Below are 45,766 nucleotides of genomic sequence, written 5' to 3' on the forward strand. Positions count from 1 at the left end.
GTTATTACTGGCTTGGTAGCGGAACTTCAGGAAGTTCTGACCGTTACTTAAAATTTGGAACGCATCTTTCAGGTTGCGTCTTTCAAAGTCTGACAAATTCTCTGGCTCAACGTTGTTGTCTGGCTCGATGCCTTGCTCGACGTCGAGCGCTTGGTGAGAGATTCGAACCATTGAGATAAATTCGAGGGCATCTTTAAGATCCCGCGCGCGACCTTTCGGTAAAATCCCCGCTTCGTGGATGTCATCAAGTCGCTCAAATGAGTTAGTAGAGCGGGAGCCAACGGCGAGGGCGTGTACACGGATAAGATCCACCAAAGGTGCCGTGCCACGTCGTTTAAGGTTGATTGAGTTGTTATGACGGCCATCTTTCTCCATCACAAAGTCTTTAAAGAAGCCAAGAGGCGGTTTGCGGTTTAGTGCATTGCGAGCCAAGCAGGCTAGGAAGCGATTGTTGCGTCTCGCGCGTCTGACAATAAAACCATTGAGCTGCTCAGCCCATTTGAGTTTGCCGTATACACCATCTAAGTCGAAGAAGATGGAGGCATTGAGTAGCGCTTTCGGGTTGGGATCGTCAATCCAATCAGCAAAGCAGGCTTCCCACTCTTTGCGGGTCATTCGCCACTCTGGATTCGTGGCCATGATATCGCCGGTGCAGTAGGTGTAGCCACAATCGGCTAAGCCATCGCAGATAAACTTAGAGAAGGCTTCAAAGTACTTACCGTGCTTAGCTTTGTCATAGCTGTCATCAAGAATAATAGCGTTGTCTTGATCGGTCACCAATAGCTGCTCATCGCGTCCCATGGAGCCTAGAGCTAAGAAGCAGTATGGGATTGGCGCTTGGCCTAACTCTTCTTCTGCGAGTTCAATGATGCGCTGTTTGAAGCTTCGTCCGATCACCGACATCGCGGTGCCAACCATGTGGGCGTTGGCATCTTCATTCACCAAGCGCACAAAACTGTCGCGAACCTGTTCAGACAGGGCTTTGAGTTCTTCAATGGACTGTTGCTGGAAGATACTGCTTACTAGCAGTAGCGAGTTCTGCGATTCGTAACGAACGATATCGGTGGTTTCGATGATCCCCAACGGTTTTTTGTTTTTAAGTACCGGGAGATGATGGACGTTGTAACGAAGCATGGTGAGCATCGCTTCGTACACATACGCGTTGTGATCCAGAGAAATCACGTCCGTGGACATGACGCTGGAGACTTCATCCTGTGGATCTAGGTTTTCCGCTAGAACGCGTGTACACAAGTCTCTATCGGTAATAATACCGACCACAGGAGAGGAGTCATCTTCATCACTTTCGACGATTTCAGGGTCGATAATAAGTAGTGATGACACCTGTTCATCCGCCATAACGCGAGCAGCATTCTGGATGCTACTACTGCGTTCAATAGTGGGCGCGTCACGAGTCAGTAGGGTTCGAACCTTGGAAGTGGTGAGATCGTTGGTGTTTTCGTTGTTTGAGACAGTTTGGCGTAATCTAACCGTATCTTCTACTTCTACAAAGTCAGCGAAGGTATCAAAACCATCATAAAGCTCCTGAAAGACTTCAGCCGGAATACAGTACACTAAGGTGTCTTCTACGGCTTTAGCGGGGAAGCGTACTTTGTTATTGGTAAGGAGACCCATCTGACCAAACAGATCGCCTTCATCAATTCGGTTATACAGCTCACCTTTACGGCGATAGATCTCGACGACGCCGCTGCGCACCATGTACAGATCTTGAATATCGTCGCCAAAATGAATGATGGGCGTGTCTTCACGATAGTAGCCAATCTCAATTTGCTGTGAGACGTGTATCAGCGTTTCTTCGGGAAGTTCATCGAAAGGGGGATGAGAGGCCAGAAAGTTCTGGATTTCAATCAGTTCAGCGTCCATGACGAGCCTTATCAAATGGAGTATCTGTTAATACTACACGCTGAAACCAAAAAGGTCAGCTTGCGCTGACCTTTGAGTTAATATTTTGATATTGGGGCATTAAAGTACCGCAGCGATACCTTTACACAGTGGTCCCATATTTGATTTGGTCATGCCCGCAACACTGATACGGCCAGAACCAACGATGTAGATAGCAAACTCTTCTTTTAGACGGTTCACTTGCTCTTTGCTTAGACCAGAGAAAGAGAACATGCCGTTTTGGCGCTCGATAAAGCTAAAGTCAGCATCAACGCCTTCTGCTTTTAGTGTTTCAACAAACAGCTCGCGCATATCTTGGATACGGTCACGCATTTCTGCTACTTCTTGCTCCCATTCTGCGCGTAGTTCAGCATCGTTAAGGATGTAAGTCACAACCGCTGAGCCGTGTGCTGGTGGGTTAGAGTAGATAGAGCGAATGATGCTCTTAACTTGAGAGAACGCCGTCGTTGCGATCTCTTCTGATGCCGCAACCAGTGTGAATGCACCCACACGCTCGTTGTATAGACCGAAGTTTTTCGAGAACGAGCTCGCGACTAGAATTTCTGTGTTGTACTTAGCAAAGGTACGTAGACCTTGTGCATCTTCTTCTACGCCTTTTGCAAAACCTTGGTATGCGAAGTCAAATAGAGGGATAAGACCTTTTGTCTGCGACAAGCTTGGCTAGTTGCTCCCACTCGTCAGTTGTTGGGTCGATGCCTGTTGGGTTGTGGCAGCAGCCGTGTAGTAGAACGATGTCGCCTGCAGATGCTTGCTCTAGGTCAGCAACCATGCCAGCGAAATCTTTGTCTTTGCTTTCCGCATCGTAGTAACGGTATTGCGCAGTTTCGATACCTGCAGCGCTGAATACGCCGTTGTGGTTAGCCCACGTTGGGTTACTGATCCAGATTTTCACGTCGCCAAGTTGGCGCTTGATGAATTCGCCCGCAACACGTAGCGCACCAGTACCACCTGGAGCTTGAGCTGTTTTTGCACGTTTTTCAACTACGATTTCAGCATCTGCACCGAACAGCTGTTTTTGTACCGCTAGACCGTATTCAGCTGTACCTTCAATCGTTAGGTAAGACTTGGTTTTCTCTGTTTCTAAAAGTGCTGCTTCCGCTTTCTTTACGGTCGCTAGAACAGGAGTTTCACCTTGCTCATTCTTGTAGATACCAACACCTAGGTTGATCTTTTCAGCGCGAGCGTCTTTTTTAAACTCTTCTGTTAGACCGAGGATAGGATCAGCGGGTGCTGCAACAACTTTCTCAAACATATTCTTCATCCATGTTAATTGAAGGGGCGAAAAACCATTGGTAACGAAACGGTTACTTGGTGACAACAGCCTATTTATACCTTTGAAGGCTATACCTGACAACCACATTAAAGAAGAAAACAGAAAATTATTTTGATTTGAAACAGAAAAGGGCACTAATTAGGTGTTTGTGTATGAAAAGGTATGGGTTTATCACCAACATATGGGGAGAAAGATGTCACTAACGTGTCATACGCTGATGAATGGGGTTGGCAGTATCTGCCAACCTTAGAGCCAGACACGTTAGTGATAGCGGGTTAGTCGTCGTGGCCTTTTAATTGGTGCTCGGACTCTACAGCCTGAGTTTCGATATCGGGATTTTTCTCGAACTGACTTTTCGCCCAATCATTGAGGTGCTTGAGGATTGCGCTCGCTGCATGCTCTTTAGTTGCCTCTTCACTGCTGCCAACAGCAAGATCTTGTTTGGGATGTAAGCCAGTTTCGTCTTCTGCAACATGTAGCCAATCTGGGTGCCAATAGTAAGGCTGGCCGCTCGTGGACTCCCATTTATGTACGCCGTTACTTTCACCGGAGTATTGGATATCGTTCTGTGTAAACTTGCCCATCAAAACACCTCATTTTGTCGTTTTTCTTTAATCTAAATGTAGTGCGATTTTGATGGTTTACCAATTGGAAAACTGCGTCGAAAACGAAAACTAAGCGCGCATTAATCGAGACTTGAAAAGGGTATGTTGAGCAATAAAAAAGGCCACCGGTAAGGTGGCCTTTGAAAATCCTGATTCGCGAAACTGCTATTTCGCGAACGGCTTAGAAGTTCGCGCTACGTGGTGTACGTGGGAATGGGATAACGTCACGAACGTTGCCCATACCTGTTACGTAAGACACTAGACGCTCAAAGCCAAGACCGAAGCCTGCGTGAGGTACTGTGCCGTAACGACGTAGGTCGCGGTACCAGTTCATGTGCTCTGGGTCGATGTTCATCGCGCGCATACGGTCATCTAGGATGTCTAGACGCTCTTCGCGCTGTGCACCACCGATGATTTCACCGATGCCTGGTGCTAGTACGTCCATCGCCGCAACTGTTTTACCGTCATCGTTCAAGCGCATGTAGAATGCCTTGATGTCTTTCGGGTAGTTCTTAACGATAACTGGCGCTTTGAAGTGCTCTTCCGCTAGGTAACGCTCGTGCTCAGAAGACATATCGATACCCCACTCAACAGGGAATTCGAACTCACGACCAGAATCTAGAAGGATTTGGATGGCGTCAGTGTAGTCAACTTGTGCAAAGTCAGCATCTACGAACTGCTCTAGGCGAGTGATTGCTTGCTTGTCGATGCGCTGAGCAAAGAACTCAAGATCATCACGACGCTCTGCCAGTACTGCTTTAAATACGTACTTAAGCATGTCTTCAGCTAGTTTAGCCACATCTTCTAGGTCTGCGAATGCCACTTCAGGCTCAACCATCCAGAACTCCGCTAGGTGGCGGCTGGTGTTTGAGTTTTCTGCACGGAACGTCGGACCAAAGGTGTAAACCTTGCTTAGTGCACACGCGTAAGCTTCAGCGTTCAGCTGGCCAGATACGGTTAGGAATGTCTCTTTACCGAAGAAGTCTTCGTTGAAGTCTACGTCGCCTTTTTCAGTGCGAGGCAGGTTCTCAAGGTCTAGAGTAGACACACGGAACATTTCGCCAGCACCTTCAGCGTCAGACGCTGTGATAAGTGGCGCAGAAGTCCAGAAGAAACCTTGCTCGTGGTAGAAGCGGTGAATCGCTTGAGATAGACAGTTACGAACACGCGCAACCGCACCGATCACGTTAGTGCGTGGACGAAGGTGTGCTACTTCACGTAGGTACTCGATTGAGTGACGAGTCTTAGCCATTGGGTAAGTCTCTGCGTCTTCAACCCAGCCAACCACTTTAACGTCAGTCGCTGCAAGCTCAAAGTCTTGACCTTTCGCTGGAGATTCTACGATTTTGCCCGTCACTTCCACTGAACAACCAGTCGTCAGTTTTAGGACTTCTTCTTCGTAATTATTAAGATTATTTGGGACCACGGCCTGAATCGGGTCGAAACAAGAGCCGTCGTAGATGGCAAGGAAAGAGATTCCAGCTTTGGAATCACGACGCGAACGGATCCAGCCGCGAACAGTTACTTCACTGTCTACCGCTAGCTTACCGCTTAGTACGTCAGTTACAGGCGCGTAAGTCATGTTATTAATCATCTCCATGGAGGTAACAATACAACCCAATGATATTCGACCAATAATTAGTCAACTCATTGGGTTGCTACTAAATTTCTTTTCAAAGGGACATATTACCTGTCAATTTTCACGGTTCAACCTTTATTGTGGTTATTAAGCATAAATTGATTAAGTAATGTCTCCAGCTGATGAGAAAGCTGCTGTAAGTCCATGCTGATTTGATGCGTTTGGGTTGCGCTGCTGGATGTTTCGTTGGCGTGCTCTGTGATGATGGCGGTTTTTTCACCGACACTTTCACTGGTTTGGCGGTTGGCTTGGATCTGATCCTGCACTTGGCTGGCAAGCTCTGTCGTGGATTCAATTTGCGACACTACGGTCTGCATTTTGCGAGCGAGGGCTTGCACTTCATCAGCACGCTGATGGGCAGTGTCGGACACTTGATTGACCGCGTTAACAGAGAAACTGCTGCCTTGTTGAAACTTGGCAATAATGGTTTCAATATCGTTGGTCGCTTCAGTCGTTCGACTGGCAAGGGAGCGAACTTCATCGGCGACAACGGCAAAGCCTCGGCCTTGCTCACCCGCACGTGCTGCTTCAATGGCAGCGTTGAGCGCCAACAGATTCGTTTGGTCAGCAATGCCTTTAATGGTGGATAGGATCGCAGAGACTTGTTCCGTTTGCTCATTGAGCTCAGAGATGTGCGTGGAGACTTGGGTAATGTCTTGTACCAACGATTCTATGTCATCGCTGGCATTTTTCGCTTCCACGCTGCTTAGTCGGGTGAGTTCACACGTCTCTTGCATCAATTGGGAGGCGCGCTGTGTGGCTTCACTGACCGTTGCCTGCTGTTCTTTTAGCATTTGCATGTTGGCTTCTACCGCAGCAGTCTCGTTAAGCTGACGCTTGGCAGTAGACTCATTATTTTGCGCGATGTCAGTAAGCTTGTCGGCATTGCCACTGACGGTTTGAGCGGTCGACTGCACTTTAACTAGGCTATGTGAAACAGTATCTAGGAAGTCGTTGATATCATTAGTCAGATCACCAACTTCATCGTTTTGCTTACCGTCTAAACGAATGGAGAGATCTTTGCTTCCACTTACTCGAGTCATAAATTTCGATGTAGTCTGCACCGGACCCACGATAAAGCGTCTTGCAATGAAAATGGTCGCGAGGTAGCCGATAAACGCAATGGCGGCCATGATGGCAACGGCAATCGCGGTGCGCTTGTTGATCATGCTGTTTACATGACTGAGATTGTACTCAATTCGAATTGCGCCCAGCACTTCACCTTCTTTAGACATGTGGCAAGCAATACAGTTGGTGCCGCGGTAGTTCTCGCTGGCTTTCATTGGCAATGCAACGACGAGACCTTGCCCCCATTCTGCCTTAAATGGCTCTAACACGGTTTCTCCAAGGAGAGCGCGCTTGTCGATATCGTCAAGCGCGGCTTGATTGTCTAAACCTGGGCCATAGAGCTTGCTCACCGCATCACCACGAAGCACTCGGACATTCTCGATGTTCTCTTGAGCGAGTGCTTTGCCTCTTAACGTCTCTTTTTGCGCCATGGTTCCGGTAAGCATCATCATATTCAAACTATCGAAATAGTTACTGGCTTTATCCTCTAGCTGTTCGCTGAGTACCGAATAGATGAGGTTACGTTGCTGGTTGTATTGATAAGTGGTTGAAATGACAACGACGGTGCCAAAAACCAAGATAAGTGCGAGTAGAAGTTTATTTGTTATAGTAAGTCGCATAATTATATTGTTAACTGTATGGGCTGACAGGGTGAATATTAAGTTAACAAATGCTTGGTGGAAAAGTGGATTTGTGGCAAAACCTCGAAAAGCTCATGGTTTTTAGTGCAAACTGCTTCAAAATTGAGAAATCACCCTCCAAACGTGGTCGTACCATCACACCTGTGAATCGTAGCCGGTTTACTATCACCAGGTCATCGAAACTTCATCAGTTCTTGACTCAAATCTGACAGGGTAGTGTGTTGTCAGGCGTAAAAATGAGGTTTGATGTCATTGAACTTTATCCAGCATGTTTTCACAAACTACTGAATTATCTGCAAACAATAGCTTCTCCAAGGTGAAAGCTCAGGCGTTTCGACCATTGGTCTTGGCGCTTTTTATTGTGCTTTCTTTGTACTATTCATGGGTCTTGTATCTCGCCGCGCATCCGAATGTGTCCACGGCTTACCAGACTTATTACATTGAAAAGAAAACGCGCTATTGGGGCAAAGAGAATATGGATCTCCTTTGGCCTGAAAAGGGCACGATTAATGTAGCAGAACCATCGCCATTTTTGAGTCGCCAAGGTTGGGAGCCTTTACCTAAGGGAGAGGGGAGAGAGTTGGTGCATGATGCGAGCCTCTACTTTAACTTCAAAAAAACGCCGCATAGCCCTGTTCGAATTAAACTTTCGCTTAATCAATCGATTACTGAGCCTGTATATATTTCAGCGAACCAAGGCAGAAAGGTCATGTTGATGCCATTGGAAATCAATTCACTAGAAACGACGTTACCGGCAAGTGTTTTTTTGCGCGCTCAGCCAATTCAACAGCTGCAATTTGAAACTGACGCCAGTTTGAATATAAGACAGGTGACGATTACGGAGACGGTGCAATGAGTATGACTACACAGACTGTCACAGATCCACAGAACATGACCGAGTCGACCGAATTGCAGGGAAAGACACGGCACGTTGATAACTCGTTACCAAGCTTGATGCTTTCTAAGCAGCAATGGATAACCCTAATGGTAGCGGTTTTGCTCAGTCGCACGGTTTTCTATGCACTAGGACTGATTGGCACGCATGCGTATAACCCAGAAACGGTTGCCAATATCGATATATGGCAGCAGGTATGCCGTTTTGATTGTATGTGGTTTCAACGCATTGCCGATGATGGCTATGCACTGCTCCCTTCTTATATGAAAGGCGGCAATGCGGCTAACTGGGCGTTTATGCCAGTGTCACCTTTGTTGGGCAAGCTGATGGCACTGCTAGTGGGAGACACTAATCTCGCGCTTGTGTTGGTTTCTAACCTGACATTTGTGCTCAGTGTGGTTGTATTCCTGAAAGCACTAAAGCAGTTAAGCTTTAGTGAGGAGATGCAAGACATCGCAATTTGGCTACTGTGCTTTTCTCCTTATGCGGTTTATGCCATGTCAGGCTACTCAGAGCCGCTTTATATCGCGCTTATCAGTGGCGTCTTTCTTGCCTGCTATCGACAAAATTGGTGGGCAGTGGGCGTGCTTGGGTTGGTCGCGGCCATCACTCGAAACTTGGGTGTTATGTTAGTGTTTTCAGTAGTGATAATGGGCTTTCAGGCTTATGGAGCGAGCAGTTTCTATCGGCTAAAGAACAATGTGCTCTCGGTGATCGGCGCAGTTTGGTTGATTCCTTTGGGCTTTTTTAGCTATATGGCTTACTTGCATTTTCACATGGGGGATGCCTTGGCCTTTGGGCATATCCAGATTGCTTGGGGTAGGGAGTTCAGTAATCCAATTGAGTGGTTGGTTTATGGTGTGAAAACCGGAGGAGCAAAGCTCTATTTGGTGCTGGTATCGCTCATAGGATTCGCACTCAATACTTACCTTTTCGTGAAAAAACGCTATGCAGAAGCCGCGTTTATGCTGATCAATCTATTGATCCCGCTGTCATCGGGTGTCAATGCAATGCCTCGTTATATTTTTGGCTTGTATCCAACCTACCTGGCAATCATGCTCCTGCTTGAACGCTATCCAAAAGCGCGAATGCCAACCTTATTGACAGGTGCGGCTATCTCAACCTTTGTTGCTATTGGTTTCTATTCCAACGTGTTCTTTACCGTATAGAGGCAAAAATGCCGAAACTGTTTAGGTTTCGGCATTTATATTATTGAGCGATCTGCAGGCCTATTAACAAACCACTTTAATCGCTAGACCGCCTTGCGACGTTTCACGATATTTCGCGTTCATGTCTTTGCCTGTCTCTAGCATGGTTTCAATCACTTTATCGAGTGAAACACGTGGGGCAGAAGCGCGGCGAAGAGCCATACGTGTCGAGTTGATCGCTTTTACAGCAGCGATACCATTACGCTCGATACATGGCACTTGTACTTGACCTGCAACTGGGTCACAAGTCAAACCTAGGTTATGTTCCATTGCGATTTCAGCCGCCATACAAACTTGCTCTGGACTGCCACCCATAAGCTCAGCAAGACCAGCAGCAGCCATTGAACATGCTACGCCAACTTCACCTTGGCAGCCAACTTCAGCACCAGAGATAGACGCATTTTGCTTGTACAGGCCGCCGATTGCGCCAGAGGCAGCGAAGAAGCGGATGTAATCTTTCTCTGTGACGGTTTGAATGAACTTGTCATAGTAAGCCAGAACCGCTGGAATGATACCGCATGCACCGTTCGTTGGTGCGGTAACCACTCGGCCGCCAGCTGCGTTCTCTTCGTTTACCGCAAACGCAAACATGTTAACCCAGTCTACAACTGACATTGGATCGGTTGTGGTTTTCTCTGACGTGATCAATTGCTGACGAAGCGCTGCAGCACGGCGTGGAACGCGTAGAGGACCTGGCAGAATACCTTCTGTATTCATACCACGTTCCATACACTCACGCATGGTACGCCAGATGTTCGCAAAGTAAGTGCGCGTCTCTTCATCAGAATGAACCGCGTGCTCATTTGCCATTACGAGTGTGCTAATAGAAAGACCGTTGTCTTTACATAGGTTAACCAGCTCCTCAGCAGAGTTGAACTCATAAGGTGCTTTGAGAGCAGAGACTTCTTCTTTGCCAAAGTTTTCCTCGTCTACGATGAAACCACCGCCAATCGAGTAGTACGTTTTCGAATAAGCGAGCTCTTCATCGATCCACGCGTGGATCTGCATACCGTTTTCATGCAGCTCTAGGTTGGTTGAATGAAAGTTCATTCCGCCCTCACGAGGGAAGGAAACCGTATGGCAATGCATACCAACCGGAAGACGTTCTGTCTCCTCTACGCGTGCAATAAATCCCGGGATAGAGTCGATGTCGACTTTTTCTGGCGAGTTACCCGCCAAACCCATGATGATAGCGATATCTGTGTGGTGACCTTTCCCTGTCAGTGATAGTGATCCATAAACATCTACAGTGATCTTGGTGATGTCTCTTAGCTTGCCCATGGTACGTAGGTCGTCGATGAACTCTTTACCGGCTTTCATCGGACCAACGGTGTGTGAGCTTGAAGGACCAACACCAATTTTGTAGATATCAAAAACACTGATCATACTGATTTGCCTCTAGAAAAGCCCCTAACCGTGATAGGGGCTTAAATTATCGTTATTGTGTATCGAGATACGGTTTAATCGAGATGTTCAATTGACAGCGTCAATTAAAAAGCGCCGTAGATTACCGAAGTAATCGCTGCAACACCACAGATTGCTGTAAAGATTTGTACAGGTGCAGAAGTTTTGTACTTCGCCATCGCTGGCACTTTCTTCATTGCGTATATAGGCATCAGGAATAGGATAGCTGCAATCATTGGAGCGCCCATGGTTTCAATCATGCCAAGGATGCTTGGGTTGATGATAGCGACGATCCAAGTGGTGACTACGATGAACACTAGAGACGCTTTCTCAATTTTACCGATTGGCGCTTTAGAGCGAGATTTACCAAGACCGACTAGACCTTCGTGAGCACCAAGGAAGTGACCAAAGTAGCTAGAAGTAATCGCTGCGAAAGCAACAACAGGGCCAAGGATAGAGATAAGTGGTGACTCGTGAACGTTAGCAAGGTAAGACAGTACAGAGATGTTTTGCTCTTGTGCAATGGCTAGCTGCTCTGGAGATAGAGATAGCACTACCGAGAATACGAAGAACATAACAAAGCCCATCAACATCATCGCTGCACCGCCAGTGATCATGTCTGTTTTCTTAACCGCGTCGTCACCGTATACGCGACGTTGCTCTTTAGAGAACTGAGAAATGATTGGGCTGTGGTTGAATGAGAATACGATGATAGGAATAGCAAGCCAGATAACAGCAGGCATTGAACCCCAGTCAGGCTTACATTCATCATTGAAGTGTTCCAGTCTGGAATTAGGTAAACAGACAGAGCTAACAGGATGAATACTAATGGGTAGACCATTGCAGACGTCGCTTTTAGCATCAACTCTTTACCGAATACAACGCCACATGTCATAGCACCGATTAGACAGCCAGATAGCAACCAGCGTGGAATAGACTCCATGCCCATTTGGTTTACTAGGAACGAATCCACAGTATTTGTGATACCAACACCGTAGATGAGAACAATCGGGTAAATGGCAAAAAAGTAAGCGAAAGTAATAAGGTTTGCACCCGCTTTACCAAAGTGTTCTTCAACGGTGTCAGTGATATCCGCATCTGGGTTTTTAGCAGAAAGGACGAAGCGCGCTAAGCTCTTGTGCGCAAACCATGTCATTGGTGCTGCAATTAGGGCTAGGATTACTAATGGCCAGAAGCCGCCAGCACCCGCTTTAATAGGAAGGAAAAGTACGCCAGCACCAACGGCTGTACCGAAAAGAGAAAGTGCCCACGTGAAATCTTTGTAGGTCCACTTAGATGTGGCGCGGCTCGCTGCCGCAGTAGTTGTGGTAGTCATAGTTAATACTCATTTTTTGGGAACAGGAAATAAGTCGGGCGCAATATTGCACGTAAATTGCAGCCAAAAACTAGATCTAGGTCATGGTTTGCGTTGGCTTATTCATTGGGGCTATATTTTGCAGGTTTAGTCACGTTTTTTTCGTGCTACTGATTAGCAGGTTTGATAGTTGGCATTAGTAAAACTAATGCCACTTTTGGGCAAACGTTTGGCTTATTACTTTTCTTTAACTTAGCAAAAGCTGAGTCTGTAGGTTTTCGATGATCTGTGCTGTTACACCCCAAATAAAGTGTTCTTTATAAGGAATAGACAAAACGCGGTGGTGCTGCCCGCGAATTTGAAAACCCACAGAAGAAAGGTTGGTTGGAGAGGCAAGAAACTCTAACGGTACCTCAAATAAGTAGTCGACTTCGTTGGTATCAATTCTTGGTTGGTACTTAGGTTCAACAAACGCGAGTACTGGTGTTACGTTGAACGCCGTGACAGTAACGAGCTTGGGAAGATAGCCAATCACGGAAATATGATGACTACTTATCCCTATCTCTTCTTCTGTCTCTCGAAGTGCTGTTATGGTTGGGCTTTGATCACTAGGCTCGACCTTACCGCCAGGAAAGCTAATTTGCCCGGGGTGGTGCTTTAAATGACTGGCACGTTTGGTAAGGATGACGTGAAGCTTGGCTTCACGTTCGACGAGTCCTATTAATACACTGGCCTCACGCAAAGAACTTTTATCAATATTTGCGGTTCGTAGTTTAGTCTCTTTATGGTAGTCCTCGGTTTGTTGCAGTTGAAAGCGCGATAGGAACTCAGATTTAGTCATACTACTCGTCGCCAGCTACACCATTGATGCCAAGTATTCGTTGATTTGGTTTTTGATGACACCTAATTCTTGAATCACAAACTGAATGTCTGCCGATTGCGGTGCCTCTCCGGCGCGCGTCGAAGTCTCAATAGCTTCGAGCTTCTCTACTGCTTTAGTCTCGCCAAAGCTTGCTAGAATGCCTTTGAGAGAGTGGGCGGTGATAAACAGTTCACTCCAATTCTGCTCGTTATAGAGTGATTGTATTTTGTCTGCACCGTTTTCATGTTCTTCCATGAATGCCATAAATACGGCTGCGATGATGTCCTCGTCATTGTCCATATAGCTGCGAAGTACGTCGAAATCTATCATCCTGCTGTCCTTTTATGCTGTTTATCGTTTTTCCTGACCGAGTTTGTTTCATTTCAGTCACAAACTCAGTTACTTAACAACAATAGTATAGTTTATTAGAAATGAAAAACTGCCCATCATGAAGATCTAAACTTGATCTTTGTAATCGCCGTCAATCTACGACTTTGGTATTAATTCGATCACCAATTAGCTAGTCAGTATGAAGTAAATTTTGATGCATAGCATAAACGCGACTACTCTTGATCATGCGACGCACCTCAAAGGTTCAAAACTAATAATTATCTATAGAGTTGGCGAGGTTGCAGACAGATATGGAGATTGCCATGACTACTAGGATCGAAAACGCAAAAACTGACGACTTGGACAGCAACGTAGATTTTTACTCCAAGTATATCCAAGATGTCGTAGGTATTGATTTGCTGACACCGGAACAAGAATACCATTACGCAACGCTAGCCAGACGCGGGGATATGGCAGCGAGGGATGTACTCATTGAGTCCAATCTTCGTCTTGTGGTCAAAATTGCGAGAGGTTACACAAAGCGCGGATTAAACAATCACACTATTCTCGATCTGATCGAGGAAGGTAACTTAGGCTTGATCAAAGCTATCGATAAGTTTGAACCTGAAAAAGGCTTCCGCTTCAGTACCTACGCCGTGTGGTGGATACGCGAAAGTATTGAGTCTTCTTTGATGAATACTGGAAGAACGGTACGCCTGCCAGTTCATGTGATCAAGGAAATCAATCGATTGTCGCGTCAAACTAATGAGATGCGCTCGGCTCTAAAAAGAGCGCCGTCTGTCAAAGAGATTGCTGAGCAAACCTCGAATTCACAGCAACACGTGAGTGAACTGATTCACATGAGTGGATTTATCGAATCAAGCGCTTCAGTCGATATCACAGACAAGGAGTTTCAGAGTCTAGATACGTGTCGCTCCGAGGCTATTCCCGAACCGTACGATACTTGTCATGATGAAAAGCTTCTGAAAAGTTTGGAAAAAGTGGTTCTATCACTACCGGACAAATATAGAGATATTGTGATTCATCGCTTTGGGCTGTTTGGTAAAGAAGTACTGACGTTAGACTGCCTAGGTGAAATGTATGGGCTTTCTAAAGAGAGAGTGCGCCAACTACAGCAAGAGGGAGTGACTAAGCTTCAGGGCAAGCTCAAATTTGATGGCTGGGTAATGAGATGAGTAACTTTTTTGCTAGTTGCTAGTTGCTAGTTGCTAGTTGCTAGTTGCTAGTTGCTACTTGCTAGTAGGTGACACTAGTGATGCAGCCTTGGCTTTGATTGTGACGCTTTGGCCACTGACAGTATCTCTGTTAGCCGTTGTTTGACTGAACAGTCCTGTAAACCCGATAAAAAGCGAGTAAGGGCAGCGAAATATACACGATGACGACAAATTTCAGCCAGTGTCTGTTCAAGGCGTTGCAGTCTGGTTGTTTTTCGTTGTTGTGATTGTGAGTCCCAGTTTCCTTCAATATTCGCCAAAGATTGAGCGCAGCAATGCTGCTCAAATAGAGGATCTTCCCCAACTAACGGGCGATAGCCACTGACATACCAGGCTTCGACCATTTCTCTGATCTCAATTTCTTCCTGTGGTATCTCATTCTCACTCAGAGCCTGGCCAGTTGGCACTGCCTGAGTATAGCTGTGATCGAGTTTGTCTTTAACGTATTTGTACATAATAGAACTTATAAAAAGAACACGTTAGCAAAATATCATACGTACGGTAAAAACACTATTGATAGTTTAAATATTAGTGCTAATGACAGAAAGGTTTAAATCCGTAGTAAAAGTAATGCTTTATGGGTGGCTCACTTTATACAGTAAGTACTGAACATAGCGAAACTCTAGTGATTCTGAGCGCCATTGTGAGGTAATACGTTTCACTGCGCTTTGGTACGCCCGACATCGTATCAGCAGGGTGAGTGTTTTGGTTAACCGCTTAAACTCGTCTACTCGTTGCCAAAAGTTAAATTGCTCCAGTTGATCTTCGACAAATGGAACAAAGCCAGCTTGATACCAGCAGTCAAGAACTTCACGAATTTCAAACTCTTCTTCGGGTACATCACCACGCTGAAGCACTTTATCGACAGGTGGTGGGGTACGATACACATCGTCATATAGGTCATCGACATACACGTAATCCATCGTGCCCCTCCGCTACGCAATAACATGACAATAACCTAGAACGCATTGCACTGCATTCAAGTAAATATCAACTTGAATTTGAATTTGTTTCTTCTAGCTTGTTTTGGTGCGATAGGGAAACTCATAAGCACCTCAGTTGGCTAATAATTCAAAGAGAGATCGACATGCTAGGAAAGCAGGCTGAAGCGAAGAAACTGTTCTGGTCAGAACACCTTCATGACATTACTACTGAAGTGTCAAAAGGCGAGTTTTGGCAGAGGGTTATGAACTTTGACACCCGTCATTCTCATATCAATCCGCCGTCTATTGACAGTATCAACCACATACTCACTTTGATTCGCGACGTCCAATTTGACGGTGCCCCAGCCGCTGTCCCAATTCCACTCGAGACGACCGGCGGTGAGATGATTGTGGTGAAGTTTGAAATCTTTTTGGTTATTTGATAATTTGGTGAAAGGCAGTGTGCAAGTATTGTCACACACGCTTTCTAAAATTGCCTGTACTGAGCTTTTGGAGCATGTGCTGGATGATCCTGCCAGAGGGGTTATGATCACCGATGATAAACACCGAGTGCTGTTTACCAACGAGAAGTTGTGTCGAGACCATGGTACATCCTCACTTGCGCTATTGGGACGCAGTATTAGTGAGGGAGGGCTGTTCCATAGTGACAAGCGACATATTGAAGCATTTCAAAAACGTATTGAGCGTGAGGTGAAATGGCGCGGCGCTATGATTACCAATGCGAAAGAATCACGCTCTATGTTGGAGATGGTTCATATAAAGCGCGTTGAGGTAGCGCAAGAGCACTGCTTTTATATTTACAGCTTTCTAGGTGAACATCGAAATCTAGCCAAGAAAAAGGCTCAAGACGTAACCAATATTCCTAATTTGGAGGAGATGGACGAAGTAGCGTTTAGAAACAGCGCCAAGCAGCTTTCTTCTCAAGGAGGCAAGTTCATCGTCGTGAGTTTACATCCTCGCTTTTACAGTGAGCTAGAAGTGGAGTCACGTCAAAAAGTGTATGCCGCACTGCAGTCGTTTCATGACGCCGATAGCTTTGGCTATATTGGCAGGAATACATTTGTTGTCTTGCTTCGAATACGTGAAGACGATGTTGAAGACGTCACCACAATCAATATGTGTATTAAGCAGTTTTTCACGGGCTTGAGCAAGTATCTGGATGATCATTTGATCAATGATATCTCTGATGGGCAAATTGGGGTTGCGTTGCATGGCTTCAATCAATGTGCGATGGACGAAGTGATTTCGCAATCGGTTCAAGCCATGTTTGTTCATGACTCTCAAGCAAGTAGCGTGAATTTTTACGATGAAGTGCTGGTGCAAGCGAGCATTCGTCGTAGAAAGCTGGAAAATCTACTCATTGAAGCGGTTCAGAATAAACAAATAGATGTTCACTTTCAGCCGATTGTGGACACTAAAACCAACCAGATTGTGAAGTTAGAAGCCTTATGCCGCTTCCAAATCGAAGAAGTCGACTATTGTGTTCAAGAAATGATCCATCTTGCTGAAGAGCTAAAGATGATCAATGCCATTGATATGATTGTTGCTGAAAAGGCGATAAAAGCATTTGTTCAGCTCGATAATGTCGTGGAGCAAAAGCTAGCGCTGTCGCTAAATTGCTCAATTGCTGATACTGAGTCTCACCATCTTCAAGAATTGTTTACCTATATCAATGAGTCATCCGTTGCGAATGATGATGTCACGATTGAGATTACAGAAACGTCCTATTTCGAAAAGAACATTAACAACTCTAACCTGTTGGAGCGCATTCGAGATTCAGGGGTCAAAATTGCAGTAGATGATTTTGGTACAGGCAACTCATCGTTCTCTTACTTCAGCGATTTTCATTTTGATGAACTAAAAATCGACCGTAAATTCATCACGAATATTCATCAGATAAAGCAGAAATTTTTTGCGGTTAACATGTTAAGACAACTGTCCCATGACTTAAACATCAAAGTGGTTGCAGAGGGCGTTGAGAGCGCTGAGGAACTGGAAACACTCAAGCTAATAGATGTGGATTTTATTCAAGGATATTTCTTCTACAGACCAATGACTGCCAAGCAGATTCAAGAGACTCTTGCCGGCAGTGAACATATCCACTAACGCTATCGTGTTTAGATTTTAGGTGATCATTATGGAATGTGGGGAACGGCACGGACAACTGTTACTACAATTCGCTTGTGGCACGCTAGTGTTTACGCGAGAGTTTGTGCAAAGTTGCTCCAAAGAGTTAAAGTCTATTGAACCAGAGCAGGTGATATGTGAGAGCCCCAGCGGGGTGTTTAAAGATTTTGGTAATGGATTTTATGCGTATCGCAAACAATCAAAAGATGAGCAAACGCTAGTGTTGAAATGCACCGTAGGCGAAGTTGCGTTTCAGGTTTATTGCCCCATTGATTCACATAAAGTGTTGAGTATCCCTGACCATCTAGATTTGCCTTGCTTAGATATGAGTGACTTATCCTTGCGCAGACAAGTCCCGTCTCTTTCTGGCTATACGATGCTCAGTGATGGAACCGTCATGATTCCAATAGACAGCTTGTGTCGAAACGCATCCGGAGAAATATCGGATAAAGTGAAGGTCTCTTTGCTGGATGTCGATGACATAGAAGAGGGTTACACCTTCAGTGTCACTCCGAAGTATTTGCTGGTCTACCCCAAGCAAACAATACTGGCTCCGAAATCAGAGCTGTGTCACTTGACGCTTTTATTCAAGAATGTTGATAGTGACGAGATCACCAAGGTTATGATCTGTTTGGACTTCTCTCGTTTCTCTAGTTTGTTTACCTCTAGGCTATCCTTGTCTCCCGATACCAAGTGTTTTGAGCAGAAAGTGTTGACACAGGTAACCCCTTTATTGTCGAGCCCCATCGCTTTTGTAGAGTCTGTATTCTGTCTGGATGATCAACAGTTCTTAGTCCCACAAGCGGATGGTTCGTTTGTTTATAAGCAGGACCACGCCGTATCAGTCAATCCAAGGCGCTTTGTATACTCGATTTGTGATGGCGTAGAGCATATTGCAACAGGGATTGCGGTTGCAAACCTGCCAAGACAGTTACAGGTGAAACCAAAAAGTCGACAAACGAATACGGAGTATTGAAGTGAGAGCTTACGTCGTTCCTTTGTACCAGTATATCGATACTAAAAAGTTCTCTTGTCCTTATTAGTTGATATTTAAGAATATATGGAAAACAACTAAGAATTGTCCTAATACTTTAATGAGTCACAATAAACACCCACCTCGGGCGTTCCACTAGCATGGAGAAGATGAATGAAAGGAATTATTTTTACTGAATTCATGGAGTTGGTTGAAGAGAAATTTGGCTTGGACGTTCTGGATGAGGTGTTAGAGATGTCTGGAGACGAGGGCATTTATACTGCGGTTGGCAGCTATGACCATCGAGACTTGGTTAAGCTTATTGTCAACTTGAGTAAAAAAACCAATATCGATCCGGAAACACTTCAACAAGTGTTTGGACAGACGGTGTTTAAGACTTTGCTTGCCTCTATTCCAGAAAGTGCCAGCATTGGCAGTAGTAACTCCACTTTTCAGTTCATCCGACACGTGGAAGACTATATCCATGTCGAGGTGAAGAAGCTTTATTCCGACGCAGAGCCTCCCAAGTTCCATTTTATTAGTGAGTCCGAGACAGATATGGTGATGGATTATCAAAGCGCTCGTTGCATGTCACATGTTTGCTTGGGGCTAATCGAAGGTTGTGCCGAACACTTTGGCGAAAAACTCAACGTTGAGATGACGCCGCAATCGGACGACAACAGTACGGTCAGATTTAGCCTATCTCTGGTGTAACAACATTATGCCTAACGGTTCGGCGATTGAGCGCAAACTCAAGCGTGAAATAGCGGCTAGAAAAGCAGCGGAAAGCTTGCTAGAACAAAAGAGCCTGGAGCTTTTTAATGCTAACCAGCAGCTCGAGGTTGCATTAAAGCAGACTGAAGCGCGTTCTGAAGCAAGCTTTAAACGTCTTGAGTTTCAGCAGAATATCGAACGTATTCTGATACATTTCGGTAAGACTTTCCTGCGCTCGAATTTGGACGATGTACTGGTCATCGATCTTGTTAATCAACTCTCTCATGTTTCGGATGATGTCGCTTGCGCCATTTCCCTGCCGAGTGAACTTTTGCCAGCAGTGACTCAATCCAATTACCAAACCAAGAAGTACATCGAGATAACTGCCCAAGAAGGAAGTACAACGTCCTGCATTTCCATAGAGCTTGAACAGAAAGTCATCGGTAAGCTGGATCTCGCTGTCCTTGAGGCAACGTTTGATATGGACTTTGTGAACACCCAGATGTCACTGGTGTGTGAGCTACTCGCCAGTTCTATCAACCGTCAGGTTATCAATCAGCGTTTAGTTGAGTCAAAGGAGCGGGCAGAAGCGTCAGAGCGTTCAACGAGAGAGTTCTTGGCGATGATCAACCATGAGCTCCGCACTCCTTTAAATGGTTTGTTGGGCAGTGTAGAGCTATTGGCGGATACCGGATTATCTGATGCACAAAAAGACCTTCACCATAACCTTAGTCAGTCTGGGCAACTTCTACGCTCGATTATCAATGACTTATTGGATTTCAGTAAGATAGATGCTGGTATGCTTGAGCTTATTGAATCGAACTTTGGTTGGAGTTCGTTAGAGTCGACATTAAAAAGCATTTTCGAACACAAAGCACAAGAGAAACAGATTGGTTTTACGATTGAGACGTTAAACTTAGATAATCAGCAAATCAAAGGAGACTTGGAGCGAGTCACTCAAATTTTCGTTAACTTGATCGGCAACGCGATTAAGTTTACCGACAAAGGTGAAGTCAGTGTCCGCGTCGAGAATGGTGCTACGGGACTGCAAGTCGCTGTAAAAGATACCGGAATTGGGATTAGTGAATCAGCTCAGAAAAAGTTGTTTCAACCGTTCACTCAGGCCGATCGCTCTAGCTCTCGAAACTATGAGGGCACCGGACTAGGCTTAGCAATATGCCGTCGGTTAGTTGAGTTGATGGGAGGGAATATCTCCCTTGAGAGTCAATTAGGGGTCGGTACGACCTTCCATATGTTTTTGCCGCTCAAGACAGAAAGGATTGAGATGCAGACTGAGGCCGTTCAGGCCGAGAATACGCAAGCATTAGACTTTTCCGCATTAAAAATTCTAGTGGTTGACGATATCAAAATGAACCAAGTAATCATCACTAAGATGTTGAGTAAATTGGGAATTTCGCCAGACTTGGCGGTTAACGGTCTCGAAGCGGTTGAGCATGCGAGCCATCAGCAATACGACATTATTTTCATGGACTGTCGAATGCCAGTGATGGACGGGTTTGAGGCGACCAAACGACTGCGCAGTGCCAAATACAGTAAACCAATAGTGGCTCTGACCGCGGGTACCACAACGGAAGAACGTCAAAATTGTTACGATGTAGGGATGGACGACATATTGTCCAAACCCTACACCGCCAAAGATCTTACTCAAACACTGGCTAAATGGGGCCAAATTGGGGACTTGAGGCGATTTAGCGTTAGACCCGTTCGAGTGTCACAAGCTGTCTAATATCGGCAGTATTTTGCCTAGTTTGTGGTACGTTTCTTGATATTCATCGTCACAGTCACTGTCTGCCACTATGCCGCCGCCCGCCCAAGCGTAAATCTCACCTTGAGTCGCTATGAGTGTACGAATCGTAATGCTGGTGTCCATTACACCATGAGCACTGATATAACCAATACTGCCACAGTAGACGCTGCGTCTGTGCGGCTCAAGCTCTTCAATGATCTCCATTGCTCGAACCTTTGGTGCACCAGTGATTGAACCGCCAGGGAAGCATGCGCGCAATAGGTCTGTGGCTTGATATTGATTGTCTAGCTCTCCTGTCACTGTGCTCACTAAGTGATGAACAGCGGGGAAGCTTTCAACATCAAATAATTTTGGCACCTTCACCGAACCCGGTTTGGCAACGCGGCCAATATCGTTCCTCAACAAATCAACGATCATCAAATTTTCGGCTTGATCTTTTGGCGCGTTAGCCAAATCGAGTGCGCTATTTTTGTCTTCAGCGGGGTCAACAAAACGTGGTCGGGTGCCTTTAATCGGTTTAGTTTCAATGACGCGGTTATGAAGCTGCAAGAAGCGCTCTGGTGAGATGCTTATAATTGCACTGTCTTCCAAGCGGATAAACGCACTGAATGGCGCTTGATTGTGTTCATCTAAGACTTCAAAAGCATGCCATTCACTGCCCGAGTACTGAGCACAGTGTCGCTGGGCTAGATTTATCTGATAGCTATCACCGGCGGAAAGATACTCTTTCACTGAGTGAAAGCGTTGTTGATAATCCGCTTGGCTCATGTTGGATTGCCATGGTGTCGTGAGCTTAAACGGGGAGAGAGCTTTGGCTTGTTGGCTCTGCAACCAATTGAGCTTTGTATCTGGTTCAGTGCGACAATCACGGCTTTTTTCTTCTGGTGGTCGACCATCAGCGCCCAGTCGTAGATACCTATCGCCATATCTGGGGCAGCGATATCATGGCTTGCGGTCTCAGGTATGCGTTCCACTCGTCGGCCTAGATCGTAGGCAAAATAGCCTAGCGCGCCGCCTAAAAATGGCCAGCTTGTTTCTATGTCTATATGACCAATTTTTTCAGCAATCAGGTTATTGATGAGCGTGAATGGGTCATCGCTACTGCTATCTTCTGCTCCATCACAGTGGATTTTTGATTGCTCACCAAAGGTTTGCACCGTCGCAACTGGATCAGCGACCAAAATATCAAAACGATTGTTTTCATGTTCTAAAGTCGACGACTTTAGCAGCATAGCCCAAGGGATCTGCTCGATAGTGGCAAAGTATTGTTTGGCTAAATCTGGTTGATAGGGCAGGTCAACGAATTGAATAGATTGGCTTTCTTTTTTGTTCATTTGCTTAAACTGTGACAGAAACGTTGTCGCACTCATGGCGCATAGTGGAAAGCAAGAGTATCATATTTTCACAACAAAAAGTCGGACATTTAGCCTGATAACACTAAGGTTAAAGTGAGTGATATTCAGCGCTCTACTCGAAGTAGTTACTCGCTTGTCGCTGTTTTTGGATAGACCAAGGGTCTTTGATAGAACAATGGGTTTGATTGGCCAAACAGTTCGGCCTCCTGGAAGCTAAAATTATAAATGAGGTATTCAATGGCGGTTATTCGTAAAGAAGATGTGATCAGCTCTGTTGCTGATGCATTGCAATACATCTCGTATTACCATCCCCTCGATTTTGTTCAAGCCCTAGACAAAGCTTATCAAAAGGAAGAGAGCCAAGCGGCGAAAAGACGCGATTGCTCAAATCTTAATTAACTCTCGCATGTCGGCAGAAGGTCATAGACCTATCTGTCAGGATACTGGCATTGTGACTTGTTTCGTTAACATCGGTATGAATGTTCAATGGGACAGCGACCTGACGGTTCAAGAGATGATTGATGAAGGCGTTCGTCAAGGTTATACCAACCCAGACAACCCACTTCGCGCATCGGTTCTTAAAGACCCAGCAGGCAAGCGCATCAACACGAAAGACAATACGCCAGCTGTCGTGCACATCAATATGGTGCCGGGTGATAAAGTCGAGATCCAAATTGCGGCTAAAGGCGGCGGCTCTGAAAACAAAACCAAGATGGTCATGCTTAATCCATCCGATGATATTGCTGAATGGGTAGAGAAAACATTGCCAACGATGGGTGCTGGCTGGTGTCCACCGGGCATGCTTGGCATTGGTATTGGCGGTACAGCAGAGAAAGCGGCGGTACTGGCAAAAGAATCTCTGATGGAGCATATCGATATTCAAGAGCTTATCGACCGCGGCCCACAGAACGCGGAAGAGGAGCTTCGCCTAGATATCTTCAATCGAGTGAACAAACTTGGTATTGGTGCTCAAGGTCTTGGCGGCCTGACGACGGTTGTTGATGTGAAAATCAAGACTGCGCCAACACATGCGGCATCAAAGCTGTATGTATGATTCCAAACTGCGCGGCAACACGTCATGTGCACTTTACTCTGGATGGCTCAGGTCCTGCCGAGCTTACACCGCCAAAACTTGAAGAGTGGCCAGAAATCACATGGGAAGCTGGTGCGAACACTCGTCGTGTGAACCTTGATGAAATCACCAAGGAAGACGTTCAAGAGTGGAAGACAGGTGAAACACTGCTGCTTACTGGTAAAATTCTGACAGGTCGTGATGCGGCGCACAAACGTATTCAAGGCATGTTAGAGAGTGGTGAAGGCCTGCCTGAAGGCGTGGACTTTAAGGGTAAGTTTATTTACTACGTGGGTCCCGTTGATGCCGTTGGTGATGAGGCTGTGGGCCCAGCAGGTCCAACAACATCGACGCGTATGGATAAGTTCACCGACATGATGCTGTCTGAAACCGGTCTTACGGGCATGATTGGTAAAGCTGAGCGTGGTCCAGCGGCGATTGAATCGATTAAAGAGCACAAAGCGGTCTACTTAATGGCAGTAGGCGGCGCGGCTTATCTTGTAGCGAAAGCAATCAAGAAAGCAAAAGTCGTTGCGTTTGAAGATTTGGGTATGGAAGCGATTTACGAGTTTGAAGTCGAAGACATGCCGGTCACTGTTGCGGTGGATTCAAGCGGTGCGAATGCTCACCAAATTGGTCCAGATACGTGGAAAGTGAAAATCGCGGAAGCGGAAAACGCATCCTAGTTTGAGTTCAAAAAAGTGAGTGTGTGAAGACATACTCACTTTTTTTTATCTCTATTTTTTTATAATTAGTTCAGGCATATACCCTAGTAACTTTTTGGCATCTTGAGGTGACTAGGGTATATACTCAAAGAAAAAGAACCAAGGAGAGTGCAAACATGCCTCGATTTATACAAATATTACAAATCGCAGTACTACTAGTAGTGGGTTTCTTTGTTGGCTATGACTTGATTTTACACGGCATCAGCATCTTCAATGAAAAGTACGTCACTATGGCGTGTGTGCTGACCGTACTGCTTGAGATTGCCCTGTTTGTTATCTACAAACTCATTGAGGATGATTAGTGCCAACTGGCTTATCAAAATATCTCTAGAAACGCTCTAAACCCCTGAACTATATCAGGGGTTTTTTGTTCATATTTGGTTAATCTCGTATAGTGCATACTGTTCCTCGTCATTTGTATTGGAGTAAGTTGAATGAACCGCATTGGTCAAGAAGTCTCAGATTTGTTGCATCGAAGCCTAGATTCTCATGTTCGAATTGCTGTTACCGGTTTGTCCAGAGCGGGTAAGACAGCTTTATCACTTCATTGGTGAACCAGCTACTTCACACTTCCACTCACGATAACTTGCCACTATTAGAGTGTGCTCGAGATGGCCGACTTATTGGTGCGAAACGCGTCCCTCAGTCTAATTTAATGGTGCCGCGCTTTGCCTATGATGACGCCATGGCGCAGCTTCATGCTGAACCACCTGAATGGCCACAGCCAACACGCGATGTAAGTGAAATTCGTTTGGCGTTGAAATATAAGCCAGCGAAAGGAGCAAAACGTCTGTTGAGTAAAACATCAACCTTGTTTATTGATGTTATTGACTATCCGGGAGAGTGGCTGCTGGACTTGCCTTTGCTAGACCTTTCCTTTGAGGAATGGAGTGAGCTGCAGTTCGCAAACTTGTCTGGCATTCGTAGTGAGTGTGCACAAGCTTGGTTTGACGCTTTGGATGCGTTTGATGGTAAAGCAGAAGCCAACGAGAAAGTGATCGCTGAAATCTCTCAGACCTTCACCGACTATCTGTTTGCTTGTAAAGATCGTGGGCTTCACTGGGTACAACCCGGTCGCTTTGTGTTACCCGGAGAACTCGCGGGAGCGCCAGTGCTCCAGTTCTTTCCCTGCAAGCCTTTGGCGGACAAAGCAGAGAAAAACAGTGGTTACGCGATGCTGAAACGCCGCTACGAAGAGTATCAAACCAAGGTCGTTAAGCAGTTCTATAAAGAGCACTTCGCTACCTTCGATCGCCAAATCGTGCTGGTGGATTGTCTGCAACCACTGATGGCAGGTGACGAGGCATTCCATGATATGAAGCAGGCGCTTCAGCAGATCATGAAAAGCTTTCGTTATGGGCAGTCGAATTTGCTGAGACGCTTGTTTGCGTCGCGCATCGACAAAATATTGTTTGCCGCGACAAAAGCAGACCATGTTACTCCGAATCAGCACGGAAATTTGGTCAGCTTATTGCAACAGATGGTTCACCCTGCATGGCAAGAAACGGCATTTGAAAATATTGAGATGAGCTGCATGAGCGTCGCATCAATTCAAGCAACGGAAGCCGGATTTGTCGGTAATGGTAGCGACAGTTCTCCAGCATTGCGTGGCACGACATTGGATAATCAGACATTAACGCTCTATCCCGGTGATGTACCAGCAAGACTACCTAAGCCCGACTTTTGGCAGCAAAGTGGGTTTGAGTTTACTTCGTTTAGGCCTTTAGTAAGTGCACAAGACGCACCATGCGGTCACATTCGCCTTGATAAAGCGATGCAGTATTTGATTGGAGACAAACTTCGATGAGTGATATGAAAAACAGAAAAGTCTTTGATGAAGCGTTGTCTAATGCAGAGCCAACATTAGACATGAACAGCCAAAAGCTGTTTGAGCCTGAGCAAACCTTTGTGCCGGTTGAGCAGGTCGCTGTTGAAGATGAGAATGATGCCAAGCTGGAGAAAACAATCCGCGGTAGCAGCAAGAAAGGCTGGATAGCGACGACATTTCTGACCGCATTTGCAGGACTTGTGGGCTGGCAGGCAATCGACAATGTGGTCACCGCTGCTACGACAGGTGATTATCTGTCGCTTGGTTGGTCAGCTTTGGTGACTGGCGTTGCGTTATGGGTATCGGTGCCTTTGGTAAAGAGCTATTCAAACTTCGTAAATTGAAGAATCACTTCTCAGTACAGGAAGAGGCGCAAGCGTTATTAGATAATGATGCGGTGGGCAAAGGCGAAAAATTCTGTCAAAAGCTTGCGCAAGAAGCCTCAATACCTGCAGAGCACCCAGCATTTGATCGCTGGCAAAACAGCGTACACAGTGCCCACAGCGATGCGGAAGTGCTCGATATGTATCAATCTATGGTACTAACAGAGCAGGATAAGAAAGCGATGGCGTCGGTATCAAAGCTTTCTGGTGAGGCAGCGATATTGGTGGCTCTAAGCCCACTTGCCATTGCTGACATGCTCTTAATCGCGTGGCGAAACTTTCGCATGATTGACAACATCTCCGAGATTTATGGTGTTGAGCTTGGCTACTGGTCTCGATTGAAACTATTTAAGTTAGTGCTGGTCAATATCGCGATTGCTGGTGCAAGTGAGCTTGCGATCGAATCAAGTGCTGACATATTGTCGATGAACTTGGCAGAAAAACTGTCAGCACGTGCAGGGCAAGGTTTAGGTGTGGGTTTGGTGACGGCACGTTTAGGGTTGAAGACCATCAGTTTAATGCGTCCGATCCCATTTAAGCAAGATCAGACACCGCGACTTGGCTCAATTAGAAAGTCCGTGGTTGAAAGCCTCAAAAACAAATTGAGCTAAATTGATACTCAAATCACATTCCAAGAAACTTGATGATATTTATGAGGAAACTTTGATCCTACGCTAGTCCAAGCTGGCATAGTGGCGTGATACTGCTCACAGTAATCTATTCTCAGGACGAGCAGTATCATGCAAAAATATCTGAAGTATATCATTCCGATATCGATCCCATTGATCGTACTACTTCTACCATTATCCGCATTCCCTTTCGAAGGATTGACCATAGTTCAGCAGCGCGTTATCGCTATTTTCTTGTTGGCTGCGCTTTGCTGGGTATTTGAGCCGATTCCGATCTACGCAACCTCCGTTGTGATTATTGTTCTCGAGCTTTTGCTGGTGTCCAATAAAGGCGTTTATTTGTTCAGAATGGGAGAAGGGCAGCCACATTTTGGTGAACTTCTCAATTACAACGAGATCATGGCGACCTTCGCAAGCCCCATTATCATGCTGTTTTTGGGGGCTTCTTCCTTGCTATGGCGGCAACCAAATATCGTCTGGACGTCAACTTAGCGCGTGTGTTGCTCAAACCGTTTGGCAGTGACCCGAAATTTGTCATGTTGGGCTTGATGCTGATCACCGGTATCTTCTCAATGTTCATGTCGAACACGGCGACGACCGCGATGATGCTCTCGATTCTAACCCCCGTGATTGCCGTGTTTGGCCCGAAAGATCCGGGCCGTATCGCGTTTGCACTGTGTATTCCTGTTGCTGCCAACATTGGCGGTATCGGTACGCCAATCGGTACGCCACCAAACGCAATTGCGCTTAAATACTTGGTGGGGGATAACTACATCAGCTTTGGTGAGTGGATGGCATTTGGTGTGCCGTTTGTGGTTGTTATGATGGCGCTGGCCTGGATGTTGATTAACTTCCTATACAGTGCTGACCAAAAGAAAATCGAACTGTCGATTAAAGGTAAGTTCCTTAAGACTCCGAAAGCCATCATGGTGTACATCACGTTTGCCTTGACCATTATTCTTTGGTTGATGGGCTCAACGCACGGTATGAACTCATACACGGTTGCACTTATTCCGGTCGCCATCTTCTCGCTGACAGGCATTATCAATAAAGAAGATCTGAAAAAGATCTCGTGGGATGTACTGTGGTTGGTATCAGGTGGTATCGCCCTGGGACTCGCCCTTGATAAAACAGGGCTTGCACGTCTGGTGGTTCACAGCATACCGTTCGATGAATTCTCTCCTTATGTCGTGCTATTTGGCGCTGCATTCCTTTGTTTGCTGATGGCGAACTTTATGTCGCATACCGCAACGGCAAACTTGTTGATGCCTATCATGGCTGCACTAGGCACCTCAATGACGTCTCTTACGCCACTCGGAGGAGAGCTAACGCTCATTCTCGTGGTTACCTTTGCAGCGTCACTGGGTATGTCTCTACCAATCAGTACGCCGCCTAACGCCCTTGCTCATGCAACAGGTCATGTTCAGAGCAGCCAGATGGCGCGTGTTGGCGTGATCTTAGGTGTGGTCGGCGTATTGCTGAGCTTTGTCTTAGTGTGGCTGCTGCACGCGGTTGGCATATAGGGTAGACGCGAATGGAATTGTTGGTACGCCATTACTTTTCAGAACCAAGTCGTCAGGTGACGTTCGATGCCGAAGAGGTGGTGCTGCGCCAAGAAGCGCACAATGATCGTCTATATTACGTGCTTGAAGGGGAGCTAGAGGGTTACTTTGAAAGTGACCAAGATGGCAAGCTCACCAAACTCTTTAATGCCTCGAATGGTGCGTTTATCGGGGTGCACAGTTTTTTCTCTGGCACTTGGGTAGCGTCATCGACCGTGATTGCCAAAACTCAGGTGACATTGGCTTGGATAGATAAAAATACCGAGCCAGTCGACCCCGAGCAATACGGTCCTTTGAGTGCGCAGTTTATGCCGGTCATGGTCAACGAATTATCAAGCGTCAAAGAAGAGCTAAGCAAGAAGCGTTGGCTAAAGAGAAAGCACTACAACGCCTGCATACCGCGGAGCAGATGACTACGTTAGGCCAACTGGCGGCCGGCATTGCTCATGAACTGAATAACGCTATCGGAGTTGTAAACAGTAAAACCGAGCGAATGCAGCAAGATCTGCTGCAGCTTCTAGAGGAGCTTCACCCGGAAGTCAGTGGCTATTTCGATGTCGGATTGATACAGGGCCAAGCCGTTTCCTCCAGTGAGGTGCGCCGAATTGCCAAGCGCTATCAAAGTGACTATCGCCTAGAAAGGGAAACGGCTAAGCAATTGGCGAGAGCGTTGGGCGACAACCCGATCCCAGACTCGTGGCTCAATGATCCGCACAAAGCCCTTAAGTATTGGGGCATGGGGCGAGATCTGCATGATCTCAAAATTGCCGCGAGACATACGGTCGGCATCGTAAAGTCTGTAAAGCAATTAGGTCGTACCGATGGTGAACCAGACGAACTGCTTGATATTAACGACACTATTAACAAAGCACTGGCACTGTTGCAAAGTGATTTGCGAAGAGTGTCGGTTCGCGTTCAGCCAGCGGTTCTTCCGCTAATAAAAGGGGCATCCACCGAGTATGTGCAGATTTGGAGCAACATTTTAAAAAATGCGTGTGATGCACTATCGCAAACGGACGCACCCAATATCGATATTCAAACTAAGTTTGTGAACCAACGTATTCTGGTGACCATTGCCAATAATGGACCGGAAATCGACGAGTCCACACGCCGAAAAATCTTTCAACCTAACTTCACAACCAAAAAAGGCGGCCTCTCTTTTGGTCTAGGGTTAGGGCTATCAATTGTAAAAAGAATCGTCAGCGAGATAGGTGGCACAATTGCTGTAAAAAGCGATGAAACGCGCACTATTTTTCGCGTCAAGTTACCAGTAGGAGAAGCATATGGAGAAGCTTAACGTCATTTGTGTCGATGACCAGAGAGAGGTACTCAGCGCCGTCATTCAAGATCTTGAGCCGCTATCAAGCTGGCTGAACATTGAAGACTGTGAGTCAGGTGAAGAAGTACTGGATCTTATTGAAGATCTTGATGCAGAAGGTGAAAATATTGCGGTGATTGTGTCTGACCATGTCATGCCGGGAATGACAGGGGTAGAGCTGTTGACCGAATTATCACGTGACAGTCGATTTAAGGAAACAAAAAAAGTACTGCTTACTGGGCAAGCGACACACTCAGATACCATTACTGCGATTAACACTGCGGGTGTCAGCCACTATTTTGAGAAACCATGGAAGGCTGATGAGTTAGTGAACTGCGTTCGTTCTTTGGTTACCGCTTATATTTTTGATCGCGGTTTTGACTATCAGCCGTATCATGAACATCTGGATCAAAACATCGTGCTAGAGAGGCTACGCTAGACTTGTTCTAGAAAGTGGCCAATCAGTGTGATGCTCAAGGAGGGAAGAATGAAGGTTGTGTTTCGCTATATTGTATTGAGTTTGTTGTTTGTTTTAGGCGCCGCTCATGCCAGTGACCGAGCAAAGGAAGGCTGGCAAATGATTGAACAAGGCGCAATGGTCATCGACGTTCGTACGCCAGAAGAGTTTAATGCAGGGCATTTAGACCAAGCCGTTAATTATCCACTTTCTGAGTTAGATAAGCACATCGCCGCTCTCGATAAGTCTCAACCTATAGTGCTTTATTGCCGCAGCGGAAATCGCTCTGGGCAAGCATTGGCTTATATGGAGTCTAAAGGCTTCACAGCACTTCACAATGCGGGTGGACTAAATGAGATGAAAATAGAATCCCCACAGTAAGCTATCCCTTCGAACGCTTCGCCCGAAATGTAGTCAGTCATTTCGGGCGTTTTACTTTTTATCGCGCCACACCTAGCCGCTTATCCCTACCTCTAGGAGAGACTCACGTTATCGCACCCTGATCCTAACTCTCCTGTTGTGATAGTTCGTTACAAATACTCATGAATTTCGTTGAAATCGCAATACTTCGCTGCAAATGGTCGAACTTTTACACCTAAAGCAATGCTTCTTTTAACTCTTGAATCAATTCTTACAGTTCCTATCTAGAGCCTTGGAACCATTCGAGGATAGAATTGCCTTCGAATTTTATATTGCATAAGTGGTTTTTGGTTCGGTATTTCCGATGTTTTTGTCAGGGAGCCCAAAAGGGAGAAAGACAGCAACTCACGATGTGCATAGCGAGAGAGAAGTGAGTGTTAACTTGAGTATCGAGAAAGCCGTAATACATAGCGGGATACAAAGCGAGATCAGCGGTAGGGGGCAGAGTTCGTCGTCTCCGCTATTTGGCCTTTTTGCGTTGTTTCCGTTTCTGATCTTAACCGCCGTCTTGTCGATGTATGACCCTCAGGGCGTCAGTTGGAGTTTGCCTTGGGTTCCAAGTCTAGGTTTGGCGCTCAGTTTTCGATTGGATGGACTGTCATTTCTGTTTGCCTGCTTGATTAGCGGTATCGGTACTATGGTGCAGGTATATGCACTGGCTTATCTTAGAGAGCACAAACAGAGACTCGCATTTCACTGTTACTTGACCGCGTTTATGGTCGCCATGCTTGGCGTGGTTCTCAGTGACAATGTATTGCTGCTGTTTGTATTTTGGGAACTGACGACGGTCACCTCGTATCTGCTCATCGGCTTTAACCACGAAGCACTTAAGTCTCGAAAGAATGCGCTGCAATCGCTACTTATTACGGGCGCTGGTGGTCTAGCGCTGCTTGCTGGCCTGATCATGCTCGGCACTATGGCAGGAAGCTATGAGCTGACCAGTATCTTGGCAAAAGCGACCGAGATTTCAAATCACGCCCTGTTTTTGCCTTCTTTGGTTCTTATTCTGTTGGGTGCGCTGACCAAGTCGGCACAGTTCCCGTTTCATTTCTGGCTACCTAACGCGATGGCTGCGCCAACGCCAGTCAGTGCTTATCTGCACTCTGCCACTATGGTCAAAGCGGTATCTACCTGCTGGCAGTGGTATCGCTATATACTCTCACTCAGAAGTTTGGTTCTATACGCTGACGATACTTGGTGGATTTACTGCCTTGTGGTGTGCGCTGATGGCGTTAAAGCAAACCGATTTGAAACTCATGCTGGCCTACAGCACGACCGTCGTACTTGGAAAGTTGACCTTTTTGCTTGGCATTGGAAGTGACTTGGCACTTAAATCTGCATTGATGCTGATTGTTGCTCATGCTCTGTATAAAGCCGGTCTGTTTATGGTAGTCGGCAACGTTGATAAAGCGGCGGGGACGCGTGAAATCAGTCAGCTTCGTGGCCTACGTTCTGTGTTGAAAATCAGCTTTTTCGCTGCGGTTGTTGCTGTGCTTTCGACTTCCGGCGTACCACCTCTGCCTGGCTTTTTGGGTAAGGAGTACATGTACAAAGCCGGATTAGAAGTCAGCCATTGGGCTGTGGCTCTGATGGTGCTGGTGAATGCACTTACTGTAACGCTGGTTATGGCGCTGTTAATCAAGCCATTTACTACACGTCATCAGGGTGAGCCGACGCAGGTTAAGCCGGTTGAACTTAATAAAGGGTTGTGGGTGCCACCCTTTGTGCTTGCCATTATTAGTGTATTGGCGACGGTCATCGGTTTAGGGTGGCTTAATGAGCAAGTGATTATTCCTGGCGTGACCACGATAGCGCCGGTGTCGACACCAGAGCCTGTGAAAATGTGGCATGGAATCAACACTCCGCTCATCTTGAGCATTGTGACTTTGGCATTGGGTGTGCTTCTTTACAAAGTGTATCCGACCCTTACTACGCTGCTTGATCGTCAGTTATCAAAAATGCCATGTGCGAATCGTGTTTTCGATAATCTTTTGAACGCCATGGTGAATGTTGCGAAGTGGCAAACGAACCTGCTTCAGACCAAGCGAATGAGCGTTTATGGACTACTTTCGTTTGGCGCTCTAGCAGTACTACTCATCACTCATACTCCAATGTCGCTAAGTCAGTTTGCCGGTCGATAGAAGGAATCAAGCTTTACGAAGTGGTGATTGCTGCTTTGCTTATCGCGTCGTCCTTCGTGGTGATTATTTCAAGAACCAAATTCTTAGCCGTCGCGGCTCTGGGCATGATTGGCTTTATGACCACTTTGGTATTCATGATTTATAGCGCGCCCGATGTCGCCAAAACTCAGCTATTGGTTGAGACCTTGATGGTGGTCTTCTTGGTCCTGCTAATGCGTCATGTGCCAAAGCTATCGACAGTGAAGCAGCACTCCAAAGGTCGCCGCGCTCTGCACGCCCTGGTTGCGGGTTCAATTGGTATTGCCGTCACTATGATGTTGATTTCTATTACCGCTGACCCTATCGATCTATCGGTCTCTCAGTTCTTCAATGAGCAGAGTGTGCCGGGCGGTCATGGTCGCAATATCGTCAATGTCATTCTGGTCGATTTCCGCGCCTTCGATACCTTTGGTGAGGTACTGGTCGTTGCGCTGGCTGGTCTGTGTGCTGTGAGTCTGCTTAAACCTGGTAGCATGCCATCAACCAAAGTGAAGTCACTTATCATGGGAACGGCGTCGCACATTGTTGCTGCCTCATGTTGGTGTTCTCACTTTACCTACTGATGCGCGGTCATAACTCTCCGGGCGGTGGCTTTATCGGTGCTCTGATCGCCGTTATTGGTTTGTCATTGCTCATGTTTGCCGAGTCTCCGCAGTATGTGCGAGAAAGACTACATTACGCGCCGTTTAGCATCGCTATGCTGGGTGTCTTCATTAGTTTTGCCGCGGGGGCGGTGAGCTTAGTGTTTAATCTGCCATTCCTAACGGGCCTGTGGTGGAAAGATGTATTGCCTCTGGGTACGCCATTAATCTTCGATATTGGTATTTATCTGGGTGTCATTGGTGGGGTGATGGGAATGATCCTCCATGTAACGGAGGAGATGGACTAATGGAAATGTTGTGGAGTGTAGTCGTTGGTGTGTTTGTCGCATCTGGAGTCTATTTGATGCTGGAAAGGCACCTGCTCAGAGTCCTGTTTGGTCTGATTTTATTAAGTAGCGCCGTTAACCTTGCCATCTTTAATGCGGGTCGATTAACACCGGGAAATCCGCCGCTCATTGATGCGGATTCTGTCTTGCCTCATATGGATGCTGCGAACCCGTTACCTCAGGCGCTAATCCTAACGGCTATCGTGATTGGCTTTGGACTTTTAGTGTTTGCTTTAGTGCTGTTCTACCGTGCTTATGAAGAAACGCAGTCAGCGGATATTGATGAAATGAAATACTCAGAGGAGCAGGCGTAATGTCAATGTGGTTAACTTTGCCTGTCATCATGTCTGTCTTGACCGCCGTATTGGTGTTCTTTGCCAGACATAACCATAAGCTTGCTGAAGCGGTGAGTGGCACGAGTGCGCTGTTTACCTTATTGGGCAGTGTGTTCTTGCTGAACGGCGTTTTAGACAATGGCCCTCAAGCAGTCGCATTCGGCCAGTGGGCAGCGCCGTTTGGTATCGTGTTCGTTGCCGACTTTTTAGCGGCGGCGATGGTGGTAATCACCGCGATTATTGGCGTAGTGAGTGTGTTTTATGCCATGGCGGATCTAAAACAGAAACCGTCTTATGGCGTATTTCATTCACTGATTCATGTCCTCCTAGCGGGCGTGTACGGCGCATTTTTGACCGGTGACATCTTCAACCTTTACGTATGGTTTGAAGTCATGCTGATCGCTTCATTCGGCCTTATGGTGCTCGATGCAAATCGTAAGCAAGTGGATGGCGCGGTGAAGTATGTCATGCTGAATTTCATTTCAACGCTGATGTTCTTGTTGGCGATTGGCTTGCTATATGGTGCAACCGGTACGCTGAGCTTGGCCGACTTACACAGTAAGGCCGCAGACATCGCACCACAAACCAAGGTACTGCTTGCAGCACTGTTCTTATTTGGCTTTGCGGTTAAATCGGCGTTATTTCCATTGTTTGCATGGCTACCTGCGTCTTACCACACCTTACCAAGCGGTGTTGTTGCTCTGTTTGCTGCGCTGTTGACCAAGGTGGGTATCTACGCGCTAATGCGAGTATTTACCTTGGTATTCCCTTTGGCCGACAGCGGTTGGCAGCCCCTGATGATTTGGGTGGCTGCGCTTACGATGCTGACAGGCGTACTGGGCGCGGCGAGCCAATACAATGTAAAGAAAATCCTCTCTTTCCACATCATCAGCCAAATTGGCTACATGGTAATGGGACTCGCGCTGTATACACCTCTTGCTTTGGCGGGCGCTATTTTTTACATCGTGCACCACATTATCGTTAAAGCGAATCTATTCCTCATTGGCGGTCTTGTGGAGCGTAAGCATAAAACCAGTGAACTTAGCGAGTTAGGTGGCATGTACAAAGCGACCCCTTGGCTTGCGTTCTTGTTCCTTGTGCCAGCGTTTTCACTGGCTGGTTTCCCACCACTGTCAGGGTTTTGGGGCAAGTTCTTGGTGATCAAAGACAGCCTGCAAAATGAGTACTACATGCTAGCGGGAGTCGCTCTGTTTGTCGGTCTGCTTACCATCTTCTCCATGACCAAGATTTGGAGTGAGGTGTTTTGGAAGGCTAAGCCCTCGAAGCAAGAGGGAGATGTCTCTGCCGAGAAACTGTGCCGCAAAACCAGAGCATTGTATTACGCGCCAATCGTTGTATTAACGTCAATGACCTTGGTAATAGGCTTTGCCGCTGAGCCGTTCTTCCAGTTTACCTTTACCGCAGCAGAGCAACTTCTTGAGCCAAGTGCTTATATCAATGCCGTTTTAGGAGGTGGCGCATGAACTATTTCTTCCTAAATGTCTTTTTGGGTGGTGCATGGATGCTGCTCAATGGTGAATATACTGGTTTGAGTTTCGTTACCGGTTTTGTGGTGGGCTACTCCGCGCTTAGGTTGAGTCAGCCGTTTGGGCTGAAGTCGAGCTATTTCAGAAGGTTCAGTGCTTCGATAAAGCTATTTCTCTATTTCTGCTACGAGATGTTGGTGTCTGCGGCTCACGTGGTGTGGGACGTTGTCACGCCGACCCATCTCAGTGATCCAGACATCATTTATGTGCCGTTGGATGTCACCTCAGACCTTGAGATCACTCTGCTGGCAAACATGGTCTCTCTGACTCCAGGCAGCTTGAGCTTGGACGTAACGGAAGACAAAAAGCACCTAGTGGTTCATGCCATGTTCGCGCCGAATCACGACGATGTGATTCGCTCAATCAAGAATGGGATGGAAAAACGAATTTTGGAGGTGACGCGTGGATAGTTGGCTGTCATTGAGTATCAATTTTGCCTATGTCGGCATGCTGTTTAGTTTGGTGTTGGTATTTATCCGCTTGATTAAAGGGCCGACGCTCGCAGATCGAGTGGTTGCGCTCGACCTTATCGCTTTTATTACCGTGGGTTTTATTGCCGTGCACACGCTAGCGAGTGGTCAAAAGTCGCTCCTTGACGTGGCTATCACTCTCGGGTTGGTAGCGTTTTTAGGCACTATCGCGTTTGCTGGCTTTATTGCCAAGCAAAACCAGCAACAAAATGAAGCGGAAAATCAGACAAATTTTGAGCAAGGGGGCAAGTCATGACGTTTTTAACTGGGCTTTTACTTTGTTTAGGCACTTTTTTTGTTCTGGTGGCGAGTATTGGGGTACTGCGTATGCCTGATCTCTATACCCGAATGCACGCCTCGACCAAAGCGAACACCATGGGGTTGACCGCGTTATTGGCCGCCGTCGCGGTGGGTATGCCAGACGTGACTGTGGTCTCCCGTGTACTCGGTACCATGCTGTTTATTTTGCTGACGGCGCCAGTCGCGGCACACCTACTTAGCAAAAGTATGTATTGGAATGGCTACAAGATGTGGCGAAAAGAGAAATAAATGGCCGAGTGCTTGCCTATCTCTGGATAAGTACTCGTGCACTATCGGTTTTTTAATCGTGAAACAAAAAAGGAGCGTTTATGCGCAGAAAAGAAATCACCTTGCTCGTGGTAGCCTGTGTTTGCTTTTTGGTAACCTTGGTAGTGGGTAAGTAAAGGTTATTGGAAAGTGGTGTTTGTGGGGCTGAGATAGAAAGCTCGCAGATACGAAAGCACTCGCCCTAAATGCAGTATCGATGTGCGTTAGGTTTTCATCATCGATACTGCTCATTCGCCGTTATGTAGACCTGAATGAGTTGTCATTCACTAAAATCAAACGCTGGATAGTTGACTCGTATTCGGCGCTGCTCGGACATCAAGCGCTTAAACGTTAATGTCTCGGTGAGTGTAATGACTGCTTGCTGAGCATCATTCTTAAGCACAGCACCCGCGACACTGTCACTGGTACCATCGTTAAAGGCAATCTCCCCTTGGAATATGTACTCCGCTTTTAGAGAAGTTTGCTCTGTTGAAATCACGATGCTGCTTTCTGCAATCTGTAATACCTCATAGCTGTGATTCGCTAGGTGCAGGGTCGGTCGCTCTTTGGTTGGGTAGGTAAGTCGATAATGACGTCTTTGGTTTTCACTCATGGTTTTCTGTCCTATCGCGAATGATGTGAAAACAAGTTAGTAGATATTAGGAGCGAGTCGACCTTTCATACTAGTTTGGCCGATAAGTGTTAACTCAATCGCATTTACTGGCCGCTATTGAGAAAAAGCCTAAGCTGCGTGACGATATTTGGACGAAAACAGCTTGCTTCGAAAAATTGAATCACCATGAACAAGAAGTACGATCTCAAATGTCCATCACAAGTTAATGTCTAACCAGCATTACTCCTAAGAATATAATTAAGGTTAAAAAGGGGTTGGTTGTTATTTGCGCTATGAATAGTTTTTATGACTGCTTTATGTGTCAAAAGGTAGATAAAAGCCCTGATTGGCATGTTATCTCTGCACTCTTTGACTTATTTGGTTCAAAGCGGTTGCCTAGAATACCTCATCTACATTAGGGTCTTTGCCCTCTAAATGATTTGTATGAGGAGTCGCGATGTTAAGCGCTCGCAACATTGCCGCACTAGGCTTTATGACTTTTGCCATGTACTTGGGGGCTGGCAATCTTATTTTTCCACCATTTTTGGGCTACCAGGCAGGAGAAAACTATCTCAGTGGTATGCTGGGATTTTTGCTAACCGGTGTTGGTCTTCCTGCGATGGCATTGGTAATGGTTGCTATTGTTAATGGTTCAGACAAACTGACCTCCGCATTACCAAAGCCTTTAGCAACAAGTTTTTGGGTGATGGTGTTTATTGTCATCGGTCCTGCTTTTGTAATACCTAGAGCTATCACCGTTGCGTATCAATTCAGTTTTGCACCGATATTCGGGGAAGCGGCTTTACTCCCGTTCACGGCTGTTTTTTGTCTGATCACCATTCTGTTTGCTCTTTACCCAGGTAAACTCATCGATACTTTAGGGAAGATTTTGACACCTGCGTTGATGACTATCTTGTTGGTAATGTCTGTGACTGCTCTCATCTATCCAGCTGGCGATTTAACTCAAGCAAGTGGTGCATACATTAATAACGCTTTCTCCGAAGGTCTTACTCAAGGCTATATGACCATGGATGCACTCGGCTCTATTGGCTTCGGTTGGATTATTTTCCGTGCTATTCGTAGCATGGGCATTGAGTGCCCAAAATTGACGGCGCGATATACTCTGATAGCGGCTATGATGTATGCCTTTGCTATGGCTTTTGTTTATGTATCTCTGTCCTATATCGGTTCCACTAGCTCTTACTTAGAAACCGAGTTCAGTAACGGCGGGGATATTTTAACGGCCTTTACCTTTAATCACTTTGGTGCTTTTGGTTCACTGTTGCTTGGTGCGGTGATGTTACTCGCTTGTCTCACAACAGCAATTGGAGTGACAACCGCCGGCAGTGAATTTTACGACAAGACATTTTCCAAGCTGTCATATAAAGGCTCTGTTGTGACAACTATGGTGCTTGCTGGTCTAATTGCTAATGTTGGTTTAGAGCAGTTGCTTGCGATAACACTACCAGCCGTTGTAGCGCTGCACCCAGTGGCCATCGCTCTTATGCTTGTTGCGCCAATTCGAAACAAATTATCCCGCGCTATGATTGTTTTTACCGCTTTTACAGCACTTCTTTTTGGTTGTGTCGATGCGTCGCATGTTCTGGGGCATATCCCTGAGTCAATGAATAATTGGCTTGAGAATGGTATGCCGCTATACAAGTACTTTGCTTCTTGGGTCGTACCTACTATCTTGATGATTGTGATTGGACTTGTCGTGGCTGGCACCAAAAAAACGCTAGTGGCGGAAGAACTCACAAGTTAATGGTTAGTTGAGCCGCCAAATAAAACCCAAAAGCCCGTATTACACGGGCTTTTTTCATTCTTGTACCCAAATCGCCAAGGGTCTTAACGTTATTAGAATCAACGTGAGCAGTTAAGTCAGTTTATTAAAGTTTCGAGCAGAGGATTCATAAGGGCTTCTATTGGAGCGACAGAATATATGATAAGTAAGTCGCACTTTGTTCATCCAATGAGTGTCGAATGTGGTTTCAAAGACAATAGTAGCATTCTCTAGAACCCAAGGAGGTTGAGCCATGCGAATAGGCGCTTTTTCTAAGCAGTACAATGTGACAGAACGTACGATACGTCACTACGAATCTATTGGGCTGCTGCCAACTCTAGCAAGAAACGGACGCTATAGAGTGTTTGAACAGGATGCTCATCAAAGAATGACGTTTATTACGCGCTGTAAGCAGATTGGCTTAACACTATCTGAAATTAGTGAACTGATTCCTTTCTTTGACGCGCCGAAAGGTGAGCGCTGCAAAGCAAGCCTCAAAGTAATAGCTGAGAAGAAAGCCTCGCTCACTCATGAAATTGAACAAAAACGAGCGCTGTTGGCTCGAATAGAGCAACTGGAACAAGAAGTTCAACAAAGAATCTCCAATAGCTGTTGACTCTGACGTATACGTCAAACTTTATACTCCATCAAACACAGTAAACTGGTGATAGGGAATATGAAAGTTATAAAAGGATTATTGGGCGTATTGGTCATTTGTTTTGCGGTGCTGGCAGGTTATGTTTATTGGCTAGGAGGCTTCCCAGAGAACATAAAAGCGCTGCCAAATAGCCAAGCGCCTAAAGCTAAAAACTGGCAACAAGCACTATCTAACGCACAGACCGTAGATTACAAGCTGCTGCAAGTGGGGCGTATAGTGATGGATCGAAATACCTTAATGCAGGGTGCGCCAGACTCCTACCCACAGCGCTACGCCGCCTTGCCGGTATTGAGTCATTGGATACGTCACCCTCAGTATGGGGATTTTCTAATTGATGCCGGGTTTTCAAAGGCATTCCAGCAAAGTAATGACGGTAACTACAATTGGCTGATGAGCACGATGGCTTCGCTATCGGGTATAAAAAACAGCTTAGAGGTACCGCTAGAGCTGCATCTCAATCATAAAGTCTCGAAGTTAAAGGGGGTGTTTATTACTCATTTTCATCCCGACCACAGTTCAGGAATTAGCGATCTTCCCTCTGGCACGGCAGTCATTGCTGATCGCCGCGAATACGACTTATTTGCAAAGCTTACCAATACTGATTTGTTTCAGGAGCAGTATGACTGGCAAGCTATTGATTTTAACCAAGGCGAAAGTTTGACACCCTTTGAGCGTGTAATCGATGTGTTTGGGGACGGATCTGTCTGGGCGGTGTCGACGCCGGGTCATACTCAAGGCCATACGTCCTATTTGCTCAACACAACCAATGGCATCAAGTTTGTTGTCGGCGATGCTAGCCACTTTGGCTATGCCTACGACAATAATTACCCACCGGCAGCATTAAGTGAAGATTTACGCCAGCAAGCCGCAGCATCATTGGCTGCAATAAAGGCGTTTTCTATCCAATACCCTGATGTGAAGCTGGTATTTGGTCATCAACTTCCATAGTTGATAAGATGCTTTGCTCGTTTTATTTACTAAGGAAAGTCGCATGACGATTCATTACCGACAAGCACAATCATCGGATCTCGTTGAGTTAATACATCTCTTGGCTGATGACCCATTGGGAGCAAAACGAGAGGATATCAGTTCGCCGATAAATGCTAAGTATCGACAAGCAATGGCCGCGATTGAACAAGATCCAAATAATGAGCTTTGGGTCGTTGAGTCAGAGGGTATGGTAGTTGGCATGTTGCAGCTCACTTTTATCCCTTATCTGACTCATATTGGCAGTTGGCGCTGCTTGATTGAGGGTGTCAGAATTGCCAAGCAAGTTCGAGGGCAGGGGTTAGGAGAAAAGATGTTCGTACATGCGATTGAGAGAGCGCGTGAACGCCGCTGTAAACTGGTACAGTTGACTAGTGATAAACAGCGACCTGACGCGTTACGTTTTTACGAGAGGCTAGGCTTTGTTGCCAGCCACGAAGGCTTTAAACTCGCATTATAGCCGTTTAGGAATGATTGAAACCAAGAAAGGGTGACTGCATGATGATGCGTATTCTTTGTTGCAATAAAAATGTGCTAGAGTAAAAACATAACTAACAATAACTTAGAAAGTTTATGCCTTCACATTTACCTAAATCGTTTAGTAAGCCGTTTTTAAAAATATTTTATGTGCTTGAAGCTGTGCTGCTGGTGGCGATAACGCTTGCGACCATTTACGCCATGATTGAAGAGTTCATGCACGTCTTTACTGAGCGCCGAGTGCTGCTCACTGATATCTTGCTGATGTTTATCTACCTGGAAGTTCTCGCCATGGTGCAGCAGTTTGTCGTGAACGGGAAAATTCCAGTTAGGTACCCAATCTATATCGCCATGATGGCCATTGCTCGTTACATCACTCTTGGGATGAAAGAGATGGACGCGACTTTAGTCGTTTGGTTATCCGTAGCGGCGTTTATCTTGGCCGCTGCAACGTTGATAATACGGGCAGGGCATCATTACTGGCCTTATGTGGATAGAAACACCAAACAGCCCGAAGAGTAATTTGAGTCGCAAGCCAGTCGTTATGGTTCATAACGCTTAAAAAGGATGTTCACAGTGGAGCCACCCCATTCTTTATTCTCTGCACAACTGCCCTTATGCAATACGTGCTCGGATGGCACTGTTAAAAGCGGAGCAACGAGTACGCATTCGCTCAATCAAACTAGACAATAAGCCTGCCGAACTGCTCCAAGCCTCATCAAAAGCCAGTGTACCAGTACTTGTGCTTTCAGAAACTGAGCAGCCGCTGCTGGCTGATGAGACACGGGTTCTGGAACAAAGTCTGGATATCATGGTTTGGGCGTTATCAAAAAATGATCCTCATGGGTTATTAGGAAAGGATAGTCATAATCAACTGCCTCTTATGCTGACACTGATTGAGGAGTTTGAAAGAGATTTCGACCCTGCACTCAACGCTTTTGGATGCGCAAAACGCTACCACGAAGACACTATGGTACCCCTGCGGCAAGACTGTGAGCGTGAGCTGGCAAAGTTAGAATCGCGCCTTGTTGAGCACCGTTTTTTGTTTGGAGAGCACGAAAGCCTTGTTGATATCGCCTTACTCCCATTTATTAGAAAGTTTGCACGCATCGATAAACAGTGGTTTCGTGAAGCGCCTTATCCCAAGGTCCGTGATTGGCTAAATGGTTACCTAACTAGCCCGTATTTTTCCAAGGTCATGGCAAAACAGCCGCTGTGGTCTATCGAGCAAGCCGATGTCTACTTTGGTGACTACCAGTTTAAGCGATGACACGCTATCGGCTTAGCGCTTCTCCAAGCGGTTTAAAGTATGCCAGCATTGCATCACGGATGGTTTGGCGATGGAGCATGTCTGGATAGAGCGCAATAAGGTCTTGATTCTCGGTACCTGAGACCAAATACGAATTTTCAATCTCTGAGCATGACTCGATGACAGCTTCAAATGCACGAGCCATCATTTCAGTTGGCTGCGAAAAATAGTTAACCCCCGCAGCTTTGTCGGCTTTCACGCTTCGCGAAACATAGTCGTGCCGATCCATGCCATCGCTACTAAGCAGCACAGTATCGAACACATTGAGTAAACGATCATTTAAAGGGTGAGGCAAGTGTTTGGTATTGGTAAGCCAGCAATCACTCGCGAATAGGATCTTTGTCTGCGGGCCTGAACGATCACCAATATCAAAGGCTTTCTCGGCGATATAATGATCGAAGGCGTGCCAGAATTCATGCGCAAGGGCGCCAGCTCCCGCATTTTTAGCAAGTGCCAGCTCTCGTTGATTAGGAGCATAGTGCGCTTGCACCCCTTTACGGCCTCCAGTGCCAAAAGCAAGATTCAGGTTGCCACGAAGGCCGATAGCCTTGGCAGGCAGTGCTAGGTAAAACGCCAAGTCAGCCAATGAATCAAAGATCAGGTTGGCGGCGAGATCTTTCTCTTCTGAGTTTACCCACCTTCCAACACGGATGCTGCCAATGCCAAAGGTCTCCTTAATATCTAAAAAAGAAACCTGTTCGCCATGACGATAGTCAGGGCCCGTTCGCGTTTTATATTTGAAGTTGGAGAGCTGCATAATAGGTTAAGAGTTGAACCAAGGTTGTTGAGGTCGTGCCTTATACGAGCATTTGGCGTGTTAGGGAGTATATATCCAAGTGAGCTTAGATGTAGGCTTGGTGTGTTTGCAATGAGTGTCATCGGGTTTACTTGATTATGGGTTTAGTGGCATATTGTGGCTAAGTGACGGTTTTACAAGGAAAGATTATGTCTAATATTCATCTCATTCGTCATGGGGAAACGCACTGGAATCTCGAGCACCGTGCGCAAGGCTCAATGAACTCCAACCTGACTGAAAGAGGGAAGACTCAAGCACGAGAGGCAATGGCGAAAATAGAGGCTGTCGACTTTGATGTTGCCTATTCTTCATCTTCGGGAAGAGCGCTTGAAACAGCTAAGATTTTGCTTGCGGATATGTCTACTCCAATTATCGAACTTGATGAGCTCAAAGAGATTGATATGGGAGCTTGGGAAGGGAAGACCTGGAGCGAAATTCAATCGACATATGGTGAACAATATGAGCAGTTTTGGAAAAGACCGAGTCATTATCAACCCATTAACGGTGAAACTTTTGAAGTGCTCACCGAACGTGCGATAGATGTGTTTAATCACATCACAAGCACCAATTCAGACAGTAATATACTGATTGTTTCTCATGCGGCGTTTATAAAAACCTTAGTGACCAAGCTGCTTTCAAGACCCATTGATGAAGTCTGGGATGAGCCTATGCAGGGAATCTTAGTCATACTATTTTGAACAAAACCCTCGATGGCCAATATCGAGTGACCAAGTTCTGCGACCACGATTGGTCACACGGCTAAATTTACAATTTTATAAAAGGACTCCGCAATGGATGCATTAATCGCCCAATATACGGATGCCGACGAACATTCGCGTTTAACTCGTCAGTACATTACTCAGCTTGAGTACGACACGACTATGCACTTATTGAGGGACTATCTTGGAAAAGGGAAAAATGTTTGTGAGCTGGGCGCTGCGACAGGCCGTTATTCTTTAGAGTTTGCTAGTCAGGGATGCAATGTCACCGCAGTAGAGTTGGTTCCAGATCAGGTACGTATGCTCAGGGAAAATGCTCTGAAGCAAGGATTGGTGCTCGATATTCATGAAGGGAATGCATGTCACGTACCTTTTATCGAGGATGAATCTCAAGATTTATGTGTCATCTTGGGGCCGCTTTATCACTTGAAAACTGCGTATGAGCGTCAGCAAGCGATTCAAGAAGCTAAGCGCATTTTGAAGCCCGGTGGAGTGCTTGCAATAGCTTATATTTCCAAGTTTTTTGTTGCTGGATTATTTGCTCAGCGTTTCCCTCATCTGATTACGCCTGAGGTACTTGGTGAATTGCACTCAAAAGGCACGGTCTCAACCAAGGAAGCGGATAGTTTCTTTAATGTTGGCTACTTTGCGTCACCAGAGGAGATGGAGTCTCTTGCCAAAGGCGCAGGCTTTCTAGTCACAGCTCATGCTGCTACAGATGGTTTTAATCGATATTTAGACCAAGGAGTAAATCGATTTACAACTACCCAGTATCAATCATGGCTCAACTATCATTTAGCGACCTGCCAGGAGCCGAGCTTATTGGGTGCAAGCAATCATGGTCTAGTGATAGCTACAAAGTAATTTAGCTACAAAATAATCCATCATTTTCAAAATCAACATAGCCTTGTTCTTAGCGGTTATGCACGAACAAGGCTATGTAATAATAGATTGGTGAATAGGCCTTCAGACCGACCTGAGACAAGTGCTATATTCGGTAGTCTTCGACCTCTTCCTCAGTCTGCTGGGACTCGCTTAGCTCACTCTGAGTTTCATAGTTTATCCAGAACAAGAACAGCTCATACCAAATCGCCAAGACAATTGCCCCCAAGAACAAGCCTATGATGCCCGCAAAGAGCATGCCGCCAATCGCACCGATCAGAATGATAGGCATCGGAACGTCCACACCACGTCCCATCAGCATAGGTTTGAGGAAGTTGTCTGAAAGACCGCCAGCCAATGCCCAAATAGTGAATATTGTGGTGCTAGTGCCATCACCTGTTGAATAAACATAGAAAATCACCGGAGCGACGATCAACAGCGCTGGAAGTTGAGCGATACACAAAATCAAGGTCGCGAGAGTCAGTAAACCCGCAGCGGGTACCTTGAATACAAACATCGCAGCGCCAATAATAGCGGCCTGAATAAAGGCAACACCAACGACGCCAAGCAATACACTGCGAATGGTTGCCGCCATTAAGTTCGCCCACTGTTCGGCTTTTTTACCGACGGCACGCACCGCGACGGTTTCTAGTGCTCCAGATATCTTCTCTGCGTGAGCCATAAAGCCACCCGCGATCGCCAGTGAGATGATGAACATGATAAGACTAGTCAGTGCGCCACCAAGGATAGAAGCGATAGTACCCAAGAAGCCTTTAATTTCCGGCAAGAACTGCTGGATGCCTTTTTCAATATTGGTCGCGAACAGGTTCCAGATACTGTACAGC

At 46.2% G+C, this 45,766-nt stretch carries 36 protein-coding genes and 9 pseudogenes; 30 read left to right on the forward strand and 15 right to left on the reverse strand.

Annotated features, from left to right (window positions below):
• From TZ48_RS13600 to TZ48_RS13620, 5 genes and pseudogenes are all read right to left on the reverse strand, one after another.
• A partial coding sequence (locus tag TZ48_RS13600; RefSeq protein WP_112479554.1) for a putative nucleotidyltransferase substrate binding domain-containing protein occupies window positions 1-1,881 on the reverse strand: 1,881 nt, incomplete at its 3' end.
• A 99-nt stretch (window positions 1,882-1,980) separates the two neighbouring features.
• Window positions 1,981-3,172 (reverse strand): annotated as a pseudogene (locus TZ48_RS13605) (amino acid aminotransferase).
• A gap of 296 nt (window positions 3,173-3,468) precedes the next feature.
• Window positions 3,469-3,777, reverse strand: a complete 309-nt coding sequence (locus tag TZ48_RS13610; RefSeq protein WP_112479555.1) for a hypothetical protein — start codon at window positions 3,775-3,777, stop codon at window positions 3,469-3,471.
• Between the two features lie 202 nt (window positions 3,778-3,979).
• Window positions 3,980-5,380 carry an asparagine--tRNA ligase gene (gene asnS / locus TZ48_RS13615; protein WP_112479586.1) on the reverse strand — a complete coding sequence of 467 codons (1,401 nt, stop codon included), beginning with the start codon at window positions 5,378-5,380 and terminating at the stop codon, window positions 3,980-3,982.
• Between the two features lie 125 nt (window positions 5,381-5,505).
• Window positions 5,506-7,125: a methyl-accepting chemotaxis protein gene (locus TZ48_RS13620; protein ID WP_112479556.1), complete on the reverse strand. Its 1,620-nt coding sequence runs from the start codon at window positions 7,123-7,125 to the stop codon at window positions 5,506-5,508.
• A gap of 289 nt (window positions 7,126-7,414) precedes the next feature.
• On the opposite strand from TZ48_RS13620, the gene TZ48_RS13625 reads away from it, so the two are divergent.
• Window positions 7,415-8,002 carry a hypothetical protein gene (locus TZ48_RS13625; RefSeq protein WP_112479557.1) on the forward strand — a complete coding sequence of 196 codons (588 nt, stop codon included), beginning with the start codon at window positions 7,415-7,417 and terminating at the stop codon, window positions 8,000-8,002.
• Window positions 7,999-9,210 (forward strand): mannosyltransferase family protein, encoded by a 1,212-nt coding sequence (locus TZ48_RS13630; RefSeq protein ID WP_239670868.1) that lies wholly within the window; start codon window positions 7,999-8,001, stop codon window positions 9,208-9,210. The genes TZ48_RS13625 and TZ48_RS13630 overlap by 4 nt, the downstream gene beginning before the upstream one ends.
• A 63-nt stretch (window positions 9,211-9,273) precedes the next feature.
• On the opposite strand, the gene TZ48_RS13635 is transcribed toward TZ48_RS13630, so the two are convergent.
• From TZ48_RS13635 to TZ48_RS13650, 4 genes and pseudogenes are all read right to left on the reverse strand, one after another.
• A complete protein-coding gene (locus TZ48_RS13635) occupies window positions 9,274-10,635 on the reverse strand; it encodes an L-serine ammonia-lyase (protein WP_042498194.1) in 1,362 nt (453 codons plus the stop codon).
• A gap of 104 nt (window positions 10,636-10,739) precedes the next feature.
• Window positions 10,740-11,989 (reverse strand): annotated as a pseudogene (locus TZ48_RS13640) (aromatic amino acid transport family protein).
• Window positions 11,990-12,215: 226 nt separating this feature from the next.
• A complete protein-coding gene (locus tag TZ48_RS13645) occupies window positions 12,216-12,809 on the reverse strand; it encodes a CoA pyrophosphatase (protein ID WP_112479558.1) in 594 nt (197 codons plus the stop codon).
• A gap of 15 nt (window positions 12,810-12,824) precedes the next feature.
• A complete protein-coding gene (locus TZ48_RS13650) occupies window positions 12,825-13,160 on the reverse strand; it encodes an Hpt domain-containing protein (RefSeq protein ID WP_112479559.1) in 336 nt (111 codons plus the stop codon).
• A 323-nt stretch (window positions 13,161-13,483) separates the two neighbouring features.
• Between TZ48_RS13650 and TZ48_RS13655 the strand changes: the two genes are divergently transcribed.
• Window positions 13,484-14,356 carry a sigma-70 family RNA polymerase sigma factor gene (locus tag TZ48_RS13655; RefSeq protein WP_112479560.1) on the forward strand — a complete coding sequence of 291 codons (873 nt, stop codon included), beginning with the start codon at window positions 13,484-13,486 and terminating at the stop codon, window positions 14,354-14,356.
• 74 nt (window positions 14,357-14,430) lie between these two features.
• Here TZ48_RS13655 and TZ48_RS13660 read toward each other — a convergent pair whose 3' ends face one another.
• Together TZ48_RS13660 and TZ48_RS13665 are read right to left on the reverse strand one after the other, a co-directional pair.
• The gene (locus TZ48_RS13660; protein WP_112479561.1) at window positions 14,431-14,850 is read right to left on the reverse strand and encodes a hypothetical protein; all 420 of its coding nucleotides are present in this window, start codon (window positions 14,848-14,850) and stop codon (window positions 14,431-14,433) included.
• A 120-nt stretch (window positions 14,851-14,970) separates the two neighbouring features.
• Window positions 14,971-15,318, reverse strand: coding sequence for a hypothetical protein (locus TZ48_RS13665; RefSeq protein ID WP_112479562.1), 348 nt, complete (start codon window positions 15,316-15,318; stop codon window positions 14,971-14,973).
• A 164-nt stretch (window positions 15,319-15,482) separates the two neighbouring features.
• Between TZ48_RS13665 and TZ48_RS13670 the strand changes: the two genes are divergently transcribed.
• The 5 genes from TZ48_RS13670 (at window position 15,483) to TZ48_RS13690 (ending at window position 20,900) form a co-directional block, all read left to right on the forward strand.
• Window positions 15,483-15,761 carry a hypothetical protein gene (locus TZ48_RS13670; protein ID WP_112479563.1) on the forward strand — a complete coding sequence of 93 codons (279 nt, stop codon included), beginning with the start codon at window positions 15,483-15,485 and terminating at the stop codon, window positions 15,759-15,761.
• A gap of 7 nt (window positions 15,762-15,768) precedes the next feature.
• The gene (locus TZ48_RS13675; RefSeq protein WP_162674583.1) at window positions 15,769-17,445 is read left to right on the forward strand and encodes an EAL domain-containing protein; all 1,677 of its coding nucleotides are present in this window, start codon (window positions 15,769-15,771) and stop codon (window positions 17,443-17,445) included.
• A 31-nt stretch (window positions 17,446-17,476) separates the two neighbouring features.
• A complete protein-coding gene (locus TZ48_RS13680; protein ID WP_112479565.1) occupies window positions 17,477-18,442 on the forward strand; it encodes a hypothetical protein in 966 nt (321 codons plus the stop codon).
• 171 nt (window positions 18,443-18,613) lie between these two features.
• Window positions 18,614-19,153, forward strand: coding sequence for a heme NO-binding domain-containing protein (locus tag TZ48_RS13685; RefSeq protein WP_112479566.1), 540 nt, complete (start codon window positions 18,614-18,616; stop codon window positions 19,151-19,153).
• A gap of 7 nt (window positions 19,154-19,160) precedes the next feature.
• Complete coding sequence (locus TZ48_RS13690; protein WP_112479567.1) at window positions 19,161-20,900, forward strand: ATP-binding protein; 1,740 nt, start codon at window positions 19,161-19,163, stop codon at window positions 20,898-20,900.
• Here TZ48_RS13690 and pabB read toward each other — a convergent pair.
• Window positions 20,886-22,255, reverse strand: a pseudogene (gene pabB / locus TZ48_RS13695) (aminodeoxychorismate synthase component 1). The gene TZ48_RS13690 and the pseudogene pabB overlap by 15 nt on opposite strands.
• Window positions 22,256-22,513: 258 nt before the next feature.
• On the opposite strand from pabB, the pseudogene TZ48_RS13700 reads away from it, so the two are divergent.
• The 14 genes and pseudogenes from TZ48_RS13700 to mnhG all read left to right on the forward strand — a co-directional run bounded on the left by TZ48_RS13700 (window position 22,514) and on the right by mnhG (window position 36,679).
• Window positions 22,514-24,034 (forward strand): annotated as a pseudogene (locus TZ48_RS13700) (fumarate hydratase).
• Window positions 24,035-24,189: 155 nt separating this feature from the next.
• Complete coding sequence (locus tag TZ48_RS13705; protein WP_042477374.1) at window positions 24,190-24,375, forward strand: hypothetical protein; 186 nt, start codon at window positions 24,190-24,192, stop codon at window positions 24,373-24,375.
• A gap of 132 nt (window positions 24,376-24,507) precedes the next feature.
• Window positions 24,508-25,880 (forward strand): annotated as a pseudogene (locus tag TZ48_RS13710) (YcjX family GTP-binding protein).
• Window positions 25,877-26,895, forward strand: a pseudogene (locus TZ48_RS13715) (YcjF family protein). The pseudogenes TZ48_RS13710 and TZ48_RS13715 overlap by 4 nt, the downstream one beginning before the upstream one ends.
• Before the next feature lie 129 nt (window positions 26,896-27,024).
• Window positions 27,025-28,436 (forward strand): annotated as a pseudogene (locus TZ48_RS13720) (SLC13 family permease).
• An 11-nt stretch (window positions 28,437-28,447) separates the two neighbouring features.
• A pseudogene (locus TZ48_RS13725) lies at window positions 28,448-29,772 on the forward strand (ATP-binding protein).
• Entirely contained in the window at window positions 29,759-30,232 is a 474-nt protein-coding gene (locus TZ48_RS13730; protein ID WP_112479568.1) for a response regulator, read from the forward strand. The pseudogene TZ48_RS13725 and the gene TZ48_RS13730 overlap by 14 nt, the downstream one beginning before the upstream one ends.
• Before the next feature lie 48 nt (window positions 30,233-30,280).
• Complete coding sequence (locus TZ48_RS13735) at window positions 30,281-30,631, forward strand: rhodanese-like domain-containing protein (protein WP_112479569.1); 351 nt, start codon at window positions 30,281-30,283, stop codon at window positions 30,629-30,631.
• A gap of 553 nt (window positions 30,632-31,184) precedes the next feature.
• A pseudogene (gene mbhE, locus TZ48_RS25880) lies at window positions 31,185-33,739 on the forward strand (hydrogen gas-evolving membrane-bound hydrogenase subunit E).
• Complete coding sequence (locus TZ48_RS13755) at window positions 33,739-34,092, forward strand: Na+/H+ antiporter subunit C (RefSeq protein ID WP_112479571.1); 354 nt, start codon at window positions 33,739-33,741, stop codon at window positions 34,090-34,092. Before mbhE ends, TZ48_RS13755 begins: the two are co-directional and overlap by 1 nt.
• Complete coding sequence (locus TZ48_RS13760) at window positions 34,092-35,597, forward strand: proton-conducting transporter transmembrane domain-containing protein (RefSeq protein ID WP_112479572.1); 1,506 nt, start codon at window positions 34,092-34,094, stop codon at window positions 35,595-35,597. Before TZ48_RS13755 ends, TZ48_RS13760 begins: the two co-directional genes overlap by 1 nt.
• Entirely contained in the window at window positions 35,594-36,070 is a 477-nt protein-coding gene (locus TZ48_RS13765; protein WP_112479573.1) for a Na+/H+ antiporter subunit E, read from the forward strand. The genes TZ48_RS13760 and TZ48_RS13765 overlap by 4 nt, the downstream gene beginning before the upstream one ends.
• On the forward strand, window positions 36,063-36,386 hold the full coding sequence (locus TZ48_RS13770; protein WP_112479574.1) for a cation:proton antiporter: 324 nt from the start codon (window positions 36,063-36,065) through the stop codon (window positions 36,384-36,386). Before TZ48_RS13765 ends, TZ48_RS13770 begins: the two co-directional genes overlap by 8 nt.
• Window positions 36,383-36,679: a monovalent cation/H(+) antiporter subunit G gene (gene mnhG / locus TZ48_RS13775; protein WP_112479575.1), complete on the forward strand. Its 297-nt coding sequence runs from the start codon at window positions 36,383-36,385 to the stop codon at window positions 36,677-36,679. Before TZ48_RS13770 ends, mnhG begins: the two co-directional genes overlap by 4 nt.
• Window positions 36,680-36,977: 298 nt before the next feature.
• Here mnhG and TZ48_RS13780 read toward each other — a convergent pair whose 3' ends face one another.
• A complete protein-coding gene (locus TZ48_RS13780) occupies window positions 36,978-37,310 on the reverse strand; it encodes a hypothetical protein (RefSeq protein WP_112479576.1) in 333 nt (110 codons plus the stop codon).
• A 457-nt stretch (window positions 37,311-37,767) separates the two neighbouring features.
• Between TZ48_RS13780 and brnQ the strand changes: the two genes are divergently transcribed.
• The 6 genes from brnQ (at window position 37,768) to TZ48_RS13810 (ending at window position 42,485) form a co-directional block, all read left to right on the forward strand.
• Complete coding sequence (gene brnQ / locus TZ48_RS13785) at window positions 37,768-39,075, forward strand: branched-chain amino acid transport system II carrier protein (protein ID WP_112479577.1); 1,308 nt, start codon at window positions 37,768-37,770, stop codon at window positions 39,073-39,075.
• A 271-nt stretch (window positions 39,076-39,346) separates the two neighbouring features.
• Entirely contained in the window at window positions 39,347-39,709 is a 363-nt protein-coding gene (locus TZ48_RS13790; protein WP_112479578.1) for a MerR family transcriptional regulator, read from the forward strand.
• 60 nt (window positions 39,710-39,769) lie between these two features.
• Window positions 39,770-40,699 carry an MBL fold metallo-hydrolase gene (locus TZ48_RS13795; protein WP_112479579.1) on the forward strand — a complete coding sequence of 310 codons (930 nt, stop codon included), beginning with the start codon at window positions 39,770-39,772 and terminating at the stop codon, window positions 40,697-40,699.
• A 43-nt stretch (window positions 40,700-40,742) separates the two neighbouring features.
• Complete coding sequence (locus TZ48_RS13800) at window positions 40,743-41,198, forward strand: GNAT family N-acetyltransferase (protein ID WP_112479580.1); 456 nt, start codon at window positions 40,743-40,745, stop codon at window positions 41,196-41,198.
• Between the two features lie 113 nt (window positions 41,199-41,311).
• Window positions 41,312-41,737 carry a phosphate-starvation-inducible protein PsiE gene (locus tag TZ48_RS13805; RefSeq protein WP_112479581.1) on the forward strand — a complete coding sequence of 142 codons (426 nt, stop codon included), beginning with the start codon at window positions 41,312-41,314 and terminating at the stop codon, window positions 41,735-41,737.
• Between the two features lie 67 nt (window positions 41,738-41,804).
• Window positions 41,805-42,485, forward strand: a complete 681-nt coding sequence (locus TZ48_RS13810; RefSeq protein ID WP_275426443.1) for a glutathione S-transferase — start codon at window positions 41,805-41,807, stop codon at window positions 42,483-42,485.
• Between the two features lie 4 nt (window positions 42,486-42,489).
• On the opposite strand, the gene TZ48_RS13815 is transcribed toward TZ48_RS13810, so the two are convergent.
• Entirely contained in the window at window positions 42,490-43,281 is a 792-nt protein-coding gene (locus TZ48_RS13815; RefSeq protein WP_112479583.1) for a CLCA_X family protein, read from the reverse strand.
• 188 nt (window positions 43,282-43,469) lie between these two features.
• Between TZ48_RS13815 and TZ48_RS13820 the strand changes: the two genes are divergently transcribed.
• The gene (locus TZ48_RS13820) at window positions 43,470-44,018 is read left to right on the forward strand and encodes a histidine phosphatase family protein (protein ID WP_112479584.1); all 549 of its coding nucleotides are present in this window, start codon (window positions 43,470-43,472) and stop codon (window positions 44,016-44,018) included.
• Window positions 44,019-44,111: 93 nt separating this feature from the next.
• The gene (locus tag TZ48_RS13825; protein WP_112479585.1) at window positions 44,112-44,903 is read left to right on the forward strand and encodes a class I SAM-dependent methyltransferase; all 792 of its coding nucleotides are present in this window, start codon (window positions 44,112-44,114) and stop codon (window positions 44,901-44,903) included.
• 124 nt (window positions 44,904-45,027) lie between these two features.
• Here TZ48_RS13825 and TZ48_RS13830 read toward each other — a convergent pair.
• Window positions 45,028-45,766, reverse strand: a 739-nt coding sequence (locus TZ48_RS13830; RefSeq protein WP_162674584.1) for an AI-2E family transporter, incomplete at its 5' end; no start/stop codon positions are given.

Origin of the sequence: Vibrio variabilis, from assembly GCF_003263785.1 — a bacterium.
GTDB classification, from domain to species: Bacteria; Pseudomonadota; Gammaproteobacteria; order Enterobacterales; family Vibrionaceae; genus Vibrio; species Vibrio variabilis.

Excerpts from the sequence above, each read along its gene's own strand:
- TZ48_RS13610 (WP_112479555.1), bottom strand. The coding sequence starts at position 3,777 with ATGGGCAAGTTTACACAGAACGATATCCAATACTCCGGTGAAAGTAAC.
- asnS (WP_112479586.1), bottom strand. The coding sequence starts at position 5,380 with ATGACTTACGCGCCTGTAACTGACGTACTAAGCGGTAAGCTAGCGGTA.
- TZ48_RS13620 (WP_112479556.1), bottom strand. The coding sequence starts at position 7,125 with ATGCGACTTACTATAACAAATAAACTTCTACTCGCACTTATCTTGGTT.
- TZ48_RS13625 (WP_112479557.1), top strand. The coding sequence starts at position 7,415 with ATGTTTTCACAAACTACTGAATTATCTGCAAACAATAGCTTCTCCAAG.
- TZ48_RS13630 (WP_239670868.1), top strand. The coding sequence starts at position 7,999 with ATGAGTATGACTACACAGACTGTCACAGATCCACAGAACATGACCGAG.
- TZ48_RS13635 (WP_042498194.1), bottom strand. The coding sequence starts at position 10,635 with ATGATCAGTGTTTTTGATATCTACAAAATTGGTGTTGGTCCTTCAAGC.
- TZ48_RS13645 (WP_112479558.1), bottom strand. The coding sequence starts at position 12,809 with ATGACTAAATCTGAGTTCCTATCGCGCTTTCAACTGCAACAAACCGAG.
- TZ48_RS13650 (WP_112479559.1), bottom strand. The coding sequence starts at position 13,160 with ATGATAGATTTCGACGTACTTCGCAGCTATATGGACAATGACGAGGAC.
- TZ48_RS13655 (WP_112479560.1), top strand. The coding sequence starts at position 13,484 with ATGACTACTAGGATCGAAAACGCAAAAACTGACGACTTGGACAGCAAC.
- TZ48_RS13660 (WP_112479561.1), bottom strand. The coding sequence starts at position 14,850 with ATGTACAAATACGTTAAAGACAAACTCGATCACAGCTATACTCAGGCA.
- TZ48_RS13665 (WP_112479562.1), bottom strand. The coding sequence starts at position 15,318 with ATGGATTACGTGTATGTCGATGACCTATATGACGATGTGTATCGTACC.
- TZ48_RS13670 (WP_112479563.1), top strand. The coding sequence starts at position 15,483 with ATGCTAGGAAAGCAGGCTGAAGCGAAGAAACTGTTCTGGTCAGAACAC.
- TZ48_RS13680 (WP_112479565.1), top strand. The coding sequence starts at position 17,477 with ATGGAATGTGGGGAACGGCACGGACAACTGTTACTACAATTCGCTTGT.
- TZ48_RS13685 (WP_112479566.1), top strand. The coding sequence starts at position 18,614 with ATGAAAGGAATTATTTTTACTGAATTCATGGAGTTGGTTGAAGAGAAA.
- TZ48_RS13690 (WP_112479567.1), top strand. The coding sequence starts at position 19,161 with ATGCCTAACGGTTCGGCGATTGAGCGCAAACTCAAGCGTGAAATAGCG.
- TZ48_RS13705 (WP_042477374.1), top strand. The coding sequence starts at position 24,190 with ATGCCTCGATTTATACAAATATTACAAATCGCAGTACTACTAGTAGTG.
- TZ48_RS13730 (WP_112479568.1), top strand. The coding sequence starts at position 29,759 with ATGGAGAAGCTTAACGTCATTTGTGTCGATGACCAGAGAGAGGTACTC.
- TZ48_RS13735 (WP_112479569.1), top strand. The coding sequence starts at position 30,281 with ATGAAGGTTGTGTTTCGCTATATTGTATTGAGTTTGTTGTTTGTTTTA.
- TZ48_RS13755 (WP_112479571.1), top strand. The coding sequence starts at position 33,739 with ATGGAAATGTTGTGGAGTGTAGTCGTTGGTGTGTTTGTCGCATCTGGA.
- TZ48_RS13760 (WP_112479572.1), top strand. The coding sequence starts at position 34,092 with ATGTCAATGTGGTTAACTTTGCCTGTCATCATGTCTGTCTTGACCGCC.
- TZ48_RS13765 (WP_112479573.1), top strand. The coding sequence starts at position 35,594 with ATGAACTATTTCTTCCTAAATGTCTTTTTGGGTGGTGCATGGATGCTG.
- mnhG (WP_112479575.1), top strand. The coding sequence starts at position 36,383 with ATGACGTTTTTAACTGGGCTTTTACTTTGTTTAGGCACTTTTTTTGTT.
- TZ48_RS13780 (WP_112479576.1), bottom strand. The coding sequence starts at position 37,310 with ATGAGTGAAAACCAAAGACGTCATTATCGACTTACCTACCCAACCAAA.
- brnQ (WP_112479577.1), top strand. The coding sequence starts at position 37,768 with ATGTTAAGCGCTCGCAACATTGCCGCACTAGGCTTTATGACTTTTGCC.
- TZ48_RS13790 (WP_112479578.1), top strand. The coding sequence starts at position 39,347 with ATGCGAATAGGCGCTTTTTCTAAGCAGTACAATGTGACAGAACGTACG.
- TZ48_RS13795 (WP_112479579.1), top strand. The coding sequence starts at position 39,770 with ATGAAAGTTATAAAAGGATTATTGGGCGTATTGGTCATTTGTTTTGCG.
- TZ48_RS13800 (WP_112479580.1), top strand. The coding sequence starts at position 40,743 with ATGACGATTCATTACCGACAAGCACAATCATCGGATCTCGTTGAGTTA.
- TZ48_RS13805 (WP_112479581.1), top strand. The coding sequence starts at position 41,312 with ATGCCTTCACATTTACCTAAATCGTTTAGTAAGCCGTTTTTAAAAATA.
- TZ48_RS13815 (WP_112479583.1), bottom strand. The coding sequence starts at position 43,281 with ATGCAGCTCTCCAACTTCAAATATAAAACGCGAACGGGCCCTGACTAT.
- TZ48_RS13820 (WP_112479584.1), top strand. The coding sequence starts at position 43,470 with ATGTCTAATATTCATCTCATTCGTCATGGGGAAACGCACTGGAATCTC.
- TZ48_RS13825 (WP_112479585.1), top strand. The coding sequence starts at position 44,112 with ATGGATGCATTAATCGCCCAATATACGGATGCCGACGAACATTCGCGT.